This window comes from Ensifer sp. Root1252, assembly GCF_001425885.1.
Classification (GTDB): domain Bacteria; phylum Pseudomonadota; class Alphaproteobacteria; order Rhizobiales; family Rhizobiaceae; genus Ensifer; species Ensifer canadensis.
The window spans coordinates 1-56,401 of sequence record NZ_LMDT01000016.1 but is presented as its reverse complement, the minus strand read 5'-3'; the positions used below and the strand labels follow the sequence as shown (position 1 = coordinate 56,401).

Annotated in this window: 54 protein-coding genes (1 of these 54 cut by a window edge); 25 read left to right on the top strand and 29 right to left on the bottom strand. The window is 63.5% G+C overall.

Features of this window, described 5'->3' with window-relative positions; genetic code table 11:
- Positions 1-81: the 5' end (the start) of a 4-hydroxyphenylpyruvate dioxygenase gene (gene hppD, locus ASD02_RS18505; protein ID WP_025424956.1), read on the bottom strand. Its footprint begins 1,032 nt before the window's first position; 81 of the gene's 1,113 nt are visible here — the first part of the coding sequence; its start codon is at positions 79-81; its stop codon lies off the left edge, out of view.
- 150 nt (positions 82-231) lie between these two features.
- Between hppD and ASD02_RS18500 the strand changes: the two genes are divergently transcribed.
- Positions 232-711 (top strand): Lrp/AsnC family transcriptional regulator, encoded by a 480-nt coding sequence (locus tag ASD02_RS18500; protein WP_025424955.1) that lies wholly within the window; start codon positions 232-234, stop codon positions 709-711.
- Between the two features lie 24 nt (positions 712-735).
- Here the strand turns inward: ASD02_RS18500 and ASD02_RS18495 are convergent, their stop codons facing one another.
- Entirely contained in the window at positions 736-1,203 is a 468-nt protein-coding gene (locus tag ASD02_RS18495; protein WP_025424954.1) for a MarR family transcriptional regulator, read from the bottom strand.
- Positions 1,204-1,378: 175 nt separating this feature from the next.
- On the opposite strand from ASD02_RS18495, the gene hmgA reads away from it, so the two are divergent.
- The 6 genes from hmgA to ASD02_RS18465 all read left to right on the top strand — a co-directional run bounded on the left by hmgA (position 1,379) and on the right by ASD02_RS18465 (position 7,705).
- Complete coding sequence (gene hmgA / locus ASD02_RS18490) at positions 1,379-2,746, top strand: homogentisate 1,2-dioxygenase (RefSeq protein WP_025424953.1); 1,368 nt, start codon at positions 1,379-1,381, stop codon at positions 2,744-2,746.
- Positions 2,743-3,612, top strand: a complete 870-nt coding sequence (locus ASD02_RS18485) for an MBL fold metallo-hydrolase (protein ID WP_025424952.1) — start codon at positions 2,743-2,745, stop codon at positions 3,610-3,612. Before hmgA ends, ASD02_RS18485 begins: the two co-directional genes overlap by 4 nt.
- A 12-nt stretch (positions 3,613-3,624) precedes the next feature.
- Positions 3,625-4,641, top strand: coding sequence for a fumarylacetoacetate hydrolase family protein (locus tag ASD02_RS18480; RefSeq protein ID WP_057221593.1), 1,017 nt, complete (start codon positions 3,625-3,627; stop codon positions 4,639-4,641).
- Positions 4,642-4,673: 32 nt separating this feature from the next.
- Positions 4,674-5,312: a maleylacetoacetate isomerase gene (gene maiA / locus ASD02_RS18475; protein ID WP_025424950.1), complete on the top strand. Its 639-nt coding sequence runs from the start codon at positions 4,674-4,676 to the stop codon at positions 5,310-5,312.
- Between the two features lie 165 nt (positions 5,313-5,477).
- Positions 5,478-6,362, top strand: a complete 885-nt coding sequence (gene purU / locus ASD02_RS18470) for a formyltetrahydrofolate deformylase (RefSeq protein WP_025424949.1) — start codon at positions 5,478-5,480, stop codon at positions 6,360-6,362.
- Between the two features lie 161 nt (positions 6,363-6,523).
- Entirely contained in the window at positions 6,524-7,705 is a 1,182-nt protein-coding gene (locus tag ASD02_RS18465; RefSeq protein ID WP_025424948.1) for an acetyl-CoA C-acyltransferase, read from the top strand.
- A gap of 195 nt (positions 7,706-7,900) precedes the next feature.
- On the opposite strand, the gene lpdA is transcribed toward ASD02_RS18465, so the two are convergent.
- The 5 genes from lpdA to ASD02_RS18440 all read right to left on the bottom strand — a co-directional run bounded on the left by lpdA (position 7,901) and on the right by ASD02_RS18440 (position 14,498).
- Entirely contained in the window at positions 7,901-9,295 is a 1,395-nt protein-coding gene (gene lpdA, locus ASD02_RS18460) for a dihydrolipoyl dehydrogenase (RefSeq protein ID WP_025424947.1), read from the bottom strand.
- 7 nt (positions 9,296-9,302) lie between these two features.
- Positions 9,303-10,586: a dihydrolipoamide acetyltransferase family protein gene (locus ASD02_RS18455; protein ID WP_025424946.1), complete on the bottom strand. Its 1,284-nt coding sequence runs from the start codon at positions 10,584-10,586 to the stop codon at positions 9,303-9,305.
- A 2-nt stretch (positions 10,587-10,588) separates the two neighbouring features.
- Positions 10,589-11,602 carry an alpha-ketoacid dehydrogenase subunit beta gene (locus ASD02_RS18450; protein WP_025424945.1) on the bottom strand — a complete coding sequence of 338 codons (1,014 nt, stop codon included), beginning with the start codon at positions 11,600-11,602 and terminating at the stop codon, positions 10,589-10,591.
- Between the two features lies 1 nt (position 11,603).
- Positions 11,604-12,836, bottom strand: a complete 1,233-nt coding sequence (locus ASD02_RS18445; protein ID WP_025424944.1) for a 3-methyl-2-oxobutanoate dehydrogenase (2-methylpropanoyl-transferring) subunit alpha — start codon at positions 12,834-12,836, stop codon at positions 11,604-11,606.
- 330 nt (positions 12,837-13,166) lie between these two features.
- Positions 13,167-14,498 (bottom strand): FAD-binding oxidoreductase, encoded by a 1,332-nt coding sequence (locus tag ASD02_RS18440; RefSeq protein WP_057221592.1) that lies wholly within the window; start codon positions 14,496-14,498, stop codon positions 13,167-13,169.
- A gap of 186 nt (positions 14,499-14,684) precedes the next feature.
- Between ASD02_RS18440 and ASD02_RS18435 the strand changes: the two genes are divergently transcribed.
- Positions 14,685-15,083, top strand: a complete 399-nt coding sequence (locus ASD02_RS18435) for a winged helix-turn-helix domain-containing protein (protein WP_025424942.1) — start codon at positions 14,685-14,687, stop codon at positions 15,081-15,083.
- On the opposite strand, the gene modC is transcribed toward ASD02_RS18435, so the two are convergent.
- From modC to modA, 3 genes are all read right to left on the bottom strand, one after another.
- Entirely contained in the window at positions 15,058-16,131 is a 1,074-nt protein-coding gene (gene modC, locus ASD02_RS18430; RefSeq protein ID WP_025424941.1) for a molybdenum ABC transporter ATP-binding protein, read from the bottom strand. The genes ASD02_RS18435 and modC overlap by 26 nt on opposite strands.
- Positions 16,128-16,829 (bottom strand): molybdate ABC transporter permease subunit, encoded by a 702-nt coding sequence (gene modB / locus ASD02_RS18425; RefSeq protein WP_025424940.1) that lies wholly within the window; start codon positions 16,827-16,829, stop codon positions 16,128-16,130. The genes modC and modB overlap by 4 nt, the downstream gene beginning before the upstream one ends.
- 102 nt (positions 16,830-16,931) lie before the next feature.
- Positions 16,932-17,723 (bottom strand): molybdate ABC transporter substrate-binding protein, encoded by a 792-nt coding sequence (gene modA, locus ASD02_RS18420; protein WP_082555566.1) that lies wholly within the window; start codon positions 17,721-17,723, stop codon positions 16,932-16,934.
- Positions 17,724-17,932: 209 nt separating this feature from the next.
- Here modA and ung point away from each other — a divergent pair, with 209 nt between their 5' ends.
- The 6 genes from ung to ASD02_RS18390 all read left to right on the top strand — a co-directional run bounded on the left by ung (position 17,933) and on the right by ASD02_RS18390 (position 23,169).
- On the top strand, positions 17,933-18,631 hold the full coding sequence (gene ung / locus ASD02_RS18415) for a uracil-DNA glycosylase (RefSeq protein WP_025424938.1): 699 nt from the start codon (positions 17,933-17,935) through the stop codon (positions 18,629-18,631).
- A gap of 128 nt (positions 18,632-18,759) precedes the next feature.
- Complete coding sequence (gene cobF, locus ASD02_RS18410; RefSeq protein ID WP_025424937.1) at positions 18,760-19,530, top strand: precorrin-6A synthase (deacetylating); 771 nt, start codon at positions 18,760-18,762, stop codon at positions 19,528-19,530.
- A 135-nt stretch (positions 19,531-19,665) separates the two neighbouring features.
- Positions 19,666-21,039: a precorrin-3B synthase gene (cobG, locus tag ASD02_RS18405; protein WP_025424936.1), complete on the top strand. Its 1,374-nt coding sequence runs from the start codon at positions 19,666-19,668 to the stop codon at positions 21,037-21,039.
- Positions 21,040-21,041: 2 nt separating this feature from the next.
- Positions 21,042-21,674: a precorrin-8X methylmutase gene (locus ASD02_RS18400; RefSeq protein ID WP_025424935.1), complete on the top strand. Its 633-nt coding sequence runs from the start codon at positions 21,042-21,044 to the stop codon at positions 21,672-21,674.
- The gene (locus tag ASD02_RS18395; RefSeq protein ID WP_025424934.1) at positions 21,671-22,408 is read left to right on the top strand and encodes a precorrin-2 C(20)-methyltransferase; all 738 of its coding nucleotides are present in this window, start codon (positions 21,671-21,673) and stop codon (positions 22,406-22,408) included. The genes ASD02_RS18400 and ASD02_RS18395 overlap by 4 nt, the downstream gene beginning before the upstream one ends.
- The gene (locus ASD02_RS18390; protein ID WP_025424933.1) at positions 22,405-23,169 is read left to right on the top strand and encodes a precorrin-3B C(17)-methyltransferase; all 765 of its coding nucleotides are present in this window, start codon (positions 22,405-22,407) and stop codon (positions 23,167-23,169) included. Before ASD02_RS18395 ends, ASD02_RS18390 begins: the two co-directional genes overlap by 4 nt.
- Here ASD02_RS18390 and ASD02_RS18385 read toward each other — a convergent pair.
- Complete coding sequence (locus ASD02_RS18385) at positions 23,148-23,933, bottom strand: cobalt-precorrin-6A reductase (protein WP_038576517.1); 786 nt, start codon at positions 23,931-23,933, stop codon at positions 23,148-23,150. The genes ASD02_RS18390 and ASD02_RS18385 overlap by 22 nt on opposite strands.
- Between ASD02_RS18385 and cbiE the strand changes: the two genes are divergently transcribed.
- Complete coding sequence (cbiE, locus tag ASD02_RS18380) at positions 23,902-25,143, top strand: precorrin-6y C5,15-methyltransferase (decarboxylating) subunit CbiE (protein WP_107028392.1); 1,242 nt, start codon at positions 23,902-23,904, stop codon at positions 25,141-25,143. The genes ASD02_RS18385 and cbiE overlap by 32 nt on opposite strands.
- A 164-nt stretch (positions 25,144-25,307) precedes the next feature.
- Entirely contained in the window at positions 25,308-26,066 is a 759-nt protein-coding gene (gene cobM / locus ASD02_RS18375) for a precorrin-4 C(11)-methyltransferase (protein WP_025424931.1), read from the top strand.
- A gap of 2 nt (positions 26,067-26,068) precedes the next feature.
- Here the strand turns inward: cobM and mnhG are convergent, their stop codons facing one another.
- The 11 genes from mnhG to ASD02_RS18320 form a co-directional block, all read right to left on the bottom strand.
- Positions 26,069-26,440 carry a monovalent cation/H(+) antiporter subunit G gene (mnhG, locus tag ASD02_RS18370; RefSeq protein ID WP_025424930.1) on the bottom strand — a complete coding sequence of 124 codons (372 nt, stop codon included), beginning with the start codon at positions 26,438-26,440 and terminating at the stop codon, positions 26,069-26,071.
- Positions 26,437-26,718, bottom strand: coding sequence for a K+/H+ antiporter subunit F (locus tag ASD02_RS18365; protein ID WP_025424929.1), 282 nt, complete (start codon positions 26,716-26,718; stop codon positions 26,437-26,439). Before ASD02_RS18365 ends, mnhG begins: the two co-directional genes overlap by 4 nt.
- The gene (locus tag ASD02_RS18360) at positions 26,715-27,200 is read right to left on the bottom strand and encodes a Na+/H+ antiporter subunit E (RefSeq protein ID WP_025424928.1); all 486 of its coding nucleotides are present in this window, start codon (positions 27,198-27,200) and stop codon (positions 26,715-26,717) included. Before ASD02_RS18360 ends, ASD02_RS18365 begins: the two co-directional genes overlap by 4 nt.
- Positions 27,201-27,203: 3 nt before the next feature.
- Positions 27,204-28,847, bottom strand: a complete 1,644-nt coding sequence (locus ASD02_RS18355) for a monovalent cation/H+ antiporter subunit D (RefSeq protein WP_057221591.1) — start codon at positions 28,845-28,847, stop codon at positions 27,204-27,206.
- Positions 28,816-29,163 (bottom strand): Na+/H+ antiporter subunit C, encoded by a 348-nt coding sequence (locus tag ASD02_RS18350; protein WP_025428214.1) that lies wholly within the window; start codon positions 29,161-29,163, stop codon positions 28,816-28,818. The genes ASD02_RS18355 and ASD02_RS18350 overlap by 32 nt, the downstream gene beginning before the upstream one ends.
- Complete coding sequence (locus ASD02_RS18345; RefSeq protein WP_337797751.1) at positions 29,163-32,090, bottom strand: monovalent cation/H+ antiporter subunit A; 2,928 nt, start codon at positions 32,088-32,090, stop codon at positions 29,163-29,165. The genes ASD02_RS18350 and ASD02_RS18345 overlap by 1 nt, the downstream gene beginning before the upstream one ends.
- Before the next feature lie 239 nt (positions 32,091-32,329).
- A complete protein-coding gene (locus ASD02_RS18340; RefSeq protein ID WP_025424925.1) occupies positions 32,330-34,999 on the bottom strand; it encodes an EAL domain-containing protein in 2,670 nt (889 codons plus the stop codon).
- A 103-nt stretch (positions 35,000-35,102) separates the two neighbouring features.
- On the bottom strand, positions 35,103-35,291 hold the full coding sequence (locus ASD02_RS18335) for a DUF3008 family protein (RefSeq protein WP_025424924.1): 189 nt from the start codon (positions 35,289-35,291) through the stop codon (positions 35,103-35,105).
- Between the two features lie 172 nt (positions 35,292-35,463).
- On the bottom strand, positions 35,464-37,077 hold the full coding sequence (locus tag ASD02_RS18330; protein ID WP_057210084.1) for a cisplatin damage response ATP-dependent DNA ligase: 1,614 nt from the start codon (positions 37,075-37,077) through the stop codon (positions 35,464-35,466).
- Positions 37,078-37,080: 3 nt separating this feature from the next.
- Positions 37,081-38,091 (bottom strand): ligase-associated DNA damage response exonuclease, encoded by a 1,011-nt coding sequence (locus ASD02_RS18325; protein ID WP_038576510.1) that lies wholly within the window; start codon positions 38,089-38,091, stop codon positions 37,081-37,083.
- A gap of 91 nt (positions 38,092-38,182) precedes the next feature.
- Positions 38,183-39,136: a nucleoside hydrolase gene (locus tag ASD02_RS18320; protein WP_025424921.1), complete on the bottom strand. Its 954-nt coding sequence runs from the start codon at positions 39,134-39,136 to the stop codon at positions 38,183-38,185.
- Between the two features lie 255 nt (positions 39,137-39,391).
- Here ASD02_RS18320 and ASD02_RS18315 point away from each other — a divergent pair, with 255 nt between their 5' ends.
- A complete protein-coding gene (locus tag ASD02_RS18315) occupies positions 39,392-40,045 on the top strand; it encodes a hypothetical protein (RefSeq protein ID WP_025424920.1) in 654 nt (217 codons plus the stop codon).
- A gap of 99 nt (positions 40,046-40,144) precedes the next feature.
- On the opposite strand, the gene lysS is transcribed toward ASD02_RS18315, so the two are convergent.
- Positions 40,145-41,641, bottom strand: coding sequence for a lysine--tRNA ligase (gene lysS / locus ASD02_RS18310; RefSeq protein WP_025424919.1), 1,497 nt, complete (start codon positions 41,639-41,641; stop codon positions 40,145-40,147).
- Positions 41,642-41,651: 10 nt separating this feature from the next.
- On the bottom strand, positions 41,652-43,109 hold the full coding sequence (gene gltX / locus ASD02_RS18305; RefSeq protein WP_057210080.1) for a glutamate--tRNA ligase: 1,458 nt from the start codon (positions 43,107-43,109) through the stop codon (positions 41,652-41,654).
- Between the two features lie 256 nt (positions 43,110-43,365).
- On the opposite strand from gltX, the gene ASD02_RS18300 reads away from it, so the two are divergent.
- Both ASD02_RS18300 and ASD02_RS18295 read left to right on the top strand, forming a co-directional pair.
- Positions 43,366-43,713 (top strand): metalloregulator ArsR/SmtB family transcription factor, encoded by a 348-nt coding sequence (locus tag ASD02_RS18300; RefSeq protein WP_025424917.1) that lies wholly within the window; start codon positions 43,366-43,368, stop codon positions 43,711-43,713.
- A 234-nt stretch (positions 43,714-43,947) separates the two neighbouring features.
- Complete coding sequence (locus ASD02_RS18295) at positions 43,948-44,328, top strand: VOC family protein (protein ID WP_025424916.1); 381 nt, start codon at positions 43,948-43,950, stop codon at positions 44,326-44,328.
- 363 nt (positions 44,329-44,691) lie between these two features.
- Here ASD02_RS18295 and ASD02_RS18290 read toward each other — a convergent pair whose 3' ends face one another.
- From ASD02_RS18290 to ASD02_RS18280, 3 genes are all read right to left on the bottom strand, one after another.
- Positions 44,692-45,447 (bottom strand): TerC family protein, encoded by a 756-nt coding sequence (locus ASD02_RS18290; RefSeq protein WP_025424915.1) that lies wholly within the window; start codon positions 45,445-45,447, stop codon positions 44,692-44,694.
- 113 nt (positions 45,448-45,560) lie between these two features.
- Positions 45,561-46,400 carry an AraC family transcriptional regulator gene (locus ASD02_RS18285; RefSeq protein WP_025424914.1) on the bottom strand — a complete coding sequence of 280 codons (840 nt, stop codon included), beginning with the start codon at positions 46,398-46,400 and terminating at the stop codon, positions 45,561-45,563.
- Between the two features lie 111 nt (positions 46,401-46,511).
- Positions 46,512-47,219, bottom strand: a complete 708-nt coding sequence (locus ASD02_RS18280) for a TetR/AcrR family transcriptional regulator (protein ID WP_025424913.1) — start codon at positions 47,217-47,219, stop codon at positions 46,512-46,514.
- 157 nt (positions 47,220-47,376) lie between these two features.
- Between ASD02_RS18280 and ASD02_RS18275 the strand changes: the two genes are divergently transcribed.
- From ASD02_RS18275 to xylB, 5 genes are all read left to right on the top strand, one after another.
- Entirely contained in the window at positions 47,377-48,594 is a 1,218-nt protein-coding gene (locus tag ASD02_RS18275; protein ID WP_025424912.1) for an HlyD family secretion protein, read from the top strand.
- A gap of 69 nt (positions 48,595-48,663) precedes the next feature.
- The gene (locus ASD02_RS18270) at positions 48,664-50,253 is read left to right on the top strand and encodes a DHA2 family efflux MFS transporter permease subunit (protein ID WP_025424911.1); all 1,590 of its coding nucleotides are present in this window, start codon (positions 48,664-48,666) and stop codon (positions 50,251-50,253) included.
- Between the two features lie 203 nt (positions 50,254-50,456).
- Positions 50,457-51,485, top strand: coding sequence for a metallophosphoesterase (locus tag ASD02_RS18265; RefSeq protein WP_162174738.1), 1,029 nt, complete (start codon positions 50,457-50,459; stop codon positions 51,483-51,485).
- Positions 51,486-51,573: 88 nt separating this feature from the next.
- Positions 51,574-52,611: a LacI family DNA-binding transcriptional regulator gene (locus tag ASD02_RS18260; protein ID WP_025424909.1), complete on the top strand. Its 1,038-nt coding sequence runs from the start codon at positions 51,574-51,576 to the stop codon at positions 52,609-52,611.
- Positions 52,612-52,684: 73 nt separating this feature from the next.
- The gene (xylB, locus tag ASD02_RS18255; RefSeq protein WP_025424908.1) at positions 52,685-54,139 is read left to right on the top strand and encodes a xylulokinase; all 1,455 of its coding nucleotides are present in this window, start codon (positions 52,685-52,687) and stop codon (positions 54,137-54,139) included.
- 41 nt (positions 54,140-54,180) lie between these two features.
- Here the strand turns inward: xylB and ASD02_RS18250 are convergent, their stop codons facing one another.
- On the bottom strand, positions 54,181-54,540 hold the full coding sequence (locus ASD02_RS18250; protein WP_025424907.1) for a nuclear transport factor 2 family protein: 360 nt from the start codon (positions 54,538-54,540) through the stop codon (positions 54,181-54,183).
- Between the two features lie 137 nt (positions 54,541-54,677).
- Here ASD02_RS18250 and xylA point away from each other — a divergent pair, with 137 nt between their 5' ends.
- Positions 54,678-55,988, top strand: a complete 1,311-nt coding sequence (gene xylA, locus ASD02_RS18245) for a xylose isomerase (protein WP_025424906.1) — start codon at positions 54,678-54,680, stop codon at positions 55,986-55,988.
- 53 nt (positions 55,989-56,041) lie between these two features.
- Here the strand turns inward: xylA and ASD02_RS39005 are convergent.
- On the bottom strand, positions 56,042-56,401 hold a 360-nt coding region (locus ASD02_RS39005), incomplete at its 5' end, for a hypothetical protein (RefSeq protein ID WP_162255914.1).

Below are 56,401 nucleotides of genomic sequence, written 5' to 3'. Positions count from 1 at the left end.
GACGAATTCGAAGCCATCCGTACCAGCCGGGTTCTCCGCGGTAATCGTTGCGGGCGGGGCGTCATGCGGGAACGGGCCCATCGGAAGTCTCCTCTTTAAGTTCTCCAGATTTCTCTGGCCTCCAAACTTTGCTGGAGTATGACGCAAATTCGATGCATGATGCTTGTATTCTTGTGCGTTTTGAGCAGGATGCCGCACAAAACGTGCGAAATACTGTATAAGGATGCATGAATGGAGCAGCTTGACGGGTTCGATCTCAAGATCCTCAGCGAACTGCAGCGCGACGGACATCTCACCAACAACGAGCTATCGGAGCGCATCGCCCTTTCGCCCTCGCAATGCTCGCGCCGCCGCACCCGCCTGGAGGCGGAAGGCTTCATCACGGGCTATCAGGCGCAGATCGACCGGCAGAAGCTCGGACTCGATCTGATGGTGGTGATTTCGGTGACGCTCGCCACCCACAACCGCGACAACGCCAAGCGCTTCGGCAAGCTGATCTCGGCTCTGCCCGAGGTTCTGGAGGCTTACGCGCTGACCGGCGAAATGGATTATCACCTGCGGGTGGTGACGCCGGACCTCGCCGGCCTCTCGCGCTTCGTCAACGATGTGCTGCTGCCGCATGACAGCGTGCAGCACGTCAAGACGTCGATCGTGCTCGACACCTTGAAGAGTTTCCAGGGCGTGCCGATCCCGGAACGCATGAAAGGCTGATATCAGCGCCGGCTGGTACAAGGCTCATTTGCGGGAAGGGCGCTTCTCGGCCCTGTCGATCGCCCGTTCGATCGCTTCAAGGCCGGCGCATAGCGCCTTCAAGCCGCCGGCGCCGATCAGTTCGTTGAGGTGCGCCTGGTAGACGCTCGCAAGTCCTGTGAGTTCGCCATAGGCCAGCCGGCCGGCCCTGGTCAGTTCCAGATGTTCCAACCGGCGGTCGTCTTCGTCCTCGCTGCGCTTCAGCCAGCGCCGCTCCTCAAGCGCCGAGACGGCGCGGCTGACCTTGGTCTTGTGCATGGCCGAATGGGTGCCGACTTCCGTCGCCGTCATCGCACGGGCCGAGCTTCCAAGCGCCGCCAGCGTGCGCCACTCGGGGCGCGTCAACTGATAGCGCGCCTTGTATTCGGCTGCGAAGCGCACGGCGACGAACTCGGCGGCGCGGTTCAGTCGGTAGGGCAGGAATGCGTTGAGCTCGAAGCCATCGGCCGCCATCTGTGGCATCCTTGATAGTTACAAAATCGATAGTTACGATTGCAACTAATAGGGCGGCAGCGCGCCACCGTCCATTCGGATTTGGGGCGGCGCCCATATGTATAGAACGTGCCGTGGACTTCCGGGATCAGCCGTGATCCTCGATGGGCAGGCACCAGAGGAGGAGGTTGAGGTCATGTTGGACAAGGCACAGAAGCAGGCGGGCGCCGGGTCGACTGCTGATCAGTCGCTTGATTACATGCCGGGGTTCGGCAACGATTTCGAGACCGAAAGCCTGCCGGGCGCCTTGCCGCAGGGCCAGAACAGTCCGCAGAAATGCGCCTACGGTCTTTATGCCGAACAGCTCTCCGGTTCGCCCTTCACCGCGCCGCGCGGCACCAATGAGCGCTCCTGGCTCTACCGTATTCGCCCGAGCGTGCGTCACACCGGGCGGTTCCAGAAAATCGACTATCCGTACTGGAAGACCGGGCCGCATGTGGCCGATCATTCGCTGGCTCTTGGCCAGTTGCGCTGGGGGCCGCTGCCGGCGCCGTCGGAAAAATTGAACTTCCTCGAAGGCATCCGCACCATGACGACGGCCGGCGACGCGCTGACGCAGGGCGGCATGGCAGCCCACGCCTATGCCTTCAACGCCGATATGGTCGACGACTATTTCTTCAACGCCGACGGCGAGCTTTTGATCGTGCCGGAATGCGGCGCCATCCAGGTGTTCACCGAACTCGGCAAGATGGATGTCGAGCCTTCGGAGATCTGCCTGGTGCCGCGCGGCACCATGTTCAAGGTGACCAGGCTTGGCGACGAAAAGGTCTGGCGCGGTTACATCTGCGAAAACTACGGCGCCAAGTTCACACTGCCGGATCGCGGTCCGATCGGCGCCAACTGCCTTGCCAATCCGCGCGACTTCAAGACGCCGGTAGCTGCATATGAAGAAAAGGAAACGCCCTGCCGCGTGCATGTGAAGTGGTGCGGCGCCTTCCACGTCACCGAGATCGGCCATTCGCCACTCGACGTCATCGCCTGGCATGGCAATTACGCGCCCTATAAATACGATCTCAGGACCTTTTCGCCTGTTGGAGCGATCCTGTTCGATCATCCTGATCCGTCGATCTTCACCGTGCTCACCGCGCCGTCGGGCGAGGAGGGAACGGCGAATGTCGATTTCGTCATCTTCCCGCCGCGCTGGCTGGTGGCCGAACACACCTTCCGGCCGCCCTGGTATCACCGCAACATCATGAGCGAGTTCATGGGCCTGATCTATGGTCGCTATGATGCCAAGGAGGAGGGCTTCGTGCCCGGCGGCATGAGCCTGCACAACATGATGCTGGCCCACGGGCCGGACGCATCAGGTTACGACAAGGCGACAAACAGCGAGTTGAAACCGGTGAAGCTCGATCATACGATGGCCTTCATGTTCGAAACCCGCTTTCCGCAGCAATTGACCCGCTTCGCCGCCGAACTGGAGACGTTGCAGGACAACTACATCGATTGCTGGACCGATCTGAAAAAGCGCTTCAACGGCACGCCGGAAGGCGACTGGTCTTGAGAGCACGCCTGGTTCTGCTCGGCAGCAAGGGTGGCCCGGCAATCCGTCCGGGCGGCCCTTCGCCGACCTCGTCCTTGCTTGAAATCGGCGGCCGCACTGTGGTTGTCGACTGCGGCCTCGGCGTCACCCGCGGCCTCACCGATGCCGGCGTCAGCCTCAAAGCGCTGGATTTGATCTTCATCACCCATCTGCATTCCGATCACGTGCTCGAGCTCGGGCCCTTGATCCACACCGCTTGGACCGCCGGTCTCGCAACGACCGTGCGCGTCTTCGGCCCGCCGGGAACCCGCGACTACTGGCACGGCTTTCTGCAGGCGATGAAATTCGACATCGTTATCCGCGTCATCGACGAGGGCCGGCCCGATCTGCGCCAACTCGTCGACATCGTCGAATTTGCCGAGGGCCCGGTCCTGGCCGAAGGCGACCTGGCGGTGTCGGCGCTGCGCGTCGATCATCCGCCGGTGACCGATTGCTTCGCGCTGCGGTTCGACCATGCGGAGGCGAGCGTGGTATTTTCGGCCGACACGGCCTATTTCCCGCCGCTCGCCGATTTCGCTGATCGTGCCGACATTCTGGTGCATGAGGCAATGCTGACAGAGGGCGTCGATCGGCTGGTGGCGCGCACCGGCAACGGCGCGCGGCTGAAGGAGCACCTGCTGGCAAGCCACAGTTTTGCCGGAGAGGCCGGTGCGATTGCCACGGCGGCCGGCGTCGGGCGGTTGGTGCTGCATCATCTCATCCCGGCCGACGATCCTGAAATCACGCACGCTCATTGGACGGCTGCCACGCGCAAAAGCTGGACCGGTGCCTTGACGATCGCGTCTGACGGCCTTGTTGTGGAACTTGCGGACGAATCGTCTGCGTAGAGGGAGGATTGCATGAAACTGGCGACACTCAAGGATGGCTCGCGTGACGGAAAACTCGCGGTCGTCTCCCGCGATCTCACCCGCTGCTCGGAGGTCGGGCACATTGCCCGCACGATGCAGGCCGCACTCGACGACTGGGCACATACAGGGCCGCGGCTCGAGCGCGTTGCCGAAGGCATCGAAACCGGTGCGCAGCCAACGGTCCGCTTCCACGAGCACGATGCGCTTTCGCCGTTGCCGCGCGCCTATCAGTGGGCGGACGGTTCAGCCTACGTCAATCACGTCGAGCTGGTGCGAAAAGCCCGCAACGCCGAGATGCCGGCGAGCTTCTGGACCGATCCGCTGATCTACCAGGGCGGCTCGGACAGCTTCATTGCGCCGCGCGATCCGATCCTGATGACGGATGAAAGCTGGGGCGTCGACATGGAAGGCGAGATCGCCGTCGTCGTCGACGACGTGGCGATGGGTGCCTCGATCGAAGAGGCGCGCGCCGCCATTCGGCTGGTGATGCTGGTCAACGACGTGTCGCTGCGCGGTCTTATCCCGGCCGAACTCGCCAAGGGTTTCGGTTTCTATCAGTCGAAGCCGTCGTCTGCCTTCTCGCCGGTCGCCGTCACGCCGGATGAATTGGGCGACGCCTGGGATGGCGGCAAGCTGCATCTGCCGCTTCATGTCGACCTCAACGGCAAGCCTTTCGGCCGCGCGGACGCCGGCGTCGACATGACCTTCGATTTCGGCCAACTGATTGCGCACGCGGCCAAGACGCGGCCGCTTGCATCGGGCACGATCATCGGTTCGGGCACCGTCTCCAACAAGCTCGACCGTGGTCCCGGAAAACCGGTCTCCGAAGGTGGCGCCGGCTACTCCTGCATTGCCGAGCTGCGCATGATCGAGACCATCGTTGGCGGCGCGCCCAAGACGCACTTCCTGCGCTTCGGCGACATCGTGCGCATCGAGATGAAGGACAAGGCGGGCCATTCGATCTTCGGTGCGATCGAGCAGTCGGTCGGGCCTTACGAAAAGGCCTGATTGTGGGCAGCGCACGCGACGAGGATAGCAGCATGGCCGAGACCGATCTCTATGACTATTGGCGGTCCTCGGCGAGCTACCGTGTCCGCATCGCGCTGAACAGTCTCGGCGAGACCTATCGATCGGTGCCGGTGGACCTGCTTGCCAGGGGCCATCGGCAAGCGGAACATCTCGACCGCAATCCGCAGGGGCTCTTGCCCGTGCTCGACATCGATGGCGAGCGGTTCACGCAATCGCTCGCCATCATCGAGTATCTGGCGGAAACGCGGGAAGCGGCCGGCTTCCTGCCTGATGATGCGGTGGGGCGGCAGCGCGTGCGCGCGCTGTCCTACGCGATCGCGATGGACATCCATCCCGTCTGCAATCTCGGCGTCGTATCCTTCGTCATGGCCAATGCTGCAGACGGCGAGGCCGCGCGCCGCGACTGGATGCGCAAGTTCATCGGCGAGGGCTTGGCGGCGTTCGAGCGCCTGCTCGACCACCCGTCAACCGGGAGCTTCTGCCACGGCGACAGCCCCGGCATGGCCGATTTCTGCCTGGTGCCGCAGGTCTACAATGCCCGTCGCTGGGACGTCGATCTTTCCGCCTGCCCGAAACTTGTCGCCATCGACCAGCGCTGCGCCGAGATCGACGCGTTTGCCCGCGCCCATCCCGATCGCACCCCGCGCTAGCCAATCCAGGCGCCATTCACAAAGCCGCACCGGTGCCGGCTGGCCGGTTCCGTCCAGCCGATGTCGCGAATGGATCGACAGCCGGGCGAAGGCCGCGCTAGTTTTCGCGGTGACTGGCCGTATAAGGGGGGCCGGAAAAACCTCTGGAGCGAGAGACAGATACCGATGAAAAGCTATGTGCTGACCGTCACCTGCAAGTCCACCCGCGGCATCGTTGCCGCCATTACCGGTTATCTCGCGGAAAAAGGCTGTTATATCACCGACAGTTCGCAGTTCGACGACCTGCAGACGGGCCTGTTCTTCATGCGCCTGACCTTCATCAGCCAGGACGGCGTCAAGCTCGACGAGCTGAAGGAAGGCTTTGCGCCTGTTGTCAAGCGGTTCGACATGACCTGCGAGATCCGCGACAGCGAAGAGCGCATGAAAGTGCTGCTGATGGTGTCGCGTTTCGGCCATTGCCTCAACGACCTGCTCTACCGCTGGAAGATCGGCGCCTTGCCGATCGATATCGTCGGCGTCATCTCCAACCACTTCGATTACCAGAAGGTGGTCGTCAACCACGACATCCCCTTCCACCACATCAAGGTGACCAAGGAGAACAAGCCGCAGGCCGAAGCACGCATGCTGGAGATCGTCGAGCAGACGGACGCCGATCTGGTCGTGCTCGCCCGCTACATGCAGGTTCTGTCCGACCAACTCTGCAAGAAGATGTCCGGCCGGATCATCAATATCCACCATTCCTTCCTGCCGTCGTTCAAGGGCGCGAACCCCTACAAGCAGGCCTATGAGCGCGGCGTGAAGCTGATCGGTGCGACGGCGCACTATGTCACCGCGGATCTCGACGAGGGTCCGATCATCGAGCAGGACATCGCCCGCATCACCCATGCCCAGAGCGCCGAGGACTATGTCTCGATCGGCCGCGACGTCGAAAGTCAGGTGCTGGCGCGCGCCGTACACGCCCATATCCATCATCGCTGCTTCATCAACGGCAACCGCGTCGTCGTCTTCCCGGCGAGCCCCGGCAGCTATGCTTCCGAGCGCATGGGCTGATTGCCGGCCGGCAGCCCGACCTGCCATCGCCGGGCGTTGTCCCGGCGGTGGAACACGTGAAAATCCGATCCGGTCGCTGGCGCCAACAAGTCGCGTTGCACTGCACAATCGCTGCGCTATAGTCGCTTCCAACCGCGAGAGAGGCGGTGCAGGAGGAAGACATGGACAAGCTTGACCCGGTCGTCATCGTTTCGGCGGCACGCACACCGATGGGCGCCTTTCAGGGCGGCCTCAAGGATTTGACGGCGCCGGAGATCGGCGCCATCGCGCTGAAGGCGGCGCTTGCGCGCGCCGGCCTCGATGCCGTCGACGAAGTGCTGATGGGCAATGTACTGCCCGCGGGCGTCGGCCAGAACCCGGCGCGCCAGGCGGCACTCGGCGCCGGCCTCGGCATGGAAACGCCGTCGACCACGATTTCGAAAGTTTGCGGTTCGGGCATGAAGGCGCTGATGCTCGGCCATGACACGCTGCTTTCCGGCGGCGCCACGGCGCTTGCGGTCGGCGGCATGGAGTCGATGACCAATGCGCCCTATCTACTGCCCAAGGCACGCGGCGGTTTTCGCCTCGGCCACGGCGAAGTCAAGGATCACATGTTCCTCGACGGTCTCGAGGATGCCTATTCCGGTCGGCTGATGGGCACCTATGCCGAAGATACGGCCGAGCACTACCAGTTCTCCCGCGAGGATCAGGATGCCTTTGCCCTGCGTTCGCTGGAACGCGCCGTGAAGGCATTGGAGGATGGTTCGTTTGCCGAGGAGACGGTTGCGATCAACGGCGCCGGCAAGCGACAGACCGTAACGCTTGACCACGATGAGCAGCCCGGAAAGGCGGACCCGGCAAAAATCCCGAAGCTGAAGCCGGCGTTCCGTGAAAACGGCAGCGTGACGGCCGCCAACTCCTCCTCGATCTCAGACGGTGCGGCAGCGCTCATCCTGATGCGCGCAAGCGAGGCGGAGAAGCGTGGGCTGACGCCGCTTGCGATCGTTGCCGGCCATGCCGGTCATGCGCAGGAGCCAGCCTGGTTCACCACCGCGCCGATCGGAGCCATTGAGAAGCTGCTGTCAAAGCTCGATTGGGAAAAGAACAGCGTCGGGCTCTATGAAATCAACGAAGCCTTCGCCGTGGTTGCCATGGCTGCGGTCCGCGACCTCGGCCTTTCCGACGACATCGTCAACATCCACGGCGGCGCCTGCGCGCTCGGCCACCCGATCGGCGCTTCCGGCGCCCGGATCATCGTGACGCTTCTGCACGCGATGCGCGCCAAGGGCGTCAGGCGCGGCATCGCCTCCCTCTGCATCGGCGGCGGCGAGGCGACGGCGGTGGGGCTGGAGTTGTTGCAGTAAGGGGGGGCATTGTCGCCGCCCTCATTCCTGTGCTTGTCACAGGAATCCAGCAGCGCCGCGTCTGCGGCGCTGAAGGGCTTCTTTCCTCCGAAGAGCTGAATGCGCGATGACGATTCATTCACGGCGCCGACGCGCCGTAGCTGGATTCCTGTGACAAGCACAGGGATGAGGTGAGAGGAGATCGTCTCTCGCCGTTCAGATATGCAGCGCGTGGCCCAAAGCCTTGAGGGCCGCCTCCTGGAACGCTTCCGATTGCGTTGGGTGAGCATGGATCGTGCCGGCGATGTCTTCTAGGCGCGCGCCCATCTCAATCGCAAGTCCGAAGCTTGCCGAAAGCTCGGACACGCCGTGGCCAACGGCCTGGATGCCGAGGACCAGATGGTTGTCGGCGCGCGCGACGACGCGCACGAAACCGTCCTCCGACAGCGTCGTCATGGCGCGGCCGTTCGCCTGGAAGGGAAACTGGCCGATCTTGATCTCGATGCCGCTGGCACGGGCTTCTTCCGGCGATAGTCCTGATGTCACGATCTCCGGGTCGGTGAAGCAGACGGCGGGAATGCAGCGCTTGTCCCAGGCGCGTTTGTTGCCGGCGACGATCTCCGCGACCATTTCCCCTTGCGCCATGGCGCGGTGGGCCAGCATCGGCTCGCCGGTGACGTCGCCGATCGCATAGATGCCGCGCATCGACGTGCGGCACTGGTCGTCGATGCGGATGAATTTTCCGGCGCGGTCGAGATCGATTTCTTCAAGCCCAAAACCTTCGGTCACGGGTTTGCGGCCGACCGTCACCAGAACCTTTTCCGCCGGTACCTCGATCGGCCGACCATTGTGCTCGGCAAGCAGGCTCTTGCCGTCGGCGGAGAGCCCCTTGGCAACTGTCTGGGTGAACACTTCGATGCCGAGTTCGCCGAGCCGCTTGGCAATCGGCTTCGACAGATCGGCGTCATATTGCGGCAGGATGCGCGTCTGCGCCTCGAGCACGGTGACGTGAGCGCCGAGCTTGGCAAAGGCGGTGCCGAGTTCCAGTCCGATGTAACCGCCACCGATGACGGCAACGCTGGCCGGCACGCTTTTCAACGACAGCGCCTCGGTCGACGAAATGATCGAGCCGCCGAACGGCATGTCGGGAAGCTCGATCGGCGCCGAGCCGGTGGCAATCACGATCGCGTCGGCGCGAATGCGCTGCAGGCCGATCTCGGTCTCGACATCGACCGTCTTGCCGTCGACGAAACGGGCGACGCCGATGACGGCCTTAACGCCTGCCTTCTTCAGAAGGCCGGTGACACCGCCGTTCAGCCGGCCGACGATGCCGTCCTTCCAGGCAACGGTGCGGGCGAGATCGATCGTCGGGTTGGCGAGCGACAGGCCGAGCGGACTGCGGCCGGAGGCAGCCGAGCGCAACTTATGGAATTCGTCGGCGGCGTGGATGAGCGCCTTGGACGGGATGCAGCCGACATTGAGGCAGGTACCGCCGGCCTTCGCCTTCTCGACGATGACGGTGTCGACGCCGAGCTGGCCAGCGCGGATGGCGCAGATGTAGCCGCCGGGGCCGGCACCGATGACGAGCAGCTTGCAGGAAATTTCCTTCATGATCGCCTCATGCCTCCACGAAAATCAGCGCTGGCGTTTCGAGCAGAGCCTTCAGCCGCTGCACGAAGGTGGCCGCATCCCAGCCATCGATGACGCGATGGTCGAAGCTCGACGACAGGTTCATGATCTTGCGCGGTACGAATTGCGCACCGTCCCAGACCGGGCGAACCGCCAGCTTGTTGACGCCAACGATCGCGACCTCGGGGTGGTTGATAACAGGGGTCGTGACGATGCCGCCGAGTGCGCCGAGCGAGGAGATGGTGATGGTCGAGCCGGTGAGCTCGTCGCGGGTCGCGGTGCCAGTACGGGCCGCTTCCGCCAGCCGGTTGAGCTCGACGGCGCAATCCCAGATGCCGCGCGCTTCGGCGTGGCGCACGACCGGCACGGTCAGGCCCGCCGGCGTCTGCGTGGCGATGCCGATATGTACCGCGTGGTGACGGTTGATGATGCCGGCGCCATCGTCGAAGGTGGAGTTCACACCCGGCAGATCGGCGATCGCCCGCACAAGCGCGCGCATCAGATAGGGCAGGATCGTCAGCTTCGGCTGATCCGGCTTGCGATCGCGGTTCATCATGGTGCGCAGGTCTTCGAGTGCTGTCATGTCGACCTCCTCCACATAGGTGATGTGGGGGATGCGCGAGGTCGACAGCGTCATCTTCTCGGCGATGCGGCGGCGTAGACCGGTCACCTTGATCTCGTCGATGGCGGTCTTGCGCACGAGCCCGGCAGGGACTGCCACCGGCTGCGCGCCACGGGCAAGAAACTGGTCGAGATCATCATGGGTGATGCGCCCGGCAGGCCCGGTGCCGGTCACCTGGCGCAGGTCGACTCCGCTTTCGCGGGCGCGCAGGCGCACGGCGGGGGAGGCCAGTGCCTTCTCCAGGCGCTCGGATGAAACATGCACGCCGTTCTTGGCCGGGGCCGCCGTCTTCGCCTCGACCTTTGCCGGTTGGCTCGGTGTTGCGGCCGGGGCTTCGGTCTTCGGCACCGGTTTTTCCTCCGCCTTGGCCGCTGGCTTTTCTTCGGCCGCAAGAGCCTCCGTGCCTTCGCCGGCGATTTCGATGCGAACGAGAGGGGCCTTGACCGCCACCGTGTCGCCGATCTCGGCACCGAGCCAGAGCACCGTGCCGTTGACCGGTGAGGGGATCTCGACCGTCGCCTTGTCGGTCATGACGGCGGCGAGGATCATGTCCTCGCGCACGGGATCACCGGGTTTCACATGCCATTCGACCAGTTCGGCCTCGGCCACGCCTTCGCCGACATCCGGCATCTTGATTACGAATTCGCCCATGCTCAGGCCTCCATCACTTCGACGAGCGCGCGTCCGACGCGCGCCGGGCCGGGGAAATAGTCCCACTCCTGGGCATGCGGGTAGGGTGTGTCCCAGCCGGCGACGCGCACGACGGGGGCTTCCAGATGGTAGAAGCAATACTCCTGGACGAGGGAGGCGATTTCGCCGCCGAAGCCCGATGTCAGCGTCGCCTCATGCACGACGACGCAGCGGCCGGTCTTTTCGACCGACTGGACGATGGCGTCGAGATCGAGCGGCAGCAGGCTGCGCAGGTCGATCACCTCGGCGTCGATGCCGGTTTCTTCCACTGCTGCCAGCGCCACATGCACCATGGTGCCATAGGCGACGACGGTGACGGCCGAGCCCTTGCGACGCACTTCCGCCTTGCCGATCGGGATCGTGTAATGCCCCTCCGGCACCTCGCCGAGATCGTGTTTCGACCAGGGGATGACGGGCCGGTCGTGATGGCCGTCGAAGGGACCGTTATAGAGCCGCTTCGGCTCCAGGAACATCACCGGATCGGGGTCTTCGATCGAGGCGATCAGCAGGCCCTTGGCGTCATAGGGATTGGACGGCACCACGACCTTGAGGCCGCAGACATGGGTGAACAGCGCTTCCGGGCTCTGGCTGTGCGTCTGGCCGCCGAAGATGCCGCCGCCGGTCGGCATGCGCAGCACGATCGGGCAGGTGAAGTCGCCGTTGGAGCGATAGCGGATGCGGGCTGCTTCCTGGGTGATCTGGTCGTAGGCGGGGTACATGTAGTCGGCAAACTGGATCTCGACGCAGGGTTTCAGCCCGTAGGCCGCCATGCCGATTGCCGTGCCGACGATGCCGCTTTCGCTGATCGGCGCGTCGAAGCAGCGGGTCTTGCCATATTTCGCCTGAAGCCCTTGCGTGCAGCGGAAGACGCCGCCGAAGTAACCGACGTCCTCGCCGAAGACGACGACATTGTCATCGCGCCCCATGGAGACGTCCATGGCGCTGCGCACGGCCTCGATCATTGTCATTCTGGCCATATCAGTATCCTGCCTTCTGGCGCTGGCGGCGAATATGTGGCGGCATCTCGGCGTAGACGCCTTCGAAGATGTCGCGCACCGATGGCTTGCCGCCGGCATGCAAGGTGCCGTGGCCTTCTGCCTGCTTTTGCGCCTGGATCACCGCGTCGACGATCTCGGCTTCCGCCTGGGTGTGGCGCTCTTCCGACCAGGCGCCACGCAGGATCAGGTGCTTTTTCAGCCGGAGGACCGGGTCGCCGAGTGGCCAGGCTTCCGATTCCGTCTTCGGCCGGTAGGCGCTCGGATCGTCGGAGGTGGAATGTGCTCCGACCCGGTAGGTGACATATTCGATCACCGTCGGGCCGAGGTTGCGCCGGGCGCGCTCCGCCGCCCATTTGGCGACCGCATAGACGGCGAGATAGTCGTTGCCGTCGACGCGCAGTGCCGGGATGCCGAAGCCGAGGCCGCGGGCGGCAAAGGTGCCGGAGCCGCCGCGGGCGATGCCCTGGAAGGTCGAGATCGCCCACTGATTGTTGACGATGTTGAGGATAACAGGCGCCTTGTAGGTGGAGGCGAAGACGAGCGCTGAGTGGAAGTCGGATTCCGCCGTCGAGCCGTCGCCGATCCAAGCGGCCGCGATCTTGGTGTCGTTCTTGATCGCCGAGGCCATGGCCCAGCCGACAGCCTGGACATATTGCGTGGCGAGGTTGCCGGAGATGGTGAAGAAGCCATGTTCCTTGGAGGAATACATGATCGGCAACTGGCGGCCGCGCAACGGATCGCTCTCGTTCGAGAAGATCTGGTTCATCATCTCGACCATCGGGTATTCGTCGGCGATCAATAGGCCCGCCTGGCGATAGGTCGGGAAGTTCATGTCGCCCTTGTTCAGCGCCTTGCGGAAGGCGCAGCTGACCGCCTCTTCGCCCAGATGCTGCATGTAGAACGAGGTCTTGCCCTGCCGCTGCGCCATGACCATGCGCGCATCGAAGGCGCGCAGCGTCATCATGTGCTTGAGGCCGGCCAAGAGTTCGTCGTCCGACAACAGCCCGGCCCAGGGGCCGACCGCCTCACCGTCGCGGTTGAGTACGCGGATGATCGAATAGGCGAGGTCGCGGATCTCTTCCGGGGCGACATCGATTTCCGGCCTCGGAACGGAGCCCGCCTTCGGAATCTTGACGTTGGAAAAGTCCGGCTCGCCACCCGGCCGGACGGCCGGTTCGGGGACATGCAGGCTAAGTCGATCGGGATCGCTCATGCGGTTTCCGGCCTCCCTCCGGAGTGCGCGACGCGCACCAGTCAGCATCGGGGAAAACGGGATGTCGCCGCATGGCAAAAGTGGGCGGGACCACCTGCGGGCTCCTCCGCCCCAGATCGTCACGCCTTCCTCCTCAGCCCGTTCTCCCGACGGGAATGCACACAGACTGCCATGAGTTCAGGGGCTTATGAAGGCCTTTCGGCCGCCCGGGCTGCTTGCAGCAGAAGAAAGACAGATTCCTGCCATCGCCATGCCAGCGGCAGATGCGGCTGCGATTCCAGGTCCGGCTCACGCGTAATTTTCTTGCGCGACCACTTGCCGTTCGGATGATCAAACCGGCGGAGCGATGGTGATCGGGGTGCCGTCGGAGAAACGTGAGAGGCGAAAAGGTGTGGGGTCGACGATCGGTTTTTGACCGGTAACGAGGTCGGCGACCAGATGTCCGGCCCCTGGGCCGATGCCGAAGCCATGGCCGGAAAATCCTGCGGCGACGACCAGGCCGGGCAGGCTTTCGACCGTAGAAATCACCGGCACGGCGTCGGGCGTGACGTCGATCAGGCCGGCCCAGACCTGCTGTACGCGAGCGTCGCGGAGGGACGGCAATGCCTTTTTTGCTTCATCGAATGCGCGCAGCGCGGAATGCTGATCGGGTTGCGGATCCAGCACCCGGTGCCGCTCGAAGGCGCCTGGGCGGTTGAGTGGAACGGAACCGATCTCGAAGAGTTCGCGCCAGCTCTGGGCACTGAGGCCGACCTGGACGGAATCGCCCTCGGCCTTCCGCGCCGGTTGGAAATCGCGGAAAAAGGCGACACTATCAGGCACAACGGGGTGCAGATTGGCGCCACCGTCGGCAATCGTGTAGCCGCCGTCGAGGCGTTTGCGATAGGCGTAGCTGCCCGTCGCGCCCGCGCCCTCGGGGCCGCCCGATACCGCACTGGTCCGGAGCACTGTGTTGCGCACTTTCAGTTGCGGCAGCCGGATGCCGAGCCCCTTGAGGAAGAGGCGCGACCAGGCGCCCCCGGCCACGACCACGGTCGCGGTTTCGATCCGGCCCTTCTCGGTGACGACGGCACTGATCCGGCCGGCCGTCCTCTCGACACCGCGGACGGCACAGCCGGACAGAACGCGGGCGCCGGCGCGCCTGGCTCCGGCAACGATTGCCGGTACCGCCTTTTGCGGTTCGGCCCTGCCGTCGCTCGGCGTGTGCAGCGCGCGCCAGTAGCGGATGCCTGCGCCCGGCATCAGGTCTTGTGTTTCTTCGGCCCCGATCTGCCGGCTGTCGACGCCATAGGGTCTTGCCATGGCAAGCCACGCATCGCGGTTGGCGATATCGGCATCGTTTTCGGAGATGTAGAGGATGCCGCTGCGGCGAAAGCCGGTTTCGCCTGCAACGCGGGCATCGAGCGTATCCCAGATCTTCAGCGCTTCGATCGCCAGCGGTATCTCCCGTTCGTCACGGCCCATGACGCGCACCCAACCCCAGTTGCGGCTCGACTGTTCCGCTCCGGGCACACCCTTTTCGCAGAGCACAACATCGATGCCGCGTTCGGCGAGAAACAGTGCGGTGCTGGCACCGATGATGCCGCCACCGACGATGACGACATCGGCTTTCGCCGGTTGGATCTGATCGGTTTCGACGGCATCGAGAGGGGGACCGGGCATGAGGGCAAGCTTTCAGGCGGGGTTTTGCGGACGCGCCATCGGTACATGCCGGCATCGCCAGATCAAGGCCCGGATTCTAGCCTTTCTGCACCCTTGATGTTTTGCCCGGTTCGGCCGATGTGAAATCGGCCGGGCCTGGCTTCAGACCGACTTTCGATTTGGCGCGCAAACTTCTATGTTTCGCGCATGAGTGACCGACCCGACGACCTTCGCCCTATTCTGCGCATCGACTTTCCGCCAGGGGACCGACTTGGGCGCGGCAAGATCATGCTTTTGGAACTCATCCGCGAGACCGGATCGATCTCGGCTGCCGGCCGCGCTATGGACATGTCCTACCGCCGGGCGTGGCTTTTGGTCGATGCGCTGAACCGGATGTTCCGGGAACCGTCGGTCGAAAGCCAGCGTGGCGGCAAACAGGGTGGTGGTGCGATGCTGACACCGTTCGGCGAAACGCTGATCCGCCGTTATCGCGAAATGGAGGCGAAGGCGAAGGCCGCCATCGCCGATGATCTCGCCTGGCTGGAGGCCGTCCGCGATCGGGAGCAGGCGAGTGCGCCTGTCAGTGATCGATCGCCACGGACTTGATGATCGCGTGGACCGGCTTGCCCTGATAAAGCTGGAGCGCATCGCGTGAAAAGGTGGTGATGCGGGCGGCGATCGTCGCGCTTCCGCAGTCCACCCGCACATCGACACTGCCGTTTTCGCCCACTGTCAGGTCGACGATCGTTCCCTCCAGCACGTTTAGAGCGCTGATGCCTTCAGGACGAACCGTCGCCAGCATGACGTCGCGTGCGGCAATATGCAGGCGCAGCGCGTGCCCCGGCGCCACGTCGATCCTTTGCACCCGGATCAGCCGGTCGCCGACCCGGACGGTTGTCAGATCGTGGGTGGCGTCGTGCATCTCGACCACGCCTTCGAGCAACACGCCCGCTTCGCGCCGGCCGGTTGCCAGTGCCGCCGCCGGCGCGCTCAACACTTCGGCGGCGGCGCCCGATGCCTTTACGCGGCCGTTCTCCAGCACGACGACCCGTTGCGCCAGGCGCGCGACCTCACTCACGGAGTGGCTGACATAGACGATCGGCACGCCCGCATCGTCGCGCAATCGCTCGAGATAAGGCAGGATCTCGGCCTTACGCGCATCGTCGAGCGCGGCAAGCGGCTCGTCCATGAGCAGCAGGCGGGGGGCGGCAAGCAAAGCGCGGCCGATGGCGACGCGCTGCCGCTCGCCGCCCGAGAGCGCCGAGGGGTTGCGCTCGAGCAGATGGCCGATGCCGAGCATGTCGACGACACGCGCCATGTCGGCCGCCTTTCCTGACCTGCCGGCAAACCAGCGGCCATAGGCAAGGTTGCTGCCGACGCTTAAGTGCGGGAACAGCCGAGCTTCCTGGAAGACATAGCCGAAGCGGCGGCGATGCACCGGCGTGAAGATCCGTCGTTCGCTGTCGGCGATGATGTCGCCGTCCAGCACCACGCGGCCGCTTTCCGGCTTCATCAGTCCGGCGATGATGTTGATCAGCGAGGTCTTGCCCGAGCCCGAGCGGCCGAACAGCGCGGTGACGCCGCCGTCGGAGGTGAAGGTGGCGTCGACGGAGAAATCCCCGAGCCGATGGCGGGCTTCAACGAGAAGGCTCATGCGGCAACCGTTCGCTTGGCGGCGGCGTTTGCCAGCAGCTCCGAGAGCATCAGCGCCGCCATGGAGATGATCACCGAGATGATCGTCAGGCGCATGGCGCCGGCATCGCCGCCCGGCACCTGGGTGAAGGTGTAGATCGCAGACGACAGCGTCTGCGTTTCGCCGGGGATGTTGGAGACGAAGGTGATGGTCGCGCCGAATTCGCCCATCGCCTTGGCGAAAGCGAGGATCATGCCGGCGATGATGCCTGGCAGGATCAAGGGCAGCGTGATGGTGAAGAACACCCAGACCGGCCCGGCGCCGAGCGTGGTTGCGGCATCCTCGAGCTTGCGGTCGACCGCCTCGATCGACAGCCGGATACTGCGAACCATCAAGGGGAAGGCCATGACGGCGCAGGCGAGTGCCGCGCCGGTCCAGCGGAAGGAAAAGACGAGGCCGAAATTCTCGGCGAGAAAGGCGCCGATCGGTCCGCGACGGCCGAACAGCAGCAGCAGCAGGAAGCCGGTGACGACGGGGGGCAGGATCAGGGGCATGTGAACGAGGCCGTTTAGCGCCGTCTTGCCCCAGAAGCGTCCGCGGGCAAGCAGCATGGCGACCCCAAGCGCAAACGGCAGGCTGCAGACCATCGCAACCGTCGCCACGCGCAGGCTCAGCAGGATCGCCGTCCATTCCGCCTCGCTCAACTCCAACCAATCCAAAGTCATCCCACTCCCGGTCGAAATGCCCAGCGCCGCGCGATGTCCGCGCGGCGCTGGAGAAAGATAGATGCTTCGCCCGTTTCTGGACAGGCGCCGCACGCGCTATTTCAGGATAGTAAAGCCCTGCTTTTCGAAGAGCGGCGCTGCCTTGTCGGACTTGATGAAGTCGACATAGGCGGTCGCGTCGGCGTTCTTGCTGTCCGTGGTGACTGCGATCGGATAGATGATCGGCGGATGGCTGTCCTCGGGGAAGGTTCCGACGATCTTGACGCCCGGATCGGCTGCAGCGTCGGTCTGGTAGACAATGCCATAGGGCGCTTCCCCGCGCGAAACGAGCAGCAGTGCGGCGCGCACGCTCTCGGCGCCCGCAACCTTCTGTTCGACGCTCGACCAGACGCCGAGCTTTTCAAGCGCTGCCTTGCCGTATTTGCCGGCCGGCACGGAATCGACTGCACCCATCGCCAGGCGACCGTCACCGAGTAGCGTTGCCAGATCGAAGCCCTGCTTGATGTCGATCGGCTGCGCGTCTGTCTTGCCCGAGATGAGAACGATGCTGTTGCCGAGCAGGTTGGCACGGGTGTCGTCCTTGATCAGCTTCTTCTCGGCCAGATAGTCCATCCAGGCGAGGTCGGCGGAGATGAAGACGTCAGCCGGTGCGCCCTGTTCCACCTGCTTGGCGAGCGCGGAGCTGGCCGCATAGGAGACGGTCGTTTCCTTGCCGCTTTCTTTCTGCCATTCGGCATTGATCGCATCGAGCGCGTTCTTCAGGCTCGCGGCAGCAAAAACGGTTACCTTGTCCTCGGCCATGGCGGCGCTTGGCGCGAAGGTCGCGCCGGCCCAGGCGACGCCAAGGGCGAGCACCAGCCCCTTCAGCCATTGTCTGCGTTGCATCATCAGTCTTGCCTCCATCAAGTTCGTGATATTTTTCAGGATATAACGATATCTCATCCTGATTAGCGTTGTATCCATTGAAATACAATGCTGCTCGAAAGCGCTAGTAAAAGCCGTGAAACAAGCGGCTCGTCGCGCGGTTAGCGCTTGCGGCTGCGGGTGATCGCTCTAAATTCCGGGGCGGCAAGCGGATGAAACGGACCGGAGGCGTGATGGAAACGGCAGTGAAGCTCGAAGAAAGCTGGAAGGCGGCGTTGGAGCCCGAATTTTCCAGCGCGTATATGGGCGAACTCAAGCAGTTCCTGGTCGGCGCGCGCAGCGAAGGACGGCAGATCTTTCCGCGGGGACCTGAATATTTTCGGGCGCTCGATCTGACGCCGCTCGACAAGGTGCGCGTCGTCATCCTGGGGCAAGACCCGTACCACGGTGACGGCCAGGCGCACGGGCTCTGCTTCAGCGTGCGTCCGGGCGTCAGAACGCCACCTTCGCTCGTCAACATCTACAAGGAACTGAACGCCGACCTCGGTATTCCACCGGCTCGTCACGGCTTTCTCGAAAGTTGGGCGAAACAAGGCGTGTTGCTGCTCAACAGCGTGCTGACGGTCGAGCGCGGGCAGGCGGCTTCACATCAAGGGCGGGGCTGGGAGCGCTTCACCGACGCGATCATCCGCGCCGTCAACGAGGCCGATCACCCGGTGGTGTTTCTGCTGTGGGGTTCCTACGCGCAGAAGAAAGCCGCCTTCGTCGACCGCTCGCGCCATCTCGTTTTGCGGGCGCCGCATCCCTCGCCGCTCTCGGCGCATTCCGGCTTTCTCGGTTGCCGGCACTTTTCCCAGGCCAATGCCTTCCTCGCCTCGAAAGGCTTTGAGCCGATCGACTGGACGCTGCCGGAAAATCCGGAGGCACCTTAAGCGCGCGCGCCAAGCAATGACGCCGACGGCTGGGAGCGTGTCGCGGGCGGGTCTTGTGTCTCAATCGGCAATCCGCCAAAGACACTGCAACACTTTGATCTGCTGCAGATAACAAAGGCGAGGACCGCGTGCGAAAACTTCTGATCATCGGCATCGGCTCCGGCAACCCCGAGCATATGACTGTACAGGCGATCAATGCGCTCAACCGCGCCGACGTGCTGTTCATCCCGACCAAGGGTGAGAAAAAGACCGAGCTTGCGGAGGTGCGCCGCGAGATCTGCGCGCGCTACGTCACGCGCGCCGACAGCCGCACGGTCGAATTCGCTGTGCCGGTCCGCCGCACCGAGGGCGTCAGCTATGATGGCAGCGTCGACGACTGGCATGCCCGCATCGCCGAAATCTACGAGCGCCTGATCGATGGCGAACTGACCGAAGACGGAACCGGCGCCTTTCTCGTCTGGGGCGACCCAATGCTCTATGACAGCACCATCCGCATCGTCGAACGGGTGAAGGCGCGTGGCAAGGTCGCGTTCGACTATGACGTTCTTCCCGGCATCACCAGCCTGCAGGCGCTTTGCGCCAGCCACCGCATTCCGCTGAACCTTGTCGGCAAACCGGTCGAGATCACCACCGGGCGCCGCCTGTCCGAAAGTTTTCCGAAGCGCAGCCAGACGTCGGTCGTCATGCTCGATGGCGAGCAGGCATTCCAGCGGATCGACGATCCGGACGCCGAGATCTACTGGGGCGCCTATCTCGGAACGCCAGACGAAATCGTCATCTCCGGCCGCTTGGCCGACGTCAAGGACGAGATCCTGGCGACCCGCGCAAGGGAACGCCAGCGCATGGGGTGGATCATGGATATCTACCTCTTGCGCAAGGGTGCCGATTTCGAGGAATAGCCGCTGTTGTGCCTGCTTTCTCCAGGCTTTTCCCGTCGTCTTTGATCTCTCTCAACGTCGGTGGCTGTGCTATAGCGTCTGGTGAAAAAAAAGCCCAACGAGAGGGCGACCGCTGGGAGCGACCGAGACAAGACTATGAGCAGTTGCGCCGTGCCGACATCGCAAACAATGGATGCCGCCGCCTCTATGCGCCGGGGTGCGTGCCCGTCGCTTGCAGCACCGATGCCGACCGGCGATGGCCTGCTGGTGCGGCTGCGGCCGCTCGACGGCAGCCTGACGCTTTCCCAGTTCTCTGATGTCGCTGAGGCCGCCCGGCAGTTCGGCAATGGCATCCTGGAAATTACCGCGCGCGGCAATCTGCAGGTCCGCAGGCTGACGGCATCGACCGTTCCCGGCCTTGCCCAAGCGATCGGCGAAGCGGCGATCGTGGTCCCCGATGGAGTTGCCATCGAGACGCCACCGCTTGCCGGCATCGATCCGGAAGAGATCATCGACCCACGGATCCTCGCTGCCGTGCTGCGCAAAGAGATCGCCGCACGAGGCGCTGCACTGCGGCTGGCGCCGAAGCTCGCCATCATCGTCGATGGCGGCGGCCGGTTCCACCTCGGCGATACGGTTGCCGATCTCCGTCTGCAGGCTGTCGGGCGCGGCGGGGACGTCTGGTGGAACCTATCGCTTGCGGGAACCGCTGCAACGGCGAAGCCCATTTGCGCGCTTCGAACCGAGGCGGTCGTGCCGATCGTTATCCGGATTCTTGCAGCGCTGACCGACATCGGGCCGGCTGCGCGTGGCCGGGATCTCGAGATCGATGCGGTGCAGATGCTCTGTCCGGTGGGCGCCGACTTTGTCGAGATCGTTCCGGCTCCGATGTCGGTGTCTCCGGTCGTCGGTATCCACGATCTCGGCTCGACTGGTGCTGTCCTTGGCCTTGGGCTCGCCTTCGCCCAAATCGACGCTATCAGCCTCATCGCCCTTCTGCGGCAAGCCGCGGAGCTTGGGGCGCGAGAAATCCGGCTTGCGCCCGGCCACAGTTTCTTCATGCTGGGTCTGGAGCCGGAAGCGGCCGAAATCGTCCAGCGGCTGGCGCTGGCGCAGGGCTTTCGTATTGCAGCGGATGACCCGCGAAACCACATTGCCACCTGCGCCGGCAGCACCGGCTGCGCTTCCGCATGGATGGACACCAAGGCGATGGCGCGGCTATGGGTGGAAACGGCGCCGGATCTGCTCGACGGCTCGCTGACGGTGCACCTCTCCGGTTGCGTCAAGGGCTGCGCCCGTCCGAAGGCGTCGGCGTTGACGCTGGTGGGTGCGCCATCAGGATATGCGCTTGTCGTAAATGGGGCGGCGAAGGATGGCGCGAATGCCTACACCGATGAAAATGGAATGAAATCCGCGCTGGAACGGCTGGCTGGCCTGGTGCGGGAAAACAAAGACGCTGGCGAATCGGCGCGGTCCTGTCTTACACGGCTGGGTGCCGCGCGCGTCTCGGCTGCGTTCGAACAGGGATAGAAATGCCTGAGTATGATTACATCCGGGATGGCAACGCCATCTATGAGCGTTCCTTCGCCATCATTCGGGCAGAAGCCGACCTTTCCGCCTTCTCCGAGGAGGAAGCCGATCTCGCGGTGCGCATGGTTCATGCCTGCGGCCTCGTCGAGGCGTCGAAGCAATTCGTGTTCTCTCCCGATTTCGTCACCGCTGCCCGCGGCGCCCTGAAGAACGGCGCGCCGATCCTCTGCGACGCCGAGATGGTGGCGCGGGGCGTAACGCGGGCGCGCCTGCCTGCAGGCAACGAGGTGATCTGTACGCTTCGCGATCCGCGCACCGCGGAACTGGCAGCCGAGATCGGCAATACCCGGTCGGCTGCGGCACTGAAGCTCTGGGGTGAGCACATGGCTGGTGCGGTCGTCGCGATCGGCAACGCGCCGACGGCGCTCTTCTATCTGCTCGAAATGCTGCGCGATGGCGCGCCGAAGCCGGCTGCGATCATCGGCATGCCGGTCGGTTTCGTAGGTGCTGCGGAATCGAAGGATGCGCTTGCCGAGAATTCCTATGGCGTGCCCTTCGCCATCGTGCGCGGTCGCCTCGGCGGCAGCGCCATGACGGCTGCAGCACTCAATTCGCTAGCGAGGCCGGGCCTGTGAGCGGGGCAGGCATGGGCCGGTTGATCGGCGTCGGCACAGGCCCCGGCGATCCGGAGCTGCTGACGGTCAAGGCCGTCAAGGCGCTGGGCGAGGCGGATGTGCTTGCCTATTTCGCCAAGGCAGGCCGCAGCGGCAATGGCCGCGCTGTTGTCGAGGGGCTGTTGAAGCCCGGTCTCATCGAATTGCCGCTCTACTATCCCGTGACCACCGAGATCGACAAGGACGACGGCGCCTACAAGAGCCAGATCACCGATTTCTACAACGCTTCTGCTGACGCAGTCGCCAGGCATCTCGAGGTCGGGCGGACCGTTGCGGTGCTGAGCGAGGGCGATCCGCTGTTCTATGGTTCCTACATGCATCTGCATGTGCGGCTTGCCGGGCGCTTCCCGGTCGAAGTCATCCCCGGTATCACCGCCATGTCCGGCTGCTGGTCGCTTGCCGGCTTGCCGCTGGTCCAGGGCGACGACGTCCTGTCGGTCCTGCCGGGCACCATGGCGGAAGGTGAGCTTGGACGACGCCTTGCCGATACCGAGGCCGCCGTCATCATGAAGGTCGGGCGCAACCTGCCGAAAATCCGCCGGGCGCTTGCCGCCTCCGGCCGGCTCGACCAGGCCGTCTATGTCGAGCGTGGCACGATGAAGAACGCGGCGATGACGGCACTTGCCGAAAAGCCCGATGACGAGGCGCCATACTTCTCGCTCGTGCTCGTTCCCGGGTGGAAGGACAGGCCATGACCGGCACGCTCTATGTCGTCGGCACGGGCCCCGGCAATGCCGAGCAGATGACGCCGGAGACGGCGCAGGCGGTCTCAAACGCGCAGGAATTCTTCGGCTACATCCCCTATCTCGATCGCCTCAACCTCAGGCCCGACCAGATGCGCATCGCGTCGGACAATCGCGAGGAGCTTGATCGCGCACAGGCGGCACTGACGCGCGCTGCTGCCGGCGCCAAGGTCTGCATGGTATCGGGCGGCGACCCCGGCGTCTTTGCCATGGCGGCTGCTGTCTGCGAAGCGATTGACAAGGGACCGGCGGAATGGAAGTCCGTCGATCTCGTGGTGACGCCCGGCGTCACCGCGATGCTGGCGGTTGCCGCGCGCATCGGCGCGCCGCTTGGCCATGATTTCTGCGCCATCTCGCTGTCCGACAACCTGAAGCCCTGGGAGGTCATCACCAAGCGGCTGAAGCTCACGGCGGAAGCCGGGCTGGTGATCGCGCTCTACAATCCGATCAGCAAGGCACGGCCCTGGCAGCTCGGCGAGGCCTTCGAAATCCTGCGCGGCGTGCTGCCGGCAACAGTGCCGGTGATCTTCGGTCGCGCCGCCGGCCGGCCGGATGAGCGCATCGCCGTCATGCCGCTCGGCGAGGCCGACGCCAGCCGCGCCGACATGGCGACATGCGTCATCATCGGTTCGTCGGAAACGCGCATCGTTGCGCGCGAAGGCAAGCCGGATCTGGTCTATACGCCGCGTTTCTATGCGGGAGACAGCCATTGATCGATGCGTTCGAGCGCGGCATCGCAGTCGCTCACCGACAGCACGTCGGTGGGCTTGCGGCGCTCGACCATGATCACCGCGATCCCCAGCCTGCGCGCAGCCGCGATCTTTCCATAAGTTGCGGCTCCGCCACTGTTCTTGGCGACGATGACGTCGATGCGATGAGCCCTAAGCAGATCGATCTCGTCCGTTTCGGCAAATGGGCCGGTGGCAAGGATCGCCGTCGCGTCCGGCAGTTTCAGGGGCGGGGTCACCGGGTCGACGCTGCGGATGACGTAGCTGTGCTGCGGCGCAGTCTCGAAATGAAAGGCCTCCTGCCGGCCGATGGCGAGAAAGACACGGCGCGGGGCGTCGCCAAGGGCCACGACCGCCTCCGCAACGGTGCCGACGCCGGTCCAGTTGTCGCCGGCTTCCGCTTGCCACTGCGGGCGCTGCAGGGCGAGCAGGCGCACCCGCGCAGCCTTTACCGCCGCGGCGGCGTTTTGGGAAATCCGGGCGGCGAAGGGGTGTGTCGCGTCGACGACCAGCGCGATCTGTTCGGCGTTGAGGAAGGCTGCGAGCCCCTCGGCGCCGCCAAAACCGCCGATGCGGGTCTTGACTGGCTGCGGGCGCGGATCGGCCGTACGGCCGGCAAGCGAGATCATGGTGTTGTAACGCATGTCACCGGCAAGGCGGGATGCCAGTTCGCGGGCCTCGGTCGTCCCGCCAAGAATGAGAATGCGAGGTTTTTCCATGGCTGAGGTGTCGAACAGCGATCCGGCCATCGTCTCCCCCTGGTTGACCATCATCGGCATAGGCGAGGATGGTGTAGCCGGTCTCGGCGACGAGGCCAAGCGGCTGATTGCCGCTGCGCCGGTCGTCTATGGCGGTGCCCGCCACATGGAGCTGACGCACTCGCTGATAAAGGGCGAGGGCCGCGTCTGGCAAAGCCCGTTCGGCCGCTCGGTCGAGGAGATCGTTGCGCGTCGCGGCAGCCCGGTGGTCGTGCTCGCCTCAGGTGATCCCTTCTTCTTCGGCGTCGGCGCCACGCTTGCGCGCCGCGTCGCCGCGCCTGAGATCCGCACGCTTCCGGCACCGTCCTCCTTCAGCCTTGCCGCCTCACGTCTCGGCTGGGCACTGCAGGAGGCAACGCTCGTTTCGCTGCACGGCCGGCCGATCGATCTAGTGCGGCCACACCTGCAGCCCGGCAACAGGGTGCTCGCTCTGACCTCGGATGGGGCGGGACCGAAGGCGCTCGCCGAGCTGCTCGCAACAAGCGGTTTCGGTCAGTCCAGGCTTACGGTTCTGGAGGCCCTTGGCGGCGCCGGCGAACGCGTGACGACGCAGATTGCCTCGCGCTTCATGCTGGGTCTGGTCCATCCGCTCAACGTCTGCGCCATCGAGGTGGCCGCTGATCAGGGCGGACGGGTGCTGCCGCTTTCGGCCGGGCGCGACGACACGCTGTTCGAACATGACGGCCAGATCACCAAGCGGGAGGTGCGGGCGCTGACCCTTTCGGCGCTGGCGCCGCGCAAGGGCGAGCTGCTCTGGGATATCGGCGCCGGTTCCGGCTCGATCGGCATCGAATGGATGCTGGCCGATCCGGCCATGCGGGCGATCGCCATCGAGGCCTCGCCGGAGCGCGCGGCGCGTGTCGGCCGCAATGCCGAGGCATTCGGCGTGCCCGGCCTTACCGTCGTCGAAGGCAAGGCGCCGGCGGCTCTCTCAGGCCTGTCGCGTCCCGATGCAATCTTTATCGGCGGTGGCGGCAGCGAGCCTGGCGTCATGGACGCAGCCGTTGCGGCGCTTGGCAGCGGCGGCCGGCTTGTCGCCAACGCGGTTACGACGGAAATGGAAGCGGTGCTGCTTCAACGCCACGCGCGGCTCGGCGGATCGCTGATCCGCATCGACATCGCCCGCGCCTCGCCGGTCGGCGGCATGACGGGATGGCGCCCGGCGATGCCGGTGACGCAATGGTCCTGGACCAAGGCCTAGAGCATGTCGCGCAAAAGTGTACCGCGGTTTTGCGACAACGGCACGCGAAAGAACATTCGCGCAAAAGGGCGGAGCGTTTTACGTCCGACTTGCGCAATTATGAGATGGCGTGGATCCACGATGCTGTGTGCAAAGGGGACGCTCCAAAACATTCGGAGAGACACATGACGGTACACTTCATCGGCGCCGGTCCGGGAGCGGCGGACCTGATCACGGTTCGCGGCCGCGATCTGATCGGGCGCTGCCCGGTCTGCCTTTATGCCGGCTCGATCGTCTCGCCGGAACTGCTGCAATATTGTCCGCCCGGCGCCCGCATCGTCGATACCGCGCCGATGTCGCTCGACGAGATCGAGGCGGAATATGTGCGCGCGGCGGAAGTCGGCGAGGATGTCGCCCGGCTTCATTCCGGGGACCTCTCGGTCTGGAGCGCGGTTGCCGAGCAGATCCGCCGGCTGGAAAAGCACGGCATCGGCTATACCATGACCCCCGGCGTGCCGGCCTTTGCCGCCGCGGCCGCGACGCTCGGTCGCGAGCTGACCATTCCGGCGGTCGCCCAGAGCCTGGTGCTGACGCGGGTTTCCGGTCGTGCCTCGCCGATGCCCAACACCGAGACGCTTGCCGGCTTCGGCGCCACCGGCTCGACCCTTGCCATCCATCTCGCCATCCATGCGCTCGACCAGGTCGTTGCGGAACTGACACCGCTCTATGGCGCCGAATGCCCGGTGGCGATCGTCGTCAAGGCGTCGTGGCCGGATGAACGGGTGGTGCGTGGCACGCTTGGCACCATCGCCGCCAAGGTGGCCGAGGAGCCGATCGAGCGCACCGCGCTGATCTTCGTCGGTCTGGGACTGGAAGCGTCGGATTTCCGCGAAAGCTCGCTCTACGATCCCGCCTATCAGCGCCGCTTCCGCGGGCGCGAGTAGGCCTACTCTGCGCTCTCTTCGGGCAGCGGCTTCTGTTTCAACGGAACGCCGCGGCGTTGCTCGACGCGGTCGCGATAAAGTGCTGCCTGGCCGAGCAGCATCAGCGTCACCGGCGTGGTCATGATGACGAAGACGATGATCAGCACTTCGTGGAACACCCAGCGGCTCTGCAGCACGGCAAAACAGATGATCGAGGCGGTGCAGATGAGGATGACGCCGCCGCTGGTGGCAAGGGTCGGCGCATGCAGGCGGGTGTAGAAATCCGGCAACCTCAGCAGGCCGAGCGAGCCGATCAGCGCAATCGCCGCGCCGAGAAGAACGAGCCCGCAGACGACAATGGCGGCCCAGGTCGGAAGGTCGGTCAGATGGCTCATTCGATCAACTCCCCGCGCATCAGGAACTTGCCGAAGGCGATCGACGAGACGAAGCCGATCAGCGCGACGATCAGCGCCGATTCGAAATAAAGGCTGTTGGCGGTGCGGATGCCGAAGGATAGCAGCATCAGCATGGCGTTGATGTAGAGCGTATCGAGGCCGAGGATGCGATCCTGCGCCCGCGGTCCCTTGACCATGCGGTAGAGCGCGAAGGCCATGGCAAGCCCGATCATGATCTGCGCGATCAGGATCGACCAGATGATTGCAAGCTCAGTCATCCGAACATCTCCTTCAAACCTGCCTCATAGCGCTTCACCGTCTGCAGCCAGATCTCCTCGTTTTCCATGTCGAGCACGTGGAAGAGCAGCGACTTCCGGCGGCGGTCGTATTCGAGCCACGCGGTGCCCGGCGTCGCCGTCATGATGCAGGCGAGCAGAGCAAGCGCGTTTTCGTCTTCGAGATCGAGGTCGACCGTCAGGAAGCCCGAGTTCGGCGCCCGCCGTCCGGCGCGCAGGATCACTAGCATGACGGCAATGTTGGAGCGGATGACGTCGACGACGACGCTGGCGCCGAAGCGCAGCGTGCGCAGGATCCGGCGCGGATGCGAGTGGGCGGGATTGAGCTTCAGCGTCACCCAGCCGAGCGCGACGCTCAATATCGTGCCCATGACGATCGTGCCGGGGGCGACCGACTGGTTGAGAAGCAGCCAGATGATGAGCAGGCCGACAGACAGCAGCGGGTAGGGGAACCAGGTGCGCATCGGTTACTGCCCTCCCGCACGTGGCGCCCTGAGGACGCGCTGGGTGTAGCCCGACGGGTCGAGCAGGGAATCGGCCGTTGCCTGCATGTAGTGCATCGTCGGCCCGGCCTGCAGGCTCAGGAAGATGCAGGCGCCGAGCAGCACGACGACGGGGGCAATCTCGATGACGAAGACGCGCGGCACGGTGTTTTCGATCGAGGCCCAGAAGGTGCGGATGCCGACGCGGTTCATGGCGATCATGGCGGAGAGGCCGGACAGGATCAGCAATGTGACGTAAGTCCAGTCGGCGGCAGAAATCGCCGGCGCGGCCTCGGGGCCGGAAAGGCCGAAGAGGCCGCTCAGGATCGCGAATTTGGCGACGAAACCCGAGAGCGGCGGCAGGCCGGCGAGCAGCAGCGCGCAGAGGCAGAAGCAGAGGCCGAGCACGGCCATGGTGCCGGGAATGGCGGCACCCGCTTCATCGACTTCCTCGTCCTCGTCGGCATCGCCATAGGCTTCCATCGTCACCGCCAGAACGTCGGCGCCGGCATCGCGGCCGCGCTCCACCAGTTCGATCAACAGGAAGAAGGCCGAGATCGTCAGCGTCGAACTGACGAGGTAGAACAGTGCACCGGCAATCATGCTGGAATGCCCGAGGCCGATCGCCGCCATCAGCGTGCCCGAAGAGACGAGCACCGAATAGGCGGCAAGCCGGGCCATCGCCTGCGAGGCGAGTACGCCGATGGCGCCGAGGGCGATGGTCAGCATGCCGCCGACCACCAGCAGAGTCTGGCCGAAGCCGGCGGACACCCCGGCATTGGCGCCAAAGACGAGCAGCGACAGCCGCAGGATGACGTAGATGCCGACTTTGGTCAGCACCGCAAAGACGGCCGCAACCGGTGGCGTTGCCGCCGAATAGGCGGTGGGCAACCAGAAGCTCAACGGCCACATGCCGGCCTTGACCAGAAAGGCGACGCCGAGCACGCCGGCGCCAACTTCGACCATCTGGCGGTTCTCTGGCGAGATGGTCGCAAGCTTGACCGCGAGGTCGGCCATGTTGAGCGTGCCGGTCGCGCCATAGATCAGGCTGACACCGATCAGGAACAGCGACGAGGCGGCAAGGTTGATCGCGACATAATGCAGGCCGGCCTTGACGCGCAGCGGGCCCGAGCCGTGCAGCAGCAGGCCGTAGGAGGCCGCGAGCATGATTTCGAAGAAGACGAAGAGATTGAACAGATCCCCCGTCAGGAAGGCACCGTTGAGCCCGGCGATCAGCAGCTGGAACAGCGAGTGGAAGTGATGGCCGGCGGTGTGCCAGCGGGCGATCGAATAGACCTGGGCGGCGAGCGCCAGGCCGCTCGTCAGGCAGAGCATCAGCGCGGAGAGCCGGTCGAGCACCAGTACGATGCCGAACGGCGCCGGCCAGTTGCCGAGCTGGTAGACGCTTGTGCCCGCAAGAAAGCCTTCCGTCGAGGCGCTAGCGCGCATCAGCACCATCGAGAGCACGAAGAGGGCGAGCGTCGAGACGAAGCCCATCACGCCCTTGGCCATGCGGTTGCGCTCGTCGATCGGGATCATCGCCGCGCCGACCATCAGCGGCAAGAGGATCGGCAGGATCATCAGGTGGTGCAGCCAATCAGTCACTGCGCTGCTCCCTTCCATCGACATGGTCGGTGCCGGTGAAGCCGCGCGAGGCGAGCAGTACGACGAGGAAGAGCGCCGTCATGGCAAAGCCGATGACGATCGCGGTCAGCACCAGCGCCTGCGGCACAGGATCGGTGTAGCGCGAGAGATCGCCGACGCCGCCGGGCTCGAGAATGGGGGGCGCATTCACGCGCAGCCGACCCATGCTGAAGATGAAGAGATTGACGGCATAGGAGAGCAGCGACAGGCCGATGATCACCTGGTAGGTGCGTGGGCGGAGCAGGAGATAGACGCCCGAGGCGGTGAGGACGCCGATGGCGGCAGACAGGATGATCTCCATTACTTCGCCTCCTTTCCGGCGCGAAGGACGGCACGGGCATGGGCACGCGGAGCGCGGATCGACTGGTGCGCAAGCGCGATCAGGATGAGCACGGTTGCCCCGACCACCAGCGAGAAGACGCCGAGGTCGAAGAGGATTGCGCTTGCCAGCGGGAATTTGCCGACGATCGGCAGGGTGACATATTGCGCGTGCGAGGTCAGGAACGGATAGCCGAACAGCCACGAACCGATGCCGGTTGCCGCCGCGACGATGATGCCGATACTCATCCAGCGCAGCGGGTGGATGCGCAGCCGCTCCTCGACCCAGCGGGTGCCGCCCGACATGTATTGCAGGATGAAGCCGATCGACATGGCGATGCCGGCCGCAAAGCCGCCGCCCGGCAGGTCGTGGCCGCGCAGGAAGAGATAGGCGGCCAGCATGCCGCTGACCGGGAACATCCAGCGCATGATGACAGATGGAACGAACAGATATTCGGCGACGCTGTCGCCCTTTGCGCGATCGGGATGATCGTCGTCGAAGGCATTTTGGACCTGCTGCTGTACCGGCGCCTCAAGGCTGTCTGCCTGAGGACGGAAGCGCAGCAACAGTGCAAAGACGGTCAGGGCCACGATCGCCAGCACGGCGATTTCGCCGAGCGTGTCGAAGCCGCGGAAGTCGACGAGGATGACGTTGACGACATTGGTGCCGCCGCCTTCCTTGTGGGCACGCTCGAGGAAATAGCTGGCGATGGTTTCGGGCATTGGGCGGGTCATCACGGTGTAGGCGATCAGCGCCACGCCGCCGCCTGCGACAATGGCCAGCAGAAAGTCGCGCAGGCGCCGCAGACGGACGCGCAGCGACAGCAATTCTGATTCCTGCGTGTCCTCGATGCGCTTGGGCAGCCAGCGCAGGCCGAGCAGGATCAGCACAGTCGTGACGATCTCGACGAGGAGCTGGGTAACCGCAAGATCGGGGGCCGACAGCCAGACGAAGGTGATGCAGGTGACGAGACCGGCGCCGCCGAGAAGCACGAGTGCCGCCAGCCGGTGGAACTTTGCCTGGTAGGCGGCCCCAACCGCGCAGGCGATGCCGATCGCCCAGAGCAGGGCGAAGGCCGGATCGATGCCGCGCACCAGAAGCGGCGGCAGTTCGAAATGATTGAGCAGCAGCGGCAGGGCGCCGGCGACGATCGCGACGAAGACCAGGAACCGCATCTGCGGCTGCAGTCGGCGCGTGCCGAGCCTCTGTTCGAGCCAGCGCGCCCACTTCCACGACAGGGTCACCAGTACCCGCTCGAAGATGCGCTGGCCGTGCAGCAGGCGGAAGACCGGCGGCCCTTCGGTGCTGGTCGCCAGATAGTTCCCCATCAGGAAATAGAGGCCGATGCCACCGAGAAGCGCCACGAAGCTCATTATCAGCGGCAGGTTCCAGCCGTGCCAGACCGAAAGGTTGTACTGCGGGGTGCTGGCACCGAGGATAGACACGACGGCTGTGTGCAGGAACGGGCCGATGGTGATGGCCGGGATAATGCCGACGACGAGGCAGGCCAGCACCAGGAACTCGATCGGCGCCCGCATCCAGCGCGGCGGCTCATGCGGGATCTTGGGCAGATCGCTCGGCGTCGGGCCGAAGAAGACGCTGTGGATGAAGCGCAGCGAATAGGTCACCGCGAACATGCCGGCGAGCGTGGCGACATAGGGCGTCATCGTATCGAGCAAATTGGCCTGGTGCGTCTCGATCGCTTCGGCGAAGAACATTTCCTTGGAGATGAAACCGTTCAACAGCGGCACGCCGGCCATCGCGGCGCTGGCGACCATGGCGAGCATTGCGGTTCCCGGCATGTAGCGTATGAGCCCGCCGAGCTTGCGCATGTCGCGCGTTCCGGTCTCATGGTCGATGATGCCGGCCGCCATGAACAGTGATGCCTTGAAGGTCGCGTGATTGACGATGTGGAAGACGGCGGCGACCGCCGCGAGCGGACTTCCGAGGCTGAGCAGCACCGTGATCAGGCCCAGGTGGCTGATGGTCGAATAGGCCAGAAGCCCCTTCAGATCCTGCTGGAAGATGGCGAAGTAAGCGCCGAGCAGTAGTGTCGTCAGGCCGGCGAGCCCGACGATCCAGAACCAGGCCTCGGTGCCGGCCATCACAGGCCAGAACCGGACGAGCAGGAACACGCCTGCCTTCACCATCGTCGCCGAATGCAGATAGGCGGAGACGGGGGTTGGTGCTGCCATCGCGTGCGGCAGCCAGAAATGGAACGGGAACTGCGCGCTCTTGGTCAAGGCCCCGAGCAGGATCAGGACCAGCATCGTGACATAGAGTGGGTGGTTGCGGATCGTATCGCCGGAGGCAAGCACGACGTCGAGGTCGTAGCTGCCGACGACGCGGCCCATGATCAAAAGCCCGACAAGCATGCAGAGCCCGCCCATGCCGGTCATCGTCAGCGCCATGCGCGCACCGTCGCGGGCGTGGGCATTGTGGTGCCAATAGCCGATCAGCAGGAAGGAGACGATGCTCGTCAGCTCCCAGAAGACCGCAAGCAGGATCAGATTGCCGGAGAGAACGACGCCCAGCATCGACCCCATGAAGGCGAGAAACAGGGCAAAGAAGCGCGGTACCGGATCCTCTGCCGCCATGTAGTAGCGGGCGTAGAGCACGACGAGCACGCCGATTGCGGTCACCAGCACCGTGAACAACCAGGCAAAGCCGTCCATTCTCAAGGTGAAGTTGAGGCCGAGCTCGGGCATCCAGGCAAGTTCATAGCGAAGAACGCCGCCGGAGGTGACGAAGGGGTAGAGGCAAACCGCAACGAGGAAGCAGAGCAGCGCGATCGCGCCTGCGAACCAGGCCGTTGCGCCGCGTTGATCGGACGGAAAGAAGATTGCAATGAGGCTCCCCGCAAACGGGGCTAGGATGAAGACAGAAAGCAATTTCCCCGCGTATTCGATCGTATCGTTCCCTTCTCTTGGGCATATTGGAGATTGGGTGCCGAAGCCCCTCAAGGACCATCGCTGACGCAACGGTCGCAGACGACGCCGTCATGGTCCGCATAGCGGTAACAGCCGTATGTTTTTATGACGATTTTCCCGGGGGCTGCCAAGCCTCGATGGCGAGAAAAATGTGAGATCGCGTCATTTTTGGCCAGCTCGAGCGCGCGCCGAACTGTCGCAGCCGACCGAAGGTGGCGTCAGGCGGCCTGCCACCTACGCTCGAAAACAAAGGTCGCAAGATCGTTGGCGCTCATCGGCCGGGCAAAGGCATAGCCCTGAAGGCCGTGGCAGCCGAGCTCCTGCAGAATGCGGGCGTGCTCGAGCGTTTCGACGCCCTCGGCGATCACCTCGATGCCGAGCGAGGTGCCGATATCGATGATCGATTCGACGAGGCGCCTTTCGGCCGGCGAGTTCAGGATCGGCAAAATCAGCTGGCGATCGATTTTCAGGCGCCGCGGGGTCAGCTTCAGCAGGCTGAGGATGGAGGCATAGCCGGTGCCGAAATCGTCGATCTCGATATCGATGCCGAGTTCCTTGATCCGGCGAATGTTGGACAGCACCGTGACGTCGCTCTCGTCGAAGGAGATCGATTCCAGCAACTCGAAGGACAGGCGGCCGCGCGGGATCTGCAGCTGTTCGAGACGGCCGATCAGCCCCTCGTCGTGCAGGCGGGCATAGGAGAGGTTGACCGAGATCTTCGGGATGTGGATGCCATTGGCCTCCCAGCGATAGATCTGGAACAGCGCCTGCTCCAGGATCGCCTGGTCGATGGAGGCGACGACGTTGATGTCTTCGGCGGTCTTGAGAAAGGTGTGGGGACCCAGCAATCCCTTGGTCGGGTGGTCCCAACGTGCAAGCGCCTCGACGCCGATGACCTCAAGCGTGTTCGGGCAGAACTGCGGCTGGAAATGCGCGATGAATTCCTTGTGTTCCAGACCGCGAAGGATCTCGTCGGCGGTCTGCTTGGTCTTGAACACGGCAGTCTTCAGGTCGCCGGTGAAGGTCTCGTGCCGATTGCGGCCGCGGCGCTTGGCCTCGTAAAGGGCGATGTCGGCATTGACGAGGATCTGCGCCAGGTCGTCGGTCGGCTTGGTCTGCGCCGCGATGCCGATGCTGACGCCAATGCGGCATTCCTGGTCCTTGTAGCGAACCGGAACGCTCATTGCCTCGATGATGCATGACGCCAGCCGGGCGTCGGGCTCGGCGCTGTCCTCCGGGCGGACGAGGACGAATTCGTCGCCGCCGATGCGAGCGACAAAGTCCTTCTCCTTGGCGTTGGTGCGCAGCAGTTCGGCTGCATGCCGCAGGATTTCGTCACCGGCCGCATGCCCCAGCGTGTCGTTGATCTGTTTGAAGCGATCGAGATCCATATGAAAGATGCTGAGCCTTGCCTCCGCTTCGAAGTGATGGCTTCTGTCTGCGAGTACCTGGTCGAGGAAGCGCCGGTTCGGCAGGCCGGTCAGCGGATCGTGCAGGGCATTGAACTCCATGCGGTAGCGCGCGGCCTCCAGTTCGGCGCTGTGCGCCTCGGCCTGGCGCTTGGCTTCCGACAGGGTTGCGCGGGTCTTGATGTCGGCGGTCACGTCCCAGTTGACGCCGACGATCTTCTTGCGCCCATCGGCGCCGTCATAGGTCGAGCCGATGGCGCGGATATGCCGGATGGTGTCATCCGGTAGCCGGATTCGAAACTCGGAATTGTAGGCGCTGCCCGCCGCAAGGGCTTCGGCGAACTCCTCTTCCGCGCGGTCAATGTCGTCGGGATGCAAGGTCGTCTTCCAGTCGTCATAGGCCTTGCGCACCGATCCGGTCTTTCCGTAGAGCTCCTTCATCCGCTCGTCCCAGAGCAGCTTGCCGCTGGCGATGTCGAGTTCCCAGATGCCGATCTGCGAGCTGTCGAGCGCGATCTTCAGGCGGTGCGACAGTTCCTGCAATTGCGCCTTGCTGTGCCTGAGGGCGCGAATATTGTTCTGCCGCTCGCTCATCAGCCGGCCCGTCAGCAGCATCGGCAGGATGATCATCAGGCCGCCGGCAACGATCAGCGCGCGGATGAACCAGGCATTGCGGGGCGTGTGCGGCCAGCCGCCTTTGGGAACGGCGGCGATGTGCCAGGAGCCGCCGGGAAGCAGGACGGTCATATCAACCGGCGCCTGACCAAAAACCTTGGGGTCGCCGAAGAAGGCCGTTCCACTGCTGCCCGTCCCGTCGCGGCCGGTCATCGCGATATCAATGCCCAGCTTGGAAGAGAGGAGACCGCTGTCATTGTAGAGACGATCGACATCGATGACGGCAGAGACGATGCCCCAGAAGCGATTGCTGCCTCCGCCGGCATCGATCGATACCGGGAAGCGGCCAATCAGTCCGCGCCCGCCCTGCACGAGATCCACCGGGCCGGCGAGAACCATCTTGCCGGTGTCCCTTACCTTCATGACGGCGGCGCGCTGGGCATCGTTCTTGCGGTAATCGAGCCCGATCGCCCTTTCATTGCCCTGCAAGGGATAGGCCATGCGCACGATGAGGTTCGGCGCCGCGGCGATGCTGCGCAGCTGCGAGCGCTCTGTGAAGATGCTGCGCGAAAGAGCTGCAAAACGCTCCTGGTCCATACCCGGTTCGGTCACGATGGTGCCGATCAGGCCCCGTACGAGCTGGATATTGCCGTTGATGCTGGCCTCGAGTTTGGAGCGGATCGGGTTGAGCTCGTCGGCGACTTGAGATCGCATGCGGGCTTCGGAGACCACCTGGTTCTGATTGTCCGCAAGAATGCCGGCCGCGAGAACAACGAAAGAGGCGATGATCGCGGGAAGGTAGTTCGGCGTCAGAACTCTGGAAAGTTTCTTCTTCCCGAGGTGGAAGATATGTCTGGCAAGCACAAGATCACCCCGGCGGTGTGCGAATGATACGAAACGACCGGGATGATCCCAAATTGGTATTAACAATTGTGTTTTAGTTCCGGCTTTTATGCTTGCCGGGAGGTCATTTTGCCGTCTTCCGCTCGGGCAGTTTCTTGCGCTTGGTTTCCGCAAGTTCTTCAAGCTCGCTTTCGGTCATGGATTTTTCCATTTCGCGTGACGCGCCCTTGAGTTCGGATTTCTTCATGTCTCCGCGTTTGGCGGCAAGGGCTGCACCGGCCGCCTTTTGCTGTGCCTTGGATTTTGCAGGCATGTCGCATCTCCTTGCGTGCGTTCGAATAGCTCAAACGCCGATCGATCGCGCCGGTTCCGCGCTTTACAGCGCCGTGCGTCAAATAAGACGCGCGAAGGACGCTGTAACGCTTTAAATTTGCTGCATAATTTTATCCTTAAACCGGATCCGATTTAAGGAATTATGCAGTCGATCACGATCTGCCATCGATCATCGCCTGCAAGGTCTCCAGCCGGTCGGCCTCATGCGGGAGCTTGTCCTGACGCAGCCGTGCAATACGGGGAAAGCGCATGGCAACGCCCGACTTGTGCCGGGTCGACCGGTTCAGCCCCTCGAAGGCGACCTCGACGACGAAGCCGAAATCGGGTTCGGCCCGCACGGCCCGGACCGGGCCGAAGCGCTCGATGGTATTATCCCGGACGAAGCGGTCGAGAATTTCCAGTTCGGCATCGGTAAAGCCGAAATAGGCCTTGCCCACCGGCACCAGCGTTTCCGTGCCGTCGATCTTAGTCCAGACGCCGAAGGTGAAATCGGAATAGTAGCTGGAGCGCTTGCCGTGGCCGCGCTGCGCATACATCAGCACCGCATCGACGTTAAAGGGCGCGCGCTTCCATTTGAACCAGGGACCCTTGGCGCGGCCGGCGGTATAGGGCGAATCCAGCCGCTTCAGCATGATGCCTTCGATGACGGGATCGGGCGGATCGGATCGGAGCTGGTCGAGTTCCTCCCAGGAGGAAAACGGCACGAGCGGGGACAGGTCGAAATGCTGCGGCGAGGCCCGTTCGACAAGGTCGCTCAATATCGCCCGTCGTGCCAGGAAACCCTCCGCCCGAACGTCGGTTTCGCCCGCAAAGAGCACGTCGTAGGCGCGGATGAAGGCGGGGTATTCGTCCAGCATCTTGCGGCTGACGGACTTGCGGTTCAGCCGTTGCTGCAGGTCAGAAAAGGTCCGGGTGGCACGGTTGGTGCGGGCGGTGCCTCCGACCAGCAGTTCGCCGTCGATGATGCCGGAAAAGTCGGCCGCCTCCAGCACATCAGGGAAGGCACCGGAGATCTCGTCGCCGCTGCGCGAGTAGAGCCGTGTGGTCCCACCGATATTGGCGAGCTGCACGCGGATGCCGTCCCACTTCCATTCGGCGGCAAAATCCTTCGGGTCGAGCCCGTCGAGGTCGCCTTCGCCGACAGGAGTGGCAAGCATCACCGAATGGAAGACGGCGGGCGTCGAAAGCACCGGCCTTTCCGCCTCTCCCGCCAGCCATTGGAAGAGCGGCAGATAGGGCGGAGCGAGCCCGTGCCAGAGAGTTTCGATTTCGCTGACGTCCTTTCCACCCATCTCGGCCAGAGCCTGCTTTGCGAGCTTGGCGGAGACGCCGATGCGCAGGCCGCCGGTCACGAGTTTCAGGAAGGCGAAGCGCGCCGATGTGTCGAGCCGGTCGAGCATGTCGCGAACGACACTGCGCACATTGGCGCGGCCGGTCGCCTGCAGCTTTTCGATCGCGTCGCCGAGCGGAATGTCGTCGGGCACCACGCCTGCAGGCGGCTCCCAGACCAGCGACACGGTCTCGGCAAGGTCACCGACATAATCGTAGGAATAGCGGAACAGCACCTCGTCCATGCGTTCGAGCAGAAGGTCACGGATCATCGCCGGCTTGACGGTTGCAAGCGAGAGCGTGCCGGCGATCGCGGCGAGCGCATAGCCGCGGCTCGGATCAGATGTAGTGCGGAAATAATCCGCCAGCAGCCGGATCTTGGCGTTGCGCTGCGGGGTGAGCACGAGGCGGTCGAGCAGTTCGGCGAAGGCCTTCATCGCTCACTCTCCCTCGTCGTCATAGCCGACGAGATGCAGCGGTCGCGCGGCGATGCCTTCGAGCTCGCACCAGCGCACCAGCGCCTCCTCGCGGCCATGGGTAACCCAGACTTCCGCCGGGCCGATCTCACGGATCGTTTGCGTCAGTTCTGGCCAGTCGCAGTGGTCGGAGATCACCAGCGGCAGCTCGACGCCGCGCTGCTTGGCCCGTTGCCGGATCATCATCCAGCCTGAAGCGAAGATCGCCAGGGGATCGACGAAGCGCCGCGCCCAGCGGTCGGCGAAGGCTGCGGGCGGGCCGATGACGACGGTGCCGGAAAAATCCTGCTTCTCGTCGGCGGCAAGCGTCGCCGGGCGGATTTCACCGAGATCTATGCCTTCGCCACGATAATAATCACAGAGCTTCTGCAAGGCGCCGTGGATGTAGATCGGCTGGTCGTAGCCCTGCTCGCGCAGAAGGGCGATCACCCTCTGCGCCTTGCCGAGCGCATAGGCGCCGACCACATGGGTGCGCTCGGGAAACTGCTTCAGCGACGTCAGCAGCTTCTGCATCTCGGTGCGGTCGTCCGGGTGGTGGAAGACCGGCAGGCCGAAGGTGGCCTCGGTGATGAAGACGTCGCATGGAACCGGTTCGAACGACAGGCAGGTCGGGTCGCGGCGTCGTTTGTAATCGCCCGAGACGACGATGCGCGTGCCCTTCGCCATCACCGAAATCTGCGCCGAGCCGAGCACATGGCCTGCGGGGTGAAAACGCACCTCGACGCCGTTGACGACCATCGTCTCGCCCAGGGCAACGGCCTGGCTCGTGCCGCAGAAACCGTCGCCATAGCGGATGCGCATGATATCGAGCGTTTCGCGGGTGGCGAGCACCTGACCGTGGCCGGCGCGAGCGTGGTCGGAATGGCCATGGGTGATCAGGGCGCGATCGACCGGCTGCACCGGGTCGATGTAGAAATCCCCGATCTCGCAATAGAGACCTTTCGGGGCTGGATAGAGCAGGGCGTCCGGTTTCATGGCCATAAAGATAGCCGGCGAACGCATGTCCGCCAGCTATCGCAGCAAAGTTTTTCGAACGGTTGGACAAGCCGGTCCGTTCGGGGTGACATCAGTCGTGCAGCGCCAGCGTGTCGCCGATCAACTTCAGGGTTTTCGCTGCATCGATGTCGATGCAAGCTTTCTGGCTCGGCAGGTTGTCCCACGGGCTCGGCGGGAACAGCCGGCTGTCGGGCTTCTGGATCGTCTGGCCATCGGCAAGGCCGCCGCAGACGACGCGGATGACGCCGCTGCGCACCTTGAACAGGTCCGGCGCCACGACATAGGCACAGGCGCAGCTGTCATGCACCACCATACCGTCAGGCACATGCTGCTCGTAGAAGGTGATGTAGAACTGCGAGATGTCGGAGAGCAGCTGTGCCGGCGCTCCGCCGCGTGCGGCGATGTCGGCGAGCATGGCCTTGGTCATCACCGTCTTGGTGGTGACATCGAGACCGACGACCGTAACCGGCCACGGCGCCGTCATGACGACGTCGGCTGCCTCGGGGTCGCCATGGATATTGGCTTCGGCGGCCGGCGTGATGTTGCCGTTGACGTCGAAGGCGCCGCCCATGATCACCACTTCGCGCACCAGCGGCGCAAAATCCGGATCTTCGCGCAGTGCCAGCGCCAGGTTGGTCATGCGACCGACGGCAATCAGCGTCACTTCGCCGGGATTGGCGCGGACGGTGTCGATGATGAAGCGGTGCGCCGGGCGGGGATCGACGGGCAGGTCGATGGTCTCGGGCACGTCGATGTTGCCGAGGCCGTCATCGCCATGAATAAAGGTCGGCCAGCCGACATGCGGCCGATCCGGATTGAAGGTCTTGTCGAGACCTTTTGCGACCGGTGCCTTAATGCCCCACTCGCGCTTCAGGAACAGCGCATTGCGCGTCGTCGTTTCGACCGAGGCGTTGCCGAAGACCGTCGTAATGCCGATGAGGTCGATATCCGGGTGGCGGTGGAGGAAGAGGAGGGCCATCGCATCGTCGATGCCCGGATCCGTATCAAAGATAACCTTGTGCATGTGTTCTTCTTTTCTTTTTCTTGCGTTTGACGGGTCGCAATGGAGGCAAGATGCCTGCGAAAGTCAATCACCCTTCGATCCCTATCGAACACGCCCGATGTCGAAGCTGAAGATGTCTTTTGGGCGAGCTCCTCTGTTCTTCCCGTTCGTCTATGGCGCGCGGCGCTTAAACTTTCTGAAAGGTGCAGCGCCTATCCTTGCAAGGCGCCTTCGGGCTTTTGTTACAGTTCCTGAAATGACAGCGGAGCCATTCTCGTGAAGGCTATTCTCGGCAACTTGCGCCCATCGAAGAGGCTGGTCGTCATCCTCGCCGCGGCGTTCGGCGTGTCGGCTGCCTCAGGTGCTGCCGCCGTCTATGTCGGCCGCGACGCATTGATGGAGCGGATTTCCAAGCCCGCCACCTCCGGCCTCGAATGCACCCTGGTCAGAACCATCAAGCTCGGCCATCACGGTCAGCGCTGGGTCCGCATGCACATCAAGACGGATCGTGCCGACGGCGAAGCGCGCATGCGCACGGCGCTTCGCGTGGTCGGTGCTCTCTCCAAGACGGAAAATGCCGAGCTTTACCAGGTGGTCGTTCTCGATGCGGCCGGACCGGAAGAGCGCGCCCAGGTTCGGGGTGCGGCGATCGGCGCGCAAGTTCTCTTTGCACCGGGCCCGCAGAGCGTGCCCGGTATGGATGAACCGTTCCGCGCGTCCTACAATGACGGCACGGCAAACTCGGCCGGCTTCTTTCATGGCAACACCATCGATCTTTCCGTGGGTGACATCCGCGGCATGATGGCCGGCATGGACGATCGGTCGCCCTGCATCGATCCGAATGCTGTCGCCGTCGAGGGCGAGGCGGCACCGGACGCCACGGCGCAAGAGCACAAGGTCGAGAGCGCCGAAGCGCCTGCAGGCCACTGAAGCGCCGTTCTCGCGCAGCGCGCTGTCACTCCATCATTGAAAATGAAAAAAGCCCGCCGCAATCGCGCCGGGCTTTGTCTTGTGCCGTTATGACTTTGATCAGTCGGCCTTGTTGCGGCGCGCCGGGAACAGGATGATGTCGCGGATCGACGGCGCGTTGGTCAAAAGCATGATCAGGCGGTCGACGCCGATGCCGAGGCCGCCTGCCGGCGGCATGCCCTGGTCGATGGCATCAAGGAACTCGTCATCGAGCTGCTTTGCCTTTTCGCCGCGGGCATGGGCCTGCTCCAGCTGCTCGACCATGCGGGCGCGCTGCTCTTCCGGATCGTTGAGCTCCGAGAAGGCGTTGCCGAGTTCCCAGGTGTTGCAATAGGTCTCGAAACGCTCGACGAGGCGCGGCTCGCCCGGCACTTCCTTGGCGAAAGGCGAGATGTCCTTCGGGAAATGCGTGACGTGGGCCGGCTGGATCAGCGTCGGCTCGACCTTTTCTTCGAAGATGAAGGCGAGGCACTCGCCCCAGGTCCAGTCCTTCTCGACTTCGAACCCGGCAGCCTTGGCGGCCGCACGGGCTTCCTCGTCGGTCTTCATCGCCAGGAAGTCGATACCGGTCGCTTCCTTGACGGCATCCGGCATCGGCACGCGGCGGAACGGACCCTTGAAGGAGATTTCCTTGTCGCCGAACATGAATTCGGTCGAGCCGTGGATCGACAGAGCGAGCTTGGTAAACAGCCGCTCGACGAGGTCCATGATGTCCTCGTAGTCGGCATAGGCCCAGTAGCATTCCATCATGGTGAATTCGGGATTGTGCCGGGTCGAGACGCCTTCGTTGCGGAAGTTGCGGTTGATCTCGAACACCTTGTCGGTCAGGCCAGATACCAGCGTGCGCTTCAGATACAGTTCCGGCGCAATGCGCAGGAACATGTCGAGCTTCAGCGTGTTGTGGTGAGTCTTGAACGGCTCGGCCGTCGCACCGCCATAGACCGAATGCAGCATCGGCGTTTCGACTTCCATGAAGCCGTCGTCTTCCATGAAGCGGCGGATGCCGGAAACGATCTTGCTGCGCTGCTGGAAGCGCAGCTTCGATTCCTCGTTGGTCATGATGTCGAGGTGGCGCTTGCGGTAGCGCAGCTCGATATCCGACAAGCCATGCCATTTTTCGGGCATCGGCAGCAGCGACTTCGTCAGCATGGTGATCGTCTGCGCGTTGATCGTCAGTTCGCCGCGCTTGGTGCGGCGCACGACGCCGGTGACACCGATGATGTCGCCGATGTCGATCATCGGCAGCAGTGCGCGTGCGTCTTCAGGCGTGGTGTCCTTGTGGCTGAAGATCTGGATCTTGCCGGAGGCATCATGGATATCCATGAACATGCCGGAGTTGCGCGACGAGTAGACGCGGCCGGCGACGGTGACGACGTCCTGCGTCTCGGTGTCCAGCTCCAGGTTCTCGTACTTCGCCGCAAGTTCGGCATTGGTCATCGTGCGGTGGAAATGCGCCGGATAGACGTCGCCGATCTGTTCGCGGAGCAGCTTCAGCTTCTGCGCGCGCACTTCCGTCACATCGGAGGAGAGGGCTGTTGTTTCGGTCTTGTCGTTCATCGTCCTGTCCTTACTTTCCGCTGCCGGCCATCGAGGCGGCGACCTGGCCTGCAATCTTCAACCGCTGGCGCACGACCGAGCGGCCGAGCAGTTCCATGCTGTCGAAGAGCGGCAGCGACCGCGACGAACCGGAAACCGCCACGAACAGCGGTGCCAGCACGACCTTGAGCTTCTTGCCCATGCGGTCGGCGATCGCGCGTAGTTCCGCTTCGATCGTTTCCTTGTTCCATTCGAGGATCTTTTCCAGATCCGGCTGTACCGTGTTGAAGATCTCGACCAGTTCTTCCGGGCTCGACTTGATCTTGGCGAAGGCCGCCGGCTCGAGGCCGAGGTCGGACTTCAACAGGAAGTCGGCAAGGGCCGGCAGTTCGCCGAGCTTGGAGATGCGCGACTGCGACAGCTTCAGGCCCTGCTTCAGGCGATCGTTCTCGGACGCCCAGGCAAGCACCCGGCCGAGGAATTCGTCGTCGCTCAGCTTCTCGCGGATCCAGCGGCCGTTCAGCCAGTCGAGCTTCTGGATGTCGAAGATCGCGCCCGACTTCGACAGGTTGTCGGGGTCGAACTTTTCGGCAAGCTCGGCCATCGTCATCAGTTCCTCGCCTTCGGCGATCTGGATGAAGAACAGGCCGAGGAAATTCATCAGCGCTTCCGGCAGGTAGCCGAGCGCCGAGTAGTAGGAGATCGACGTCGGGTTCTTGCGCTTCGACAGCTTCGATTTGTCGGCATTGCGCATCAGCGACAGGTGCATGAACACCGGCGGCGTCAGGCCGAGATACTGATAGATCAGGATGTGCTTCGGCACGGAGGCCAGCCACTCCTCGCCGCGCGCGACGTGGGTGATCTTCATCAGGTAGTCGTCGACGACGTTCGCCATGTGGTAGGTCGGCATGCCGTCGGCCTTGAGCAGCACCTGCATGTCGACCGAATCCCACGGGATCTCGACGTCGCCATAGACGCCGTCGGTGAACTTGCAGGAGCCCTCGGTCGGGATCTTCATGCGCACGACATGCGGCTCGCCGGCATCGACGCGGCGGGTCACTTCTTCGGCTGTCAGGCTCAGGCAGTGGCCGTCATATTTCGGCTGCTTGCCGGCGGCGCGCTGGCCCTCGCGCATCTGTTCGAGCCGTTCCGGTGTGCAGAAACAGCGGAAGCCGTGGCCGTTGTTCTCGATCTGGCGAACGTAGTCGAGATAGATGTCCTTGCGGTCGCTCTGGCGGTAGGGGCCATAGGGGCCGCCGACGTCAGGGCCTTCCGACCATTCGAGCCCGCACCATTTCAGCGCATCCAGAACCTTCTGCTCAAACTCCGGCGTCGAGCGTGTGGCGTCGGTATCCTCGATACGAAGGATGAAGGTGCCGCCGTGCTTCTTTGCGAAGAGATAGTTGAACAGTGCGATATAGGCGGTGCCGACATGCGGCTCGCCGGTGGGGGAGGGTGCGATGCGTACCCGAACTGCTGAATCTGCCATGGTCTTTGCCCGTTTGACGTGCTTCTCGCCCCTTGCCGGAAGACAAGTCCGGCCGCCGGGCGCGCATTTTATGGGAAGGAAAGGCCCGTAGGGGTGCCGCACCAGCGGTATCGGCGGGCTATTCCAGTCGGCTCGCGTGAGACCATAGAACATGGAGCATGTCAACGGAAAGTGGATCACGCCGGTTTTTGTTGACACTGCCGATGGCTGGTTATATTGAACCGTGAGGTTATTTAACTGAAAGGTTTTTTAGGAAATGCCGGAAGATCGCCTGTCGACCACGCTCTCAGCCCTTGCCGACCCCACGCGCCGGGCGATTCTCGCCCGGCTCTCTCTCGGCGAGGCTTCTGTCGGCGAACTGGCGGAGCCGTTCGAGATGAGCCTGCCGGCGGTTTCAAAACATCTGAAAGTTCTCGAGCGCGCCGGGCTGATCAGCCGCGGCCGCGAGGCGCAATGGCGCCCCTGCCGGCTCGAAGCGGCACCCTTGCGCGACGTCAACAGCTGGCTCGACAGCTACCGCCGCTTCTGGGAAGAGAAGTTTGATCGTCTCGACGCCTATCTGCAGGAGTTGCAGAAGGTGGATCCGGACGCCGGGAAAAACTGATCTCAGCGATCTTGCTGGCGCAGCTTGGCTGCGCTACACATCCCGTGTCGAAAAAGGCAGGACCGGATATGGTAAGCCCGGTCCCTTCGTCACCGTACGAGCGGTTGCGAAGCTCTGCTCGAACCTGATCGTTCGAACCCGCGGCGTGGTTCCGATGCATCCGCATCGGTCCGCGGCGGGGTGTATCCAGATCAGACGCAGTCCGCCGCGTTTCTCAAAACACGGAGACTGCATATGCGACTGAACCATCTCGACCTTCACAGCCCCGTCGTTACCGAAACGGCGACATTCTTCATCGAACATCTTGGCTTCACGCTTGTCGAAACGCGCGGCAAGGATGCCTTTTATCGCCTGGCAGACGATGCCGGCATGGTGCTGGTGATCAGCCCGCCGATCGCCAAGCTTGGCGGTGGCGACCAGGTCAGCCTCGGTCTTCAGACCTACCATATCGGCTTCCTGCTGCCCGAGCGATTGGCAGTCGAGGATGCCTATCGGCGCATCCTGCCGAGCGGCATCCGCATCACCGAACCGGAAGAGCGGCATGGCGCCTATGTCTTCTATATGGTCATACCCGGCAACATCCTCGTGGAGATTGGGCAACGTCCCGACGCCTGAAGCAACCGGAACGATTTACCGGATGAGGCGTTATCCGTTCGAGAGGCGCGGGCTGTGCCAATCGGACATGACGAAGGCGGAGAACACGGGAATTTTTCCGATTTCTTCCCGTGGCCAACGAAACGGCAGTCGAGCGCCACTGCATGTTTCCTTAAATGCTATTCGATATAAGGATCAAAACATGCAGCAATTCAAAGCGCGACAGCGACCTTTGCGCGTCTCGTAAGACGCGCGGCGCTGTAGCGTTCTCACAAACGCCCGCAGCAAGATGGCCTGCATCCCCTGTGATGCAGGTCTTTTTTCGGCGCAACGAAAAGGCGGGGCTGGTGGCCCCGCCTTTCCAGTTTTGTTCGTGGCAACGCCTCAGTGCAGCTTGCCGGCGGCCTTCTTTCGCAGCCGCGCATTGCGCGCCACCATGTTGAGAACCTCCACCAGCGCCGAGAAGGCCATGGCGGCGTAGATGTAGCCCTTCGGCACGTGCAGGCCCATGCCTTCGGCGATCAGCGTCGTGCCGATCATCAAGAGGAAGGCGAGCGCCAGCATGACGATCGTCGGGTTCTTCTCGATGAAGTTGGCAAGCGGCGTCGCGGCAACGAGCATCACGGTGACGGCGGCTAGGACGGCGACGACCATGATCGGCAGATGCGGCGTCATGCCGACGGCGGTAATGATGCTGTCGACCGAGAAGACGAGGTCGAGCAGCAGGATCTGGCCGATCGCCGCGCCGAAGCTGTTGATCGCCGAAGAAGCGATGAAGTCTTCGCCGTGGTCGCTCGGATCGACGCTATGGTGGATTTCCTTGGTCGCCTTCCAGACGAGGAAAAGACCGCCGGCGATCAGGATCATGTCCTTCCACGAGAAGCCGTGTCCGAAGACCTCGAACACCGGCGTGGTCAGCTTGACGATCCAGGCGACGGTGCCGAGCAGGGCGAGGCGCATGACGAGCGCCAGGGTAATGCCGATGCGGCGGGCCCTCTCGCGGTGTTCGGCCGGCAGCTTGTTGGTGAGGATGGAGATGAAGATCAGGTTGTCGATGCCGAGAACCACCTCCATGACAACCAGTGTTATGAGGGCGACCCAGGCGGCTGGGTCCTGGGCAAGCGACATTATCCCCTGCATCGGCGATCTTTCCTTTTTCGGTGGCGCGTCGTCGCGCAAGAATCGCGGCAGTATTTAAGCAACATTGCGAAAGTGACAAGCGCCGCCGGCCATTTGCGGCGGCGCTTTACCGTTTACGCTTGGATCGGAATCCACATTTCGACCACCCCCATGCCCGAATGCGGGTCGAAACGATCATCATAACGCTCGATGAGATCAGGCGTTTGGCCATGCTGAAGACCGGACTCCGGCAGCCAGGTGCCGAAGATATGGTGCGCCGTCGTGGCGATCGACGAGATATGGCCGCGGTGCAGGAACACGGCGTAACGCTGCTTCGGCAGCTTCATGGTGGTAAAGCCGGCGGGCAGGGCGCCGGCGTCGTCGACTTCTGCTGCCGCCATATAGCGAAATGTCCCGGCTTCGCCATCGCTCTGGCTGCAGACGCCGTAGGCGACGTTGCCCTTCTGTCCGGGGATGTTGCCGAAGTGGGTATTGAAGCGCTGCCACAGCGAGGGAATGCCTTCGGTGCGGCCATAGGCGTAGGTTTCGGCAAGGCCGGCCAAAAGCAAAGGCGGGCTGTCTTCGAAGCGCGGTGGGTCCAGTTTGAGGAGGCGGGTGTCGTCCATTCTGATAGGCTCCGTCAGTGCGATGTTGCTGAGGTGCCCTTGCTTGCGCACGGTCTCCGGCGTGACGCCGAACTGCTCGCGAAAGGCACGGGTGAAAGCCTCGTGCGAGCCGTAGCCCGCTTCGAGGGCCACCGCGAGAATGCTGGACGAGCCGTCGGCAAGGTTTCGTGCGGCGCCGCTCAGCCGCCGCGCACGGATATAGGCGCTGATGGAGCGACCGGTCACCAGTCCGAAGACGCGCGACAGGTGAAAGCGCGAAAGGCCGGCAGCCTCGGCGATCTCCTCCAGCGATATATCCCTGGCGAAATGGCTCTCGATGAACCAGATCGCCCTTCCGATAGCACTCATGTTCACTCCCGTGGCAGACAGCCCATGCTCATAGGGTCTTGCCGCAAGGCGTGCTTGATCGCAATTGCTGGATTGAAGGCTAGCCCGAACGAATGAGCCCCTTGGCTTGGCTCAGTCCGTCTTCTTCTTCGGTCCATAGGCGGCCATGAAGACGCGGACGGCCGCGGCAACCGTGCCCTCGATCTGCTCTCGCGGCGGCGCCGAGCACATTCCGCCGAACAGGCGGTGCTTGAACAGCCCGGCCTGGGCCATCTCGATGAACTGCCTGGCCGCTACTTCCGTGTTGTCGATGTCGAGCGTGCCTGTTGGAACCTGCCGGTCGAGATAGGTCTTGAGGACCGTATAGCCGTTTTCGGGCGCCTCGCTGAAGAAGCGTTCCGCCAGATGCGGCATCCGGTCGATCACGCCGATCACCATGCGCATGGAGCGGATCGTGGCCTCGGAGGTGATGCTGCTCGTCAGGGTGACGCCGAAATCGTAGAGCGCCTCCTCGACGTCTTCGTGGTCGTTGAGTGCATGCTTGGCGGTCTGGATCACCAGGGTCTTGCCCTGGATGATCAGCGCCTTGAACAGGTCTTCCTTGTTTTCGAAGTAGACGTAGAGCGTGCCCTTCGAGACGCCGGCCTCGCGGGTGATATCGTTCATGCTGGCGGCGTCGAAGCCCTGGCTCATGAAGACCCGCCGCGCGCCCTCGAGAATCTGTTGGCGCTTGGCAGGGTCTTCACCCGCCGCATGGCGTCCGCTGCCGGGACCAAGCTGGTCGTCCGCGCCGTTATCAGGCCGGAAGGTCTCGTTTTGCTCGGTCTTTGCTGGTTCCATGATTGCCGTCTGCACCCGTCCCGTTCGCATTAATTCTCGTCCATCGAACTACCCGGTTCGATTCCCTCTTGATATGCGACGTCAAAGCGACTAAGTCAAGCTTCGATCGAACCGAACGGTTCAGTTCAGTCACCCCTCATTAACCAGGCCGGTATCCATGTCCGCATCCAAAACGTCCAGCGCCGCTCGCGTTCGCCCTGTCGGCGAGGATTTTGAAGTTCCGCAGACCCATGAGGCCGAGCCCGAGGCCAAGGGGGCGACTGCCGAGGCGCCGGCAGCGGTGCAAGAGCCTGCTGTCGAGGCCGCTTCGAAAAAGAAGAAGCGCAGCCCGATCTTGCCGGTTCTCGGCCTTGTCGCGCTCGCTGGCGCCGGCTGGTATGGCTATGACTGGTGGACCAATGGCCGCTTCATGGTTTCGACTGATGACGCCTATATCGAAGGCGACATTGCCACGATCTCTCCGAAAGTGTCGGGCTATGTCGCCAAGGTCGACGTCGTCGCCAACCAGAAGGTGAAGGCCGGCGATCCCATGGTCACGCTCGATGACGGCGACTACCGTATCGCGGCCGAGCAGACCGAAGCCCAGATCGCCACCCAGAAGCTGGCGCTCAGCCGTTTCGACGCGCAGATCGCAGGGGCGATGGCGAGCCTTGCCCAGGCCGAAGCCCAGAAGAACGCTCTCGAAGCAACGGTGCGCGGCGCCGAACTCGCGCAGAAGCGCGCGAGCGACCTCCAGTCCAAGGACGTCGGCACCGTTGCTTCGCGCGACAATGCCGACGTGGCTCTGGATCAGGCTCGGGCGAACCTTGCCGGCGCCGATGCCAACATCGCGGCTGCGAACGCCAACATCACCGTGCTGCAGGCGCAGCGCTCAGAGGCGGAAAGCCAGATCCGCTCGCTCGAACTTGCCCGTGACAAGGCCAACCGCGACCTCGGCTTCACCGTCTTGAAGGCGCCCTATGACGGCGTCATCGGCAACGTCGCCGTCCAGGTCGGTGACCTCGTTTCCGCTGGCCAGCGACTGGCCGCGCTCGTGCCTGTCGACCAGCTCTATATCGACGCCAACTTCAAGGAGACGCAGATCGCCCATCTGGTCCCCGGCTCGAAGGTCAAGGTCCATATCGACGCCTATGACGAGCACGCGGTCGAAGGCACGGTTGCCTCGATCGCGCCGGCATCCGGCTCGGTGTTCTCGCTGCTGCCGGCGGAAAACGCCACCGGCAACTTCACCAAGGTGATCCAGCGTGTGCCGGTGCGCATCACGCTGCCGGCCGATGTGCTGGCGGAAGGCCATCTGCGGGCGGGCTTGAGCGTCGTCGTCGATGTCGACACGCGCACGGCGCCCGACGAGACCAAGGTCGCCGCCACGAAGTAATCGGGCCTGACGCGCCGGCGTGTTCTTTTGAACGCGCCGATGCGCCTTTACACGCAGGGAGTGGCTCAGATGGCCGCAACGGCAACAGCAGGCTCGGTGGCGGCAGCCGCACCGAAGGTCGAAGAACATATGGACCCGAGAAGGCTGATCGCCTTCTTCGCCATGGTCGTCGGCATGTTCATGGCGATCCTCGACATCCAGATCGTTTCGGCATCGCTTGCCGAAATCCAGGCCGGCCTGTCGGCCGGCTCCGACGAAATCGGCTGGGTGCAGACCTCCTACCTCATTGCCGAAGTCATCATGATCCCGCTTTCGGGCACGCTGGCGCGTATCGTCTCGACGCGGGTATTGTTTTCGGTATCGGCTGCGGGTTTCACCGCGGCAAGCGCGCTCGCCGCCACAGCCACCAATATCGACCAGATGATCGTCTACCGGGCGATCCAGGGCTTCATCGGTGGCGGCATGATTCCGTCAGTCTTTGCGGCTGCCTTCACCATTTTTCCGCCGTCGAAGCGCAACATCGTTTCGCCGATCATCGGTCTGATCGCCACGCTCGCGCCGACCATCGGCCCGACCGTCGGCGGCTACCTCAGCCACGCCTTCTCCTGGCACTGGCTGTTCCTGGTCAATGTCATTCCCGGCATCATCGTTGCGACGCTGACCTGGACCTTCATCGATTTCGACAAGCCGGAGCTTGGTCTGTTCAAGAAGTTCGACTGGTGGGGGCTCGCCTCGATGGCGATCTTCCTCGGCTCGCTCGAATATGTCCTGGAAGAAGGCAACGCCAACGACTGGTTCAACGACGAGCATATCGTCATGGGTGCCGTCGCCACCGTGATCGCCGCGGTGATTTTCTTCTACCGGGCCTTCAAGGTGGAATTCCCGGTGGTCGACCTCAGGGCGTTTTCAAACCGAAATTTCGCCTTCGGTTCGATGTTCTCCTTTGTCATGGGCATCGGGCTCTATGGTCTCACCTATCTCTACCCGCTCTATCTCGGGCGCATCCGCGGCTACGATTCACTGATGATCGGCGAGACGATGTTTGTCTCGGGTCTAGCCATGTTCTTCACGGCGCCGGTCGCCGGCTTCCTGTCGGGCAAACTCGATCCGCGCGTGCTGATGACCATCGGCTTTGCCAGCTTTGCCAGCGGCACCTGGATCATGGGACATCTGACGGCTGACTGGGACTTCTACGAGCTGTTCATTCCGCAGATCCTGCGCGGCGTCGGGCTGATGCTGTGCATGGTGCCGATCAACAACATCGCGCTCGGCACCATGCCGCCGGCACGCATGCGCGGCGCATCCGGCCTCTTCAACCTGACGCGCAACCTTGGCGGCGCTGTTGGCCTGGCGGTGATCAACACCATCCTGACCCAGCGCCAGGATCTGCACTATGCCCGGCTCTCCGAACACATCCAGTGGGGCAACCCCGAGGCGATGGAGCGGTTCAACAACATGGCCGCCACCTTCAACGCCCATGGTCTCGATGGTGCTTCGATCGCCATCAAGCAGCTTGCGGCGATGGCCCAGAAGCAGGCGATGATCCTGTCGTTCGGCGATATCTTCGTCATCCTGACCGTGCTGTTCCTGTCGCTGATCCTGGGTGTGATGATGATCAAGAAACCGCAGGGCGTCGGACCCAGCGGCGGCGGGCACTAGGCCCACGCGCGGTTTACGCCGTCTTCGTGTTGCGGCACAATCCGGCCGGAAAGCAACGTCCGGCCGAACCCTGATCGACGATCCGGCACCTGGCCGGGTTGGAAACGGGGCCGTTCATGCGGGCATACCAACACTTCGGCATCTCCAGGCGCTCCTTCCTTGCCGCCGCCGCCGGCATCGGCGCGACACTGTTGGCCACGCCCATGCGCGCAGCCGGACGCCCGCCCATCGATGCTACCTTCCTGTTTTCGAACGATATCCACGCCTGCCTCGTCTCGACCGAGGGCCTTGCGCCGAACTGTGCGGCCGAAGGCAAGACCGACGCGAATCTGCTTCGCCACGTGGCAGCGCTCAATGCCCTGCCGGCGATGCACTGGCCGGAAACCGTCGGCGGTCAGTCAAGCGGGCTCGGCAGCACCGGCCGGCGGATCGGCCGGCCGCTCGGTCTTGTGCTCGGTGGCGACGTGACCGATGACGGCGGCGGACAGGTGCGCCAGCCGCGTGAGGGACGGCAGCTGCAGCAGTTTTCGAGCCGCTATCAGGAAGGACCGGGTGCCGACCGCGTGCACTTCCCCGTCTATGTCGGGCTCGGCAACCATGACCTCGACCAGGACGGGCCGCCGCCGCATGTCGACTGGTATCGCCGCGAACTGCGCGACTATGTCGAGCTCAATCATCGGCAGTCGGTGTTCTACAAGCCTCCGGTGCCGGTGACGAACTACGACCCGCTGTCGGATTGCTATTCCTGGGATTGGGGCGGGCTGCATCTCGTTCAGCTCCAACGCTTCGGTGGCGACGTCAGCAAGGGTGCGGTGGATGCGCTGCCGTGGCTGAAGCAGGATCTGGCAACCTATGCCGCTGACGGCCGACCGGTGATCCTGTTCCAGCACTATGGCTGGGATGCCTTCTCGACGGAGGTCTGGGACGCTGCCGCCAGGACCTTCGACGACCAGGGCAATGGCCCGCCGCATTGGTGGAGTCCTGGCGAGCGGCAGGCGCTCGTTGATGCCGTCAAGGGCTATAATGTCATCGGTCTCTTTCACGGCCATCAGCACGAAACCGCGATGATCTATCGCCGCGAAGGGCTGGATCTGTTCAAGCCGAAGGCGGCCTATATGGGCGGTTTCGCGCTCGTGCGCGTGACCGACGGCTTCATGGATGTGGTGCTTGCCGAGGCCGGGAAGGGCCACGGCGAGGTCACTTTCACGCAAGCATTCAGCAAGCGTTTTTAGCCAGCGAAAACAGCGGCCGGTCTTTCCTTGCGTGTTTTTGATTTACGTACATCAAAAATTCCTCTAAGGCAGTTTGCGGGAGGAAATGATGCGCCCTACAGTCCACGACATCGCTGCAGAAGCAGGCGTCAGCCTTGCGACCGTCGACCGGGTTTTGAACAATCGCCCGGGTGTGCGGACGGTCACGCGCGACAAGGTCGAGCGCGCGATCGCGACGCTCGGTTATATCAGGGACGTGGCGGCGGCCAACCTTGCCAAGAGCCGCAGCTATCCGCTGATCTTCATTTTGCCCGAAGGCGAAAACGCCTTCATGCGCGGGCTCGAGGCCGAGGTCCAGTCCGCAATGGCCCGCTCCGCCGTCGAGCGGACCGATGTCAGCATCCTCTCCGTTCCCGCCTTCGATGCATCGGCGCTGGCCGATGCGCTCGACGAAGCGCGCCGACGCGGACCGGCCGGCGTTGCCGTCGTTGCCGTCGAAGCGCCTGAAGTGGTTGCGGCCGTTGGGCGGCTTCGCGAGGACGGCATTGCCGTCGTCACCCTCGTGTCCGACCTGACCGGCTCCGAGCGCGAGCATTTCGCCGGCGTCGACAATATTGCCGCCGGACGCACGGCCGGCAGTCTGATGCGGCGTTTTGTCGGCGGCCGCGACGGGCCCGTTGCCATCGTCGCCGGATCGATGCTGGTGCGAGACCATCGGGATCGGCTTGAGGGTTTCAGCGCTGCCGTCAATGAAGGTGCCGCCAAGCGGCAGCTTTTGCCCGTGGTCGAGGGCCACGATGACCCGTCGGAAGTCGAAAATCTGGTGCAGGATCTGCTCGCCGCGCATCCGAACCTTACCGGCATCTACAGCCTCGGCGCCGGCAACCGCGGCCTGATCGCGGCGCTGGAGAAGGCCGGACGTCAGTCCGAGATCTGCGCGATCGCGCACGAATTGACGCCGTACAGTCGTGCTGCACTCGTTTCGGGTACCATCGATGCGCTGCTCAACCAGGATGCCGGTCACGAGGTGCGCAGCGCCATTCGCGTGCTGAAGGCCCGCGCCGATGGGCTCTCGATGATAGAGGCGCAGGAACGCATCCGCATCGACATTTTCCTCAAAGACAACCTGCCGGTCGAACCGGTGTAATGCTTTGAATTTACACAATTCCTGACGGAAAACCGTTGCACGCTTTCCCCGGAATTGCCCAATGGAGGCACGCATGTATCTTGGACTGGATCTCGGCACGTCGGGCGTCAAGGCGATGCTGATGGATGGCGATCAGCGTATTGTCGGTTCGGCATCCGGCGCACTCGACGTCTCGCGGCCGCATCCCGGTTGGTCGGAGCAGGACCCGGCCGCTTGGATCAGGGCAACCGAGGAGGCGATATCAGGCCTGAAGGCGGCACATCCTTCAGCCCTTGCCGCCGTGCGCGGCATCGGCCTTTCCGGCCAGATGCATGGCGCGACGCTGCTTGACGCCGACGACAAGGTGCTGCGGCCCTGCATCCTCTGGAACGACACCCGCAGTTTTCGCGAGGCAGCGGCGCTCGATGCCGAGCCGCAATTCCGCGCCATCACCGGCAACATCGTCTTCCCCGGATTCACCGCGCCGAAACTCGCATGGGTGCGTGAAAACGAGCCGGATCTCTTTGCCAAGGTGCGGTGGGTGCTGTTGCCGAAGGACTATCTGCGCCTGTGGCTGACGGGTGAGCATATGTCCGAGATGTCGGATTCGGCCGGCACGGCTTGGCTCGATACGGCCAAGCGCCGCTGGTCAGAAAGCCTGCTTTCGGCCACCGGCATGGAGGAACGGCAGATGCCGGATCTCGTCGAAGGCACGGATCGGGCGGGCGGGCTCCGGCCCGAGCTGGCGTCACGCTGGGGCATGGATGCCGGCGTCGTCGTTGCCGGGGGGGCGGGCGACAATGCGGCGTCTGCCTGCGGTATGGGCACCGTCGGCGAAGGCCATGCTTTCGTTTCATTGGGCACGTCGGGTGTGCTGTTTGCCGCCAATGCAAGCTACCTGCCCAATCCGGAAAGCGCCGTTCACGCCTTCTGCCACGCTCTGCCGAATACCTGGCATCAGATGGGTGTCATTCTGTCGGCGACCGATGCGCTCAACTGGTATTCCGGAATCGCCGGTCGCAGCGCCGCCGACCTCAGCACCGAGCTCGGCGATACGCTGAAGGCGCCAAGCGGCGTGACCTTCCTTCCCTATCTCTCCGGCGAGCGCACGCCCCACAATGATGCAACGATCCGCGGCGCATTTGCCGGGCTCGGCCACGAGAGCAGCCGGGTAGTGCTGACGCAGGCGGTCATGGAAGGCGTTTCCTTCGCCATCCGTGACAGCCTCGAAGCTTTGCGTGCCGCCGGCACGACGCTTTCGCGGGTGACGGCGATCGGTGGTGGATCGCGTTCGCGCTACTGGCTGAAGTCGATCGCGACCGCGCTCGACCTGCCGGTCGATCTGCCTGCTGATGGCGATTTCGGCGCCGCCTTCGGTGCTGCGCGTCTCGGCCTGATCGCGGCGACCGGCGCCGACCCAGTCGCGATTTGCCATGCACCGAAAACGGCGGAAACGATCGCGCCCGAAGCGGCTTTTGTGGCGGCCTACGACGAAGCCTACCAGAGCTATCGGCGTCTCTATCCCGCCATCAAGGGCGCGACGACGTGACCGCACCGCGCCCCTCCATGGCTGTTTTCGATCGACCGGGCCTATTGCGCCGGCACCTTGTCGATAAAGCCGGTGACCTGTTTCAGCCGGCCGTTCTCGATGAGGCCGACGTCGGTGCCCTCGATCACGGATTCGTCGCCATCTGGGCCAAGCGCCCAGGAGAAGCGGATCGTGTCGGCAAAGCCGTCCGGCGTGCCCTTGAGCGTGAAGCGAAAACCAGGAAACTGGCCCTGAACGCCGGCGATCAAGCCGCCGATGCCCGCATGCCCGTCACCCTGCATGATCGGGTCGCGATAGGCGACGTCGACGGTAAAGGCCGCTTCGATCAACACGCTGCGGCTGCCGACCTCTGCGTTCCAGGCGGCGATGTAGGCCTCGGCGATCCGGTTGAAATCGTTCATCTGACTATTCCTTTGGCTTGGCGTTTCGATGCCGCAGGTATCGCCGCACGAGGGAATGAAACCAATTACCTTCCACGTAATGACCGGGCGTTTTGCAGTCGCGGCGCCGGCACACCAGCCTTGAGAGGAGCCAGACCGTGAGCACGGGATTTTTCGGCGATATCGCTAAGATCAAGTATGAGGGACCGGAGAGCAGCAATCCGCTCGCCTTCCGCCACTACAACAAGGACGAGGTCGTTTTCGGCAAGCGCATGGAAGATCACCTGCGCTTCGCGGTCGCCTATTGGCACACCTTCGTCTGGCCGGGCGGAGACCCCTTTGGCGGCCAGACGTTCGAGCGCCCATGGTTCAAGGACACGATGGATGCGGCCAAGCTGAAGGCGGATGTTGCGTTCGAATTCTTCCAGCTGCTCGGCGTTCCCTACTACTGCTTCCACGATGCCGACGTGCGCCCCGAGGGCCGGAACTTCGTCGAAAACACCAAGAACCTCAACGAGATCGTCGACTATTTCGCAAAGAAGCAGGCCGACACCGGCGTCAAGCTGCTCTGGGGCACCGCCAATCTCTTCTCCAATCGCCGCTATATGTCGGGTGCCGCCACCAATCCGGATCCGGATGTGTTTGCCTTTGCAGCCGCGACGGTAAAGACCTGCCTAGATGCCACCCAGCGTCTCGGCGGTGAGAACTACGTGCTGTGGGGCGGGCGCGAAGGTTACGAGACGCTGCTCAACACCGACCTTTCGCGAGAACTCGACCAGCTCGGCCGCTTCGTCAATCTGGTGGTCGACTACAAGCACAAGATCGGCTTCAAGGGCGCGATCCTGATCGAGCCGAAGCCGCAGGAGCCGACCAAGCACCAGTATGACTATGACGTCGCCACGGTCTACGGCTTCCTCAAGAGGTACGGTCTGGAGAAGGAAGTCCAGGTCAATATCGAGCAGGGCCATGCGATCCTCGCCGGCCATTCCTTCGAGCACGAACTGGCTCTTGCCAATGCGCTTGGCATCTTCGGTTCGATCGACATGAACCGCAACGACTACCAGTCGGGTTGGGATACGGACCAGTTCCCCAACAACGTGCCGGAAATGGCGCTCGCCTACTATCAGGTGCTGGCAGGCGGCGGTTTCAAGTCGGGCGGCACCAACTTCGACGCGAAGCTGCGGCGCCAGTCGCTCGACCCCGAGGACCTCTTGATCGGCCATATCGGCGGCATGGATTGCTGCGCCCGCGGCATCAAGGCGGCCGCCCAGATGATCGAAGACAAGGCGCTGTCGGCTCCGCTTGATCAGCGCTACGCCGGTTGGCAGGTGCCGGAAGCCAAGAAGATGCTCGAGGGTGGCTTCTCGCTGGAAGAGATCGAAGCTTGGGTGCTGAAGTCCGACCTCAACCCGCAACCGAAGTCCGGCAAGCAGGAGCTGCTGGAGAATGTCGTCAACCGCTACGTCTGAGCGGCTGCGATCAACGCTGATTGAAGAACCGGCCGCCGCTGCGGCCGGTTTTTTTACTGGTGCCTCGTCGTGCCGGTGAGGCGCACCGCAGTCAGTTTCCGGATTGGCATTTCGGCGCCTGTGAACGCAGGAGGACGCCTCCCGAAATTCTCGTCCCAACCGGTTGCTCCATACAGAAAATCTGCTAGCTTCGGCGCCTGCAACGTTTCAGGTGCTTCAGCTGCAGCGAAAATGAAGCTTTCGTCCGCTTCTTCCTGTCGTTGGCTGAACCGGCCGGCTCTGCCGGTAGCCATATCATCAGGAGGATGTTTGCGATGAAAACGATCAAGGGCCCCGGTCTGTTTCTTGCGCAGTTTGCCGGGGATGCGGCGCCGTTCAACTCGTTTGCGGCGATCACCAAGTGGGCTGCCGAT

What these genes read in the sequence shown, in the direction of transcription:
- ASD02_RS18500 (WP_025424955.1), top strand. Translation starts at nt 232, where the DNA reads ATGGAGCAGCTTGACGGGTTCGATCTCAAGATCCTCAGCGAACTGCAG.
- ASD02_RS18495 (WP_025424954.1), bottom strand. Translation starts at nt 1,203, where the DNA reads ATGGCGGCCGATGGCTTCGAGCTCAACGCATTCCTGCCCTACCGACTG.
- hmgA (WP_025424953.1), top strand. Translation starts at nt 1,379, where the DNA reads ATGTTGGACAAGGCACAGAAGCAGGCGGGCGCCGGGTCGACTGCTGAT.
- ASD02_RS18480 (WP_057221593.1), top strand. Translation starts at nt 3,625, where the DNA reads ATGAAACTGGCGACACTCAAGGATGGCTCGCGTGACGGAAAACTCGCG.
- maiA (WP_025424950.1), top strand. Translation starts at nt 4,674, where the DNA reads ATGGCCGAGACCGATCTCTATGACTATTGGCGGTCCTCGGCGAGCTAC.
- purU (WP_025424949.1), top strand. Translation starts at nt 5,478, where the DNA reads ATGAAAAGCTATGTGCTGACCGTCACCTGCAAGTCCACCCGCGGCATC.
- ASD02_RS18465 (WP_025424948.1), top strand. Translation starts at nt 6,524, where the DNA reads ATGGACAAGCTTGACCCGGTCGTCATCGTTTCGGCGGCACGCACACCG.
- lpdA (WP_025424947.1), bottom strand. Translation starts at nt 9,295, where the DNA reads ATGAAGGAAATTTCCTGCAAGCTGCTCGTCATCGGTGCCGGCCCCGGC.
- ASD02_RS18455 (WP_025424946.1), bottom strand. Translation starts at nt 10,586, where the DNA reads ATGGGCGAATTCGTAATCAAGATGCCGGATGTCGGCGAAGGCGTGGCC.
- ASD02_RS18450 (WP_025424945.1), bottom strand. Translation starts at nt 11,602, where the DNA reads ATGGCCAGAATGACAATGATCGAGGCCGTGCGCAGCGCCATGGACGTC.
- ASD02_RS18445 (WP_025424944.1), bottom strand. Translation starts at nt 12,836, where the DNA reads ATGAGCGATCCCGATCGACTTAGCCTGCATGTCCCCGAACCGGCCGTC.
- ASD02_RS18440 (WP_057221592.1), bottom strand. Translation starts at nt 14,498, where the DNA reads ATGCCCGGTCCCCCTCTCGATGCCGTCGAAACCGATCAGATCCAACCG.
- ASD02_RS18435 (WP_025424942.1), top strand. Translation starts at nt 14,685, where the DNA reads ATGAGTGACCGACCCGACGACCTTCGCCCTATTCTGCGCATCGACTTT.
- modC (WP_025424941.1), bottom strand. Translation starts at nt 16,131, where the DNA reads ATGAGCCTTCTCGTTGAAGCCCGCCATCGGCTCGGGGATTTCTCCGTC.
- modA (WP_082555566.1), bottom strand. Translation starts at nt 17,723, where the DNA reads ATGATGCAACGCAGACAATGGCTGAAGGGGCTGGTGCTCGCCCTTGGC.
- ung (WP_025424938.1), top strand. Translation starts at nt 17,933, where the DNA reads ATGGAAACGGCAGTGAAGCTCGAAGAAAGCTGGAAGGCGGCGTTGGAG.
- cobG (WP_025424936.1), top strand. Translation starts at nt 19,666, where the DNA reads ATGAGCAGTTGCGCCGTGCCGACATCGCAAACAATGGATGCCGCCGCC.
- ASD02_RS18400 (WP_025424935.1), top strand. Translation starts at nt 21,042, where the DNA reads ATGCCTGAGTATGATTACATCCGGGATGGCAACGCCATCTATGAGCGT.
- ASD02_RS18390 (WP_025424933.1), top strand. Translation starts at nt 22,405, where the DNA reads ATGACCGGCACGCTCTATGTCGTCGGCACGGGCCCCGGCAATGCCGAG.
- cbiE (WP_107028392.1), top strand. Translation starts at nt 23,902, where the DNA reads ATGGCTGAGGTGTCGAACAGCGATCCGGCCATCGTCTCCCCCTGGTTG.
- ASD02_RS18385 (WP_038576517.1), bottom strand. Translation starts at nt 23,933, where the DNA reads ATGGCCGGATCGCTGTTCGACACCTCAGCCATGGAAAAACCTCGCATT.
- cobM (WP_025424931.1), top strand. Translation starts at nt 25,308, where the DNA reads ATGACGGTACACTTCATCGGCGCCGGTCCGGGAGCGGCGGACCTGATC.
- mnhG (WP_025424930.1), bottom strand. Translation starts at nt 26,440, where the DNA reads ATGAGCCATCTGACCGACCTTCCGACCTGGGCCGCCATTGTCGTCTGC.
- ASD02_RS18365 (WP_025424929.1), bottom strand. Translation starts at nt 26,718, where the DNA reads ATGACTGAGCTTGCAATCATCTGGTCGATCCTGATCGCGCAGATCATG.
- ASD02_RS18360 (WP_025424928.1), bottom strand. Translation starts at nt 27,200, where the DNA reads ATGCGCACCTGGTTCCCCTACCCGCTGCTGTCTGTCGGCCTGCTCATC.
- ASD02_RS18355 (WP_057221591.1), bottom strand. Translation starts at nt 28,847, where the DNA reads ATGTCGATGGAAGGGAGCAGCGCAGTGACTGATTGGCTGCACCACCTG.
- ASD02_RS18350 (WP_025428214.1), bottom strand. Translation starts at nt 29,163, where the DNA reads ATGGAGATCATCCTGTCTGCCGCCATCGGCGTCCTCACCGCCTCGGGC.
- ASD02_RS18335 (WP_025424924.1), bottom strand. Translation starts at nt 35,291, where the DNA reads ATGCCTGCAAAATCCAAGGCACAGCAAAAGGCGGCCGGTGCAGCCCTT.
- ASD02_RS18330 (WP_057210084.1), bottom strand. Translation starts at nt 37,077, where the DNA reads ATGAAGGCCTTCGCCGAACTGCTCGACCGCCTCGTGCTCACCCCGCAG.
- ASD02_RS18325 (WP_038576510.1), bottom strand. Translation starts at nt 38,091, where the DNA reads ATGAAACCGGACGCCCTGCTCTATCCAGCCCCGAAAGGTCTCTATTGC.
- ASD02_RS18320 (WP_025424921.1), bottom strand. Translation starts at nt 39,136, where the DNA reads ATGCACAAGGTTATCTTTGATACGGATCCGGGCATCGACGATGCGATG.
- lysS (WP_025424919.1), bottom strand. Translation starts at nt 41,641, where the DNA reads ATGAACGACAAGACCGAAACAACAGCCCTCTCCTCCGATGTGACGGAA.
- gltX (WP_057210080.1), bottom strand. Translation starts at nt 43,109, where the DNA reads ATGGCAGATTCAGCAGTTCGGGTACGCATCGCACCCTCCCCCACCGGC.
- ASD02_RS18300 (WP_025424917.1), top strand. Translation starts at nt 43,366, where the DNA reads ATGCCGGAAGATCGCCTGTCGACCACGCTCTCAGCCCTTGCCGACCCC.
- ASD02_RS18295 (WP_025424916.1), top strand. Translation starts at nt 43,948, where the DNA reads ATGCGACTGAACCATCTCGACCTTCACAGCCCCGTCGTTACCGAAACG.
- ASD02_RS18290 (WP_025424915.1), bottom strand. Translation starts at nt 45,447, where the DNA reads ATGCAGGGGATAATGTCGCTTGCCCAGGACCCAGCCGCCTGGGTCGCC.
- ASD02_RS18285 (WP_025424914.1), bottom strand. Translation starts at nt 46,400, where the DNA reads ATGAGTGCTATCGGAAGGGCGATCTGGTTCATCGAGAGCCATTTCGCC.
- ASD02_RS18280 (WP_025424913.1), bottom strand. Translation starts at nt 47,219, where the DNA reads ATGGAACCAGCAAAGACCGAGCAAAACGAGACCTTCCGGCCTGATAAC.
- ASD02_RS18275 (WP_025424912.1), top strand. Translation starts at nt 47,377, where the DNA reads ATGTCCGCATCCAAAACGTCCAGCGCCGCTCGCGTTCGCCCTGTCGGC.
- ASD02_RS18270 (WP_025424911.1), top strand. Translation starts at nt 48,664, where the DNA reads ATGGCCGCAACGGCAACAGCAGGCTCGGTGGCGGCAGCCGCACCGAAG.
- ASD02_RS18265 (WP_162174738.1), top strand. Translation starts at nt 50,457, where the DNA reads ATGCGCGCAGCCGGACGCCCGCCCATCGATGCTACCTTCCTGTTTTCG.
- ASD02_RS18260 (WP_025424909.1), top strand. Translation starts at nt 51,574, where the DNA reads ATGCGCCCTACAGTCCACGACATCGCTGCAGAAGCAGGCGTCAGCCTT.
- xylB (WP_025424908.1), top strand. Translation starts at nt 52,685, where the DNA reads ATGTATCTTGGACTGGATCTCGGCACGTCGGGCGTCAAGGCGATGCTG.
- ASD02_RS18250 (WP_025424907.1), bottom strand. Translation starts at nt 54,540, where the DNA reads ATGAACGATTTCAACCGGATCGCCGAGGCCTACATCGCCGCCTGGAAC.